The sequence below is a fragment of the Rhodovulum viride genome (genome assembly GCF_003265965.1).
In the GTDB taxonomy this organism is placed as follows: Bacteria; Pseudomonadota; Alphaproteobacteria; order Rhodobacterales; family Rhodobacteraceae; genus Rhodovulum; species Rhodovulum kholense.
The window spans coordinates 226,081-273,185 of record NZ_MUAV01000003.1; the positions used below are offsets into that span (position 1 = coordinate 226,081).

Consider the following 47,105-nt stretch of genomic DNA (forward strand, 5'->3'; position numbering starts at 1 on the left):
TATGCCACCGGCAAGCGGAAGGACGCGGTCGCCCGTGTCTGGATCAAGCCGGGCTCGGGCAAGGTCTCGGTCAACGGCAAGGACATCAAGGTCTACTTCGCCCGTCCGGTGCTGCAGATGATCCTGCGCCAGCCCTTTACCGTGGCCGGCGTCGAGGACCAGTTCGACGTGATGGCGACGGTTGCCGGCGGCGGTCTTTCGGGCCAGGCCGGTGCGGTCAAGCACGGCATCTCGAAGGCGCTGCAGCTTTACGATCCCTCGCTGCGCGGGGCGCTGAAGGCCGCGGGCTTCCTGACCCGCGACAGCCGTGTCGTCGAACGGAAGAAATACGGCCGCCGCAAGGCCCGCCGGAGCTTCCAGTTCTCGAAACGCTGATCGGCGTTTCATCGGGTTTCGAAGGGCCGTGCCGCAAGGCGCGGCCCTTTCGCATGTGGGGGGGGGGGCGGGTTCTTCGGGGAAAGGACGCCGTGCCGGAGGCGTGCCGGGGCAGGGGGCGCGCGGGCTCAGGCCGGTGCCCGCTCGGTCCGGTCGGCCATCGCGGCCCGGTCCCGTTCCAGCACGCCGGTCAGCGCCGGACGGTCGAGACAACGGTCCACCCAGGCCCGGATCGCCGGATCTTCGGGGATCAGGTCGCGGAACCAGCCATAGGTCGAGGCGATCAGCAGGTCGGCGGCCGAGAACATGTCGTCGACCAGATAGGGATGCCGGGCCAGCGCAGCCCCCAGCCTCGCCGCGGCCTCGTCGGTCCCGCGCCAGGTTCTGGCGATCGCGGGATCGCTGAGGCCCTGGCGCTCGGCCAGATAGACCGGCTCCATCACGTTGCCATACCAGAAAAGCCAGGACAGGTAGCTGCCGCGCCCCGGATGCCCGACCGGCCGACCAAGCGGCGTCTCGGGGTAGAGATCCGTCAGATACAGCAGGATCGCGTTGGTTTCGCGGATGCCGACCGAGCCGTGGACCAGGAACGGGACCTTGCCCTCGGGATGCGGGTTGGCGGGATCGCGCGCGCCGCTGCCGTCGATACGGGGAAGGTCGGTCAGGCGCACCTCGACGCTGTCCTCGATCCGCATCTCGGCGATCAGCTGCACCACCCGCGTCGAGCGCGACAGCGGGGCGTGATAAAGCGTGAGCATGGGCCTCCTCCTCGGCTGCCCCGAGCCTAGCATGGGTCCGGTCGTCTCGCGCGGGTCATTCGGCGGCGAGGCGGAAGACCGGCTCCATTTCGCCGAGCGCCTCGGCCGAGAGATGGCAGAGGATCCGGTGGCCGGAGCCAAGCTCGACCATCGGCGGCAGTTCGCGCGCGCAGCGCCCGTTCGGCACCCGGTCCTTCCAGTGGCAGCGGGTCTGGAACGGGCAGCCCGGCGGCGGGTCGATGGCCGAGGGGACGTCGCCCTCCAGCACGATCCGGGTCTTCTCGACCCGGGTATCGGGGATCGGCACCGCCGACAGCAGGGCCTCGGTATAGGGGTGATAGGGCGGCGCGAAGACCTGGGCGGTGCTGCCGATCTCGACCACATGGCCGAGATACATCACCATCACCCGGTCGGCGAGATAGCGCACGATGGACAGGTCGTGCGAGATGAAGATCAGCGTCGTGCGGCGGGTCCGCTGGATGTCCATCAGCAGATCGGCCACCGCCGCCTGAACGCTGACATCGAGCGCCGAGACGGGCTCGTCCGCCACAACGATCCGCGCGCCGCCCGCGAAGGCGCGGGCGATGCCCACCCGCTGTTTCTGCCCGCCCGAGAGCTGGCGCGGCATGCGATCCGCGAAATCGCGCGGCAGCCGGACCAGATCGAGCAGCTCGAACATCCGCTCGCGCCGCGCGCGGCGGGTCGCGCCGACGCCGAAGACCTCGAGTGCGCGCAGGATCTGGCCGCCGACCCGCTTGGAGGGGTTCAGCGTGTCGAACGGGTTCTGGAACACCATCTGCAGGTCGGCCACGGCGCGCGGCCCGCGCTTCTGGATCGGGGTTTCCTGCACCTCGCGGTCGTCCAGAAGCACCTGTCCCGCGGTCGCGGTCTCGAGCCCCAGCAGAACCTTGGCCAGCGTGGACTTGCCGCAACCGGATTCCCCCACGATGGCAAGGGTCTCGGATTGCCGGGCCTCGAAGCTGAGCGTTTCGTTGGCGCGCACCAGCTTGCGGCGGCGGCGCCCGAAGAGCCCGCCCGAGGAAACCTCGTAATACTTCCTCAGCCGCGAGACGGTCAGGACCGGCGCGCCCACTTCGCCGGGGGCTGTGGCCTCGGGGGCCGGTGGGCGGCTCTGCCAGTCGATCTCTTCGAACCGCAGACACCGCGCCTGATGGTCGTCGGCGCCGGGGACCGGCCGCATCGCAATGGCGGCGGCATCGCAAAGCCCCGCCTTGAAATGGGTGCAGCGCGGGCCGAAATTGCAGCCCCGGGGGCGATCCTGCGGCATCAGGAAACTGCCCGGAATGGTTTCCAGCGGGCGCGTGGTCTTGTCGGCCCCGGGCAGCGGGATCGAGCGGAAAAGCGCCTGGGTATAGGGATGGCGCATCCGGTCGAAGACGTGGCGGACCGGGCCCTGTTCGATGGCCTCGCCGGAATACATCACGCAGATCCGGTCGCAGGCCTCGAGCACCAGACCCAGATTGTGCGAGATGAACAGCAGCGCGGTGCCGTATTTGCGGCCGAGCCCCTTCACCAGATCAACGATGGCGGCCTCGACGGTCACGTCGAGCGCGGTTGTGGGTTCGTCGAGGATCAGCAGGGCCGGGCGCGACATCAGCGCCATGGCGATCACGATCCGCTGCTGCTGGCCGCCGGACAACTGGTGCGGGTAGGCGTTCAGGATGCGGTCGGGGTCGGGCAGGCCGACATCGGCGACCATCTCGCGCGCCAGGTCCCGCGCCTCGGCGCGCGAGGCGCCGCGGTGCAGCCGGGGCACTTCCATCAGCTGGCGGCCGATGCGCAGCGCCGGATTGAGGCTGGCCATTGGCTCCTGATAGACCATCGCGATGTCGTTGCCGCGGATCCGGCGCAGCTCGGGCTCGGAGAGCGTGCCGAGATCGCGGCCGCGAAAGCGGATCGTGCCGCCGGTGATGCGGCCGGTGCGGCCGAGATCGCGCATGACGCCCAGTGCCACCGTGGATTTGCCGCAGCCGGATTCGCCCACCAGTCCCACCGCTTCGCCGGTGGCGACGGAGAGAGAGAAATCGGCGACGGCCGGGATGTCGCCCCGGCGGGTGGTGAAGGCAATCGAAAGCCGGTCGATCTCCAGAAGCGGCGCGGTCATCTGGCGGTCCCGTCGGGGCGGGGCGCGAATTTTCTGCGAAAATTCGTCATCGCGTCATTCCTTGAGGCTTTCCTCGCGGAGGCCATCCGCCAGCAAATTCAACCCCAGCACGAGGCTCATGATCGCGACGGCCGGCACCAGTGGCGGAAACGGCACGAATTGCAGAAGCCCCCGCCCGGCATTGATCGAGGTGCCCCAGTCGGGGCTTTCAGGCGCAAGACCCAGGCCGAAGAACCCGAGCGTTCCCAGCAGGATGGTCGTATAGCCGATGCGCAGGCAGAAATCCACCAGAAGCGGCCCGCGCGCATTGGGCAGAATTTCCCACAGCATGATGTACCAGGGGCCTTCGCCGCGGGTCTGGGCTGCGGCTACGTAATCGCGGGTGCGGATGTCGAGCGTCAATCCGCGCACGATCCGGAAGACCGACGGGGCGTTGACGAAAACGACCGAGACGAAAACGATCAGCACGCCTGCAGGCATCGACACGACCCCCAAGGGATCGGCGTTCCAGGCAAGTCCGGCATAAAGCCAGCCGCCAAGCCCAAGCGTCGCCCCGATCAGGGCCGCGCGCAGGGGCGGCCGGGTGCGAAAGCGCGAATTCCACAGGATCGTGAGGAAGATCAGCGGGAAGAGGAAAAGCGCCCCGGCCATGTAGGTGGGCACGCCCATCGCCACGATCTCGGGCGTCACCAGCAGGAAGAACAGCAGGATCACCGGAAAGGCCAGCACGAGGTTGGCCAGAAACGACAGCAGGATGTCGAGCCGTCCGCCCAGATAGCCCGCGGGCAGCCCGAGCGTGATCCCCACCATGAAGGCGAAGACGGTTGCGGCGGGCGCAATGGCCAGAACGACCCGCGCCCCGGCGACCGCTCGCGAAAAGACGTCGCGCGCAAGCGCATCGCCGCCGAGAAGATAATAGCCATAGGCCGCGTCGCCTGGGGCGGGCAGGGGCGTGCCGGGGGGCTTGTTCTTCATCCCCGCAATTACGTCCGTGACCGGATCGAAGGGTGCGATCTGGTCGGCGAAGAGCGCGGCAAAGACCCAGAACATCACCAGCGCAAGTCCCACGGCGCCAGCCGGGTTGCCAAGCAGGTGACCGAGCAGCCCCAGCCGCCGGCGGAAAAGCGCGATCAGCGCGAAGCTCGCCCCCAGCGAAAGCCAGACCGGCCAGAGCCGGGTCGCGATCCGACCGAGGATGCCCTTCGCCTCGGGCGGCACCAGCAGGCCGCCGATCAGGAACGCCGCAAGCACCGCTGCCAGCGCCCAGAGCGACAGGCGCAGGAGCCCGCCCGTCAGCCGTGCGGCCCTGCCGGGGCCGGACCGCGCCGCCTCGGGGCCCGGGCCCATGCGGTATCCGGCCAGCAGCGCCAGCGGATGGGCGAGCGCGGCCAGCGCCAGGGCGATCAGCGCGGCCTCGAGCGCGGGGACCAGCCAGGGGCCGAGCGCGCCGGTCCAGCTCAGAGGCTCCATCCCCGTCCCCTCATGCCACGCGGATCCGCGGGTTCAGAGCCGCATAGCCGATGTCGGACAGCAGTTGCGTCGCCAGCACGACGATCACCGCGACCACTGAAACCGCCAGCAGCAGGTCGATGTCGTTGTTCTGTGCGCCCTGCACCAGAGCGTCGCCGAAGCCCGGATAGACGAACAGCGCCTCGACGATCACCACCCCGGTCAAAAGCCAGGGGAATTGCAGCATGATCACCGTGAAGGGCGCGATCAGCGCGTTCCGCAGCGCATGGCGCAGCACCACGGCACGAAAGCTCAGCCCCTTCAGCCGGGCGGTGCGGATGTATTGCGCGGTCATCACCTCGGCCATCGAGGCCCGCGTCATCCGCGCGATATAGCCCATGCCGTAAAGCGCCACGGTCGCGACCGGCAGGGTGAAGTTCTGGAAGGTCGCGCCCTCGACCGCCGATTTCGCCGAACCCGTGAACCATTTCAGCCCGACCATCGACGAGGCGAAGATCGCGACGAAGATCACGCCCGAGACGTATTCCGGCGTCGAGGTCGTCGCGATCGAGACCGTCGAGAGCCCCCGGTCAAGGACCGAGCCCTCGCGCATCCCGGCCAGCACGCCCACGATCAGCGCCAGCGGCACCATGGTCGCGAAGGCCCAGGCCATCAGCAAACCCGTGCGCTGCAACCGCTCGGCGATCACCTCGGTCACGGGGCGGCGGAACTTGGTCGAATAGCCCCAGTCGCCTTGCAGCACGCCGCAAAAGCGCGGCACCTCTTCCGCGGCAAGCTCGGGATGGCCGCGCAGGCAGCGCCCGCCGACCGCCTGTCCGTCCGCGTCGGTGACAAGCGGGGCTGGCAGCACCCCCAGCCATTCGCCATAGCGCGTCAGCATCGGCGCGCCATAGCCGTTCCGGTCGATCCAGCTGGCGACCTCGGCATCGGTGATCCGCGCACCCGCCTGGGTCTTGGCCAGCTTTTCGAGGTTCGGTTGCAGGTTGGTCAGCAGGAAGACGATGAATGTCATGCACAGCGCCGTCAGCGCCATGACCCCGAGCCGCCTGATGATGAACCCGGCCATGCCGTCCCCCGTCCTTCGCCTGCCGCCCTGTCCGGCCCACGGCCCGGATCAGGCCCAGCCCAGATGGTGGACGTTGATTTCGTATTTCGGATGCATCTCTATGTTCAGCACGCCCGGCTTGGCATGGCGGTACAGCGCGCGGAAATAGGGGATGATGGCGACGCCCTCGTCGACCATGATCCGTTCGAGCTTGGCCATCACCGCGCGCCGCTCGGTATCGTCGGCAATGGCGGTCGCCTGATCCAGGAGCGCGTCGAACTCGGCATTGCGAAAGCCGCATTCGTTCCAGGCGGCGGTCGAGCGATAGGCGAGGTTCAGCAACTGGATGCCGGTTTCGCGATGCGCCCAGTTGGTCGACGAGAACGGGTATTTGGTCCAGTCGTTCCAGAAGGTGGACCCCGGCAGAACCGTCCGGCGCACCTTGAAGCCCGCGTCGCGCAGCTGGGCCGCCACCGCGTCGGTGGTGTTCTTGCGATAGTCGTCGTCGATCGACACCAGCTCGTGCTCGAAGTCCATCATCCCGGCCTCTTCCATCAGCCGGAGCGCCTCGGGGATGTCCTGCCGATGCGCCTCGATCTCGGCATAGTCGGGGTGCACGTCCGGCGCGACGTGGAAGTTGTTGCGCGATTCCCGGCCGCGGCCCGAAATGCCCAGCTCCAGCGGCACCGAATTGTCGATGGCCAGCGCCAGCGCCCGGCGCACGCGCACGTCGGCATAGGGGCGCACGCCGTCGACCTCGGCCTCCTGGTTGGGGCGGATCACCACGGTCGAAGACGTACCGACCGAGCTTTCGACCCAGCCGAGCGCGGAAAAGATGTCGATGAAATCCGACACCGTCTCGTGGGTCACGTCGAACTCGTCGGCATCGGCCCCGGCCAGCCAGGCCGAGGGATCGGTGCCATAGTCGAGAAACTCGATCCGGTCGAGCCAGGCGCCGTCGCCCCAATAGCTGTGCTCGGGATTGCGCACCAGCACGATGCGCTCGCCGACCTTGAACTCCTCGAACATGTAGGCGCCGGTGCCGATGCCGTGATCGGCGACCGAGGTGCCGATCTTGTCGCGATGCATCACCGCCGCCGGATAGTCGGCCATGCCGAACATCAGTGTGCCGTCGGGCCGCAAGAGGTGCAGCCGGACGGTCAGGTCGTCGACGATCTCGATGGCGCCTTCGGCCGCCTTGCCATCCTCGACCATCGCGGCCATCCGGGAGGGCATGGAATTGCCCTCGACCGAGGTGTCGCACCAGCCGTCGAGGTTCGCGGCAACATCCTTCGCGGTGAAGGGCTCGCCGGTGTTCCAGGTCACGCCGGGGCGGACGTGCAGGGTGTATTCGGTCGCGTCCTCATTGGCCTGCCAGCGTTCCAGCAGCATCGGGCGCAGCGTCCCGTCGCGCTTGAGTTCGACCAGGTATTCGATGATGCCACGGGTTTCATTGGCCTTTTCCGACCAGTCATAGGTGCGCGGGTCGGCCAGTTCGCGGCAATCCATCTGGATCCTCAGCGTGCCGCCCCGCTGGGGCACGGTCTGGGCACGGGCGGGTTCGGGCTGGCCGATCAGCGCATAGGCGGCGGCCGATGTCAGGCCCAGAGCCGTCGCCCGGCCCAGAAACTCGCGCCGGTCCATCAGACCCGCCCGATGCTCGCGGGCATACATCCGCGCGGCCGGGTGGGTCCGGTCGGACCGGGCGTCGGCGCGGCTGGAAGGCGTGGTCATGGCTCGGATCTCCCTGTCAGTGGCGTCAGGCCGGTCGTGCGGCGCCGGTCCCGGCTTTTCCTGCGTCCTGCCGGGGCCCGTCCCGGCGGGGTGTGTCGCGATCGCTTCTTGCAGGAAAGACGACATCCCTTCGCGATGCAACCCTTGGCCCGGTCGCCGTATGGGCCGACGGAGCCGCCGCCCTCGCCTAGTGGCCCTTCCGGAAGGTGGTGGGCGAGGCACCGGCACGGGCCTGGAAGGCGCGGGTGAAATAGGCGGGCGAGGCATAGCCCAGGGCCGAGGCGATTTCCTTGATCGGGGCGCGTGTATCGGCCAGGAGCCGCTGCGCCTCGCTGATCTTGCGTTCGGCCAGCAGGTCCGAGGCGGTGCGCCCGCAGGTGCGGTTGCAGACCCGGGTCAGGTGGGTCGGCGTGACCCCCAGCTCGGCCGCGTAATCCGACACCGACTTGGCCGAGCGGAAGTCCTTTTCGACCAGCGCGGCAAAGCCCGAGGCCAGGCGGCGGGCCGAATCCGGGCGGCGGGGCCCGTCTTCCTCGAGCAGGATCTGGCGGTCGAGCCAGACCGAGACCAGCCCGGCCAGATGGCGGATCGCGCGCTTGGATTCGGGGCGTCGGCCGTCAAGCTCGCGCTGCAGGCTTTCGACCAGGATCGTCAGTTCGGCCTGCACCGCCCCGTCGCGGATGCGCAGGTGATGCGGCCCGTCGGGCAGCTCCATGTCGGGCATGCCGGAAAAGACGATGGCGGTACCATAGACCTGGCTGGTCATCTCGAAGCCGTGCATGGTGTGGGCCGGGATGAAGACCGCGTTATGCGCGCCATAGCCGCGCGTCACGCCCCCCACGGTGATCCGGCCCTGGCCCTTGGTGATCCACAAGAGCTGCGGGGCGGAATAGCTGCGCATCGCTTCCACCCGCCACCGGCTTCCATTGGTCAGACGCGAAAACGGGATCAGGCGAAGTTCGGCAAAAAGCGACATTCAGGGAAATCCCGGGCAGCGTCGGGTCACGGCGGTTCGAACGGGGCAAGTCTGGTGCGATTCGGACCCTCGGTAAAGTGTCGCTGCGGTTGCAAAAGGGATGCCTGCCGCCCTGTGGCGCGGTTGCCGCGCGACGCGGCCCTCGACGCGATCTGCGGCTCAGCCCGCAGGCCAGCGCGGCCAGTGCCCCAGCCGCGACCGGAACCAGGTGCGCTGGCGCTTGGCATATTGGCGCGAGGCGATCTTGGCGGCCGCCACCGCCTCGGCCAGCGTCATCTCGCCCCGCAGATGCGCCACCAGATCGGGCGCGCCGATGGCCTTGGCCGACAGGAGGCCCGCATCCCAGCGGGGCAGGTTGGCCCGCACCTCGTCCAGCGCGCCTTCCGCGATCATCCGCTCGAAGCGCGCGTCGATCCGGGCGTTCAGCCAGTCGCGCCCGGCCTCGATCACCAGAGGCTGCGCGGCACTTAGCGGCAGCAGCGGGGGCGGGGTTTCGTCCTGCCAGGCGGCAAGTCCGCGGCCGGTGGCGCGCTGCACCTCCCAGGCGCGCTGGACGCGGGCCGGATTGCGCCGGTCGATCCGGTCGAGCGTGGCGGGATCGAGCCCGGCCAGCAGCGCCTCGACCCCTTCGGCGGCCAGACGCCGGTCGGCCTCGGCGCGGATCTCGGGCGGGGTCGCCGGGATCTCGGCCAGACCCTCGGTCAGCGCGGTGAAGTAAAGCCCGGTGCCGCCGACGATGATGGGCCGGTCGGGGCCCTCCAGCAGCGGCGCCAGGTCGCGCAGCCAGTGGCCGACGGAATAGTCGGCATCGAAGGGAACATGGCCGTAAAGCGCATGCGGCACGCGGGCCTCTTCATCGGGCGTGGGGCGGGCGGTCAGTACCCGCCAGCCCTCGAAGACCTGCAACGCATCGGCATTGACGATGACGCCGCCCCGGGCCTCGGCGATGGCCAGCGCCAGCGCCGACTTGCCGCTGGCGGTCGGCCCCGCGATCAGAACCGGCCTGTCGGGGTCCAGATCGGGCAGCCCCGCTGCCCCGGTTCCGGTCCGATGGGCGTTGAACCCGTCCCGCTTTTCCGACATGGTGCCGCCCGACTGACATTCCTGAAAACAGAGGCAGACCATATGAGCGACGGCAGCGCCGATCAACCGAAGCCGGCCTATAACCGCGTGCTTCTGAAAATCTCGGGCGAAGCGCTGATGGGCGATCAGGGCTTCGGCCTGCACCCGCCGACGGTCGAGCGGATCGCCCGCGAGGTCAAGGCGGTGCGCGATCTGGGCGTCGAGATCTGCATGGTGATCGGCGGCGGCAACATCTTCCGCGGGCTGCAGGGCTCGGCCCAGGGGATGGAGCGCACGACCGCCGACTATATGGGCATGCTGGCGACCGTGATGAACGCGCTGGCGATGCAATCGGCGCTGGAGGGTCTCGGCGTCTTCTGCCGGGTCATTACCGCGATCCGCATGGACGAGGTGGCCGAGCCCTATATCCGCCGCCGCGCGGTGCGGCACCTGGAAAAGAAGCGCGTCATCATCTTCGCGGCTGGCACCGGGAACCCCTATTTCACGACCGATACCGCCGCCACGCTGCGCGCCAACGAAATGGCCTGCGAGGCGATCTTCAAGGGCACCAAGGTCGACGGGGTCTATGACAAGGACCCGGTCAAGCATGACGATGCCGTGCGCTATGACGAGATCACCTATGACGACTGTCTTGTGAAGAATCTCAAGGTGATGGACGCCTCGGCGATTGCGCTCGCCCGCGACAACGACCTGCCGATCATCGTCTTCAGTCTGGACGAGCCGGGCGGCTTCCGCGGCATCCTTGCCGGGCAAGGCACCTATACAATCGTGCACGGATAGCGGTATAGCAACCAAAACACGCGACTTCACGAGGCAACGGGAAGAAAGACCATGGCGGAAGACGAGCTGGACATCGACCTTGACGACCTGACCCGCCGGATGGACGGCGCGATGGCGTCGCTCAAGCACGAGTTTTCCTCGCTCCGGACGGGGCGCGCCTCGGCCAGCATGCTGGACCCGGTCATGGTCGAGGCCTATGGCGCGCCGACCCCGATCAACCAGGTGGGCACCGTCAACGTGCCCGAGCCGCGCATGGTCACCATCAATGTCTGGGACAAGGCGATGGTGAACAAGGTCGAGAAGGCGATCATGGAATCGGGCCTCGGGATCAACCCGCAGACCAATGGCACCATCATCATGCTGCCGATCCCCGAGCTGAACGAAGAGCGCCGCCGCGAGCTGACCAAGGTCGCCGCCCAATATGCCGAACAGGCCCGCGTGGCCGTGCGCAACGTGCGCCGCGACGGCATGGAGCAGCTCAAGAAGGCCAAGGCCGCCGGCATGAGCGAGGACGACAACAAGATCTGGCATGACGAGATCCAGACCCTGACCGACAAGTACATCGCCCAGGTCGACAAGGCGCTCGAGACCAAGCAGCAAGAGATCATGCAGGTCTGACCCCGGTCGGACCCGCAGGATCGGAAAGGGGGCGGCGTGGCCGCGAAGGACAACAACCAGAGCGGACCCGCCCATGTCGCCGTCATCATGGACGGCAACGGCCGCTGGGCGCAGATGCGCGGGCGGCCGCGGCTTTTCGGCCATCAGGCCGGGGCGCGGCGGGTGCGCGAGATCGTCGAGGCCTGTCCCGATCTCGGCATCCGCTATCTGACGATCTTCGCCTTCTCGACCGAGAACTGGCGCCGGACCCAGGTCGAGGTGACCGGGCTGATGACGCTGTTTCGCCGCTACATCCAGAAAGAGGCCACGGCGCTGCTGGAAAAGGGCGTGCGGGTGCGGTTCATCGGCGACCGCGACCGGCTTGATCCCAAGCTTGTCGGCATGATGCACGCGCTGGAAGAGATCACCGCCGGCAACGAGCTGGTGAACCTGACGGTCGCCATCAACTATGGCGGCCGCGACGAGGTGGCGCGCGCCACCAAGCGGCTGGCGCGCGAGGTGGCGGCCGGGCGGCTCGATCCCGAGGACGTGGATGCGGAAACGCTGGCGCATTTCCTCGATACCTGCCTGCTGCCCGACCCCGATCTGGTGATCCGCACCTCCGGCGAGGCGCGGATCTCGAACTTTCTGCTATGGCAGTCGGCCTATGCGGAATACGAATTCACGCCCGTGCTCTGGCCCGATTTCACGGCGGCGCATTTCGCCGAGATCGTCGGGAATTACAGCGCGCGCGAGCGGCGCTATGGAGCGGTTCTGAGCTGATGTCTGCGGGTGGGTCCTGGGAAGACCTGCTGCCCCGGCTGGGGTCGGCAGTGGTAATGGCGGCCGTCGGGATTCTGGCGGTCTGGCTGGGCGGGGTCTGGTTTACCGGGCTCGCCGCGCTGGTCTCGGGCACGATGGTCTGGGAACTGACGCGGATGATGGTGCCGGGCGCGGCCGGGCGGCTGCCGATCCAGATGGCGCTGGTCTCGGGGGCGGCGGTTTTCGTTGCCTGGCTCCTGCCGCCCTATGCGGCCTTCCCGCTGCTGGCCATTCCCTGCGTGATCGGCGCCTGGCAGCTGCCGCGCGACCGAGGGCTTTATCTGGCCTTTGCCATGGCGATGCTGGTCACCGGCTACGGGCTGGCGACATTCCGCGCCGATCACGGTGTCGTCTGGCTCGTGTGGCTGATCCTCGTGGTGATCGCGACCGATGTGGCGGGGTACTTCGCGGGCCGCTTCATCGGCGGGCCCAAGTTCTGGCCGAAGGTCAGCCCCAAGAAGACCTGGTCCGGCATCCTGGGCGGCTGGTTCGCCGCGATGCTGATCGGGCTGATCTTCCTCACGTTCACCAATGCGGGGCCCGATCTGCCCTGGATCTCGATGCTTCTGTCTTTCGCCAGCCAGATGGGCGATGCCGCCGAAAGCGCGCTAAAACGCCGCGTCGGCGTGAAAGACAGCTCGTCGCTCTTGCCCGGCCATGGCGGATTGTTCGACAGGTTCGACGGTCTGCTGGGCGCCTCCCTGTTCATGCTTCTGGTGGCTCAGCTCGTCTACGTCCCTGAAGTGAGGTTCTGAACGGCATGCAACGACGGCGGATCACCGTATTCGGTGCGACCGGGTCTATCGGCGAGAACACCATCGACCTTCTGACCCGGCAGGGCGGGGCCGACAGCTATGACGTGGTGGCGCTGAGCGGCGGGCGAAACGTCAAGCGTCTGGCCGAGCAGGCCATCGCGCTGAAGGCCGACCTGGCCGTGACCGCCTTCGACGACTGTCTGGACGATCTGAGGGCCGCCCTGGCCGGATCGGGGGTCGAGGCGGCGGCGGGGCAGGCCGCTCTGATCGAGGCCGCGGCCCGGCCCGCCGACTGGATCATGTCGGCCATCGTGGGCTTTGCCGGGCTCGCGCCGGGGCTGAAGGCGCTGGAGCATGGCACGACGCTGGCGCTGGCGAACAAGGAAAGCCTGGTCGCCGCCGGGCCGCTGCTGCTGGGCGCCGCCGCGAAACACGGCGCGCGGGTCTTGCCGGTCGACAGCGAACATTCGGCTGTCTTTCAGGCGCTGGTGGGCGAGGATATGGCGGCGGTCGAGCGGGTGATCATCACCGCCTCGGGCGGCGCCTTCCGCGACTGGCCGATCGAGGATCTGGCCAGGGCGACGCCCGAACAGGCTTCGTCGCATCCGAACTGGGCGATGGGCCAGCGCATCACCATCGATTCCGCCTCGATGTTCAACAAGGGCATGGAGCTGATCGAGACCAAGGAATATTTCGGGATCGCGCCTTCCAAGATCGAGGCTCTGGTCCATCCGGAATCCCTGATCCACGCCATGGTGGGCTATCGCGACGGCGCGATCATGGCCCATGTCGGCCCGCATGACATGCGCCATGCCATCGGCTATGCGCTGAACTGGCCCGAGCGCGCGGCGCTGCCGGTCGAGCGGCTGGACCTCGCGAAGATCGGCCAGATGACCTTCCGCCCGGCCTGCGAGACGCGCTGGCCCGCGCTCAGGATCGCCCGCGAGGTGATGGAGGCGGGCGGCTATGCCGGGGCGGCCTTCAACGCGGGCAAGGAAGCCGCGCTTGATGCGTTTCTGGCGCGCGAGATCGGATTCACGCAAATGTCCGACGTGGTTGCGGCCGTGCTCGACCGGCTTTCGGCCGATGCCGGGCTTATGAAATCGGACCTCAGCCTTGAGAAAGTGCTGCATGTGGACCATCTCGCACGGGAAGAGGCCGCGCGGATCGTCCGGTCCCTGCAGCACTGAACAGAAATAGGCTGGACGTCTTGGATATTGCTTCGCTGATTCCCTCTTTCGGGAATGCCGCCTTCACCGTCGTTGCCTTTGTGGTGGCGCTGTCGGTCATCGTCACCGTCCATGAATACGGGCATTACATCGTCGGCCGCTGGACCGGGATCCGGGCCGAGGTGTTCTCGCTCGGCTTCGGGCCGGTGCTGGTCTCTCGGGTCGACCGGCGCGGCACGCGCTGGCAGATCGCGGCGCTGCCGCTAGGCGGCTATGTGCGGTTCCTGGGCGATTCCGACGGTGCCAGCGGCAAGGACGCCGCCGCCATCGCCGGAATGGAAGCGGACGAAAGGCGCCACACTATGCACGGCGCGCCGCTCTGGGCGCGGGTTTTGACGGTGGCGGCGGGGCCGGTTTTCAACTTCGTGCTGTCGATTGCGGTCTTCGCGATGCTGGCGGTGGTCAGCGGGGTCGCGATCGAGCCGCCGACCGTCGGCAAGCTGCAGCCCTTGCCCGCGGCGCAATCGGCGCTGCGCGAGGGCGACACGATCCTCGCGCTCGATGGCCGCGCGACGCCCGATTACACCGCCTTCTACGATGCCGTGGCGGCTCTGCCGGTCGACGGCGAAACCGCCTATCTGGTGCGCCGCGACGGGGTCGAGCAGGAGGTCGCCGGGCCCTATCCCTTCCCGCCGGTGGTCTCGGCGATCCAGCCGAAATCGGCGGCGATGGAGGTCGGGCTGAAGGAAGGCGACGTGATCACCGCCATCGACGGCCAGCCGATCCGCGCCTTCCGCCAGTTGCAGGACGTGGTGACCGCCTCGGAAGGCGCGCCCATCGCCCTGACCGTCTGGCGCGACGGCGAGACCTTGAGCTTTTCGCTGACGCCCAAGCGGATGGACATGCCCGATCCCGAGGGCGGGTTCGAGACGCGCTGGCTGATCGGCATGACCGGCGGGCTGGCCTTCGAGCCCGCGACCCGGATGGCCGGGCCGCTGGAGGCCGTGTCCTACGGCGCGGACCAGCTGGGCTTCATCGTGACATCGAGCCTGTCGGGCCTGTATCACATGATCGCGGGCAAGATCAGTTCCTGCAACCTGTCGGGGCCGCTCGGTATCGCCGAATCCTCGGGCGCGGCCGCCAGCCAGGGGCTGGAAAGCTTCGTCTGGTTCATCGCCATGCTCTCGACCGCGGTCGGGCTTCTGAACCTCTTTCCGATCCCGGTGCTCGATGGCGGGCATCTGGTCTTCTACGCCTATGAGGCCGTGGTGGGGCGCCCGCCCAGCGACAAGGCGCTGAGGGTGCTGATGGCCGCCGGTTTCGCCCTGCTGATCGGGTTGATGGTCTTCGCGCTTACGAACGACATCTTCTGCCCCTGAGCCCGGCAGGGAGCCGCCTGCGCCCGCCGCGGGGCCGTGCCCGGGGCGCGCGAGCGGTGCCCCGCCGCCAAATTGATGCCCCATTCCCCGTCTAGCCTCCGGCCCAACGGTCGAATGCAAAGGCAGGACGGATATGACACAGGCAACGGGTCTGAACGGAATGGGCGAGGGGCACGGCACGCTGGTGCTGCTGTTCGATCTGAACTGGGACCGGGTGATCTTTCCCGCCGGGATCGCGCTGGCACTGATCGCGGGCAGCTATCTGGCCAGTTTCGCCCCGCTCTGAACCGTCTTCGGGGGCGGTCCGGGCCGCGTGCCCCGCAACGCTGTCAGCCTGCCCGCAGGGGGCGCTCTTCGGCGACGGGGGATGCGGCCTCCGGGGCCCTGGCCGTCTGCGGCGCCGGGGCTGCGCCCGGCTCTGGCCGGACCGGCGGCCTTTCCCCGACAAGATCCTGTGAGGAAGCGCGGCAACGATCGGCCATTTTCCTGTCCTCGGCCTTTTGACAAAGCCCGGCCCGCAAGCTAGCAAGGCGGAAAGAAAACGTCACCTTGGGACGGGCACATGACCAAATCTTCGCAGGGATTTCTCGGCACCCGGCCGGGGGCGCGCAACCTCACCTTATCGGCCGTCGCGGTCGCCGTGGGGCTTGGCGCGGGGGTGCCGCAGCTGGCCATGGCGCAAAGCTACAGCTTTTCCAATGTGCGCGTCGAAGGTAACGAGCGGGTCGATGCCTCGACCGTGGCGAGCTATGCCAACATCTCGCGGGGCGAAACGATCTCGGCGGCGCGTCTGAACGATGCCTATCAGGCCGTTGTCGACAGCGGCCTTTTCGAATCCGTCGAACTGGTGCCGCAGGGCGGGACGCTGGTCATCAAGGTCACCGAATATCCGACCGTCAACCGCATCAGCTTCGAGGGCAATGCCCGGATCAAGGACGAGGATCTGCAGAAGATCGTCCAGACCCAGTCGCGGCGGGTCTATTCGCCGTCCACCGCCGAAGCCGACGCCTCGGCCATCGCCGCCGCCTATGAACAGTCCGGCCGCATTGCCGCCACCGTTACGCCCCGCATCATCGAACGCTCCGACAACCGCGTCGATCTGGTCTTCGAGATCGCCGAAGGCGCCGTGGTCGAGATCGAGCGGATTTCGTTTGTCGGCAACCGCGCCTATTCCGAAGGCCGCCTGCGCCGGGCGCTGGGGACCAAGCAGGCGGGCCTGCTGCGCCGTCTGATCCGTTCGGATACCTTCGTCGCCGACCGGATCGAGTTCGACAAGCAGGTGCTGAAGGACTTCTATACCTCGCGCGGCTATGTCGATTTCCAGGTGTTGTCGGTCACGCCCGAACTGACCCGCAACCGCGACGCCTATCTGCTGACCTTCAATATCCGCGAGGGGCAGAAGTTCAATTTCGGCAAGATCACCACCTCGTCGGACCTGACCGAGGTCGATCCCGACGAGTTCCAGGCGGCCGCCCGGGTCAAGGAAGGCGATACCTACACGCCCTCGGCCATCGAGACGACGGTCGCCCGGATGGAACGGCTGGCGGTGCAGAAGGGGCTGAACTTCATCCGCATCACCCCGCGTGTCACCCGCAACGATCGCGACCTGACGCTGGATGTCGACTTTGTGGTCGAGCGCGGTCCGCGGCTTTTCGTCGAGCGCATCGACATCGAGGGCAACGCCACCACGCTCGACCGCGTGGTGCGGCGGCAGTTCAACACCGTCGAGGGCGACCCCTTCAACCCGCGCGAGATCCGGCAGACCGCCGACCGCATCCGCGCGCTCGGCTTTTTCTCGACCGCCGATGTCTCGGCGCGCGAGGGCACCAGCCCCGACCAGATGATCATCGACGTCAATGTCGAGGAACAGCCGACCGGGACGCTGTCCTTCGGCCTGAGCTATTCGCAGACCGACGGGGCGGGCGCCGCGCTTTCGTTCAGCGAAAACAACTTCCTCGGCCGCGGCCAGTACCTGAGCGCCCGGATCGACACCGGCACCGACAACGCGACCTCGCGGTTTGTCTTCATCGAGCCGGCTTTCCTGGGACGCGACGTGCGCTTCCGCTTCGGGGCCACCTATGCCCAGACCGATACCGGCAAATACGACAGCGAATACGAGACCCAGAAGATCGAGATCTCGCCCTCGCTGGAATTCCCGATCTCGGAAAACGGGCGGTTCGAGCTGCGCTACGCGATCGGCGAAAACACCTTCAAGAATTATGAGGGCGATTCCGAGGTGCTGGCCCGCGAGGCCGACGATCCCGGCCAGACCTTCTCGAAGGTCGGCTACGGCTTCACCTACGACACCCGCCGCACCGGGCTCGACCCCAATTCGGGGATCGTGCTGAAGTTCAACCAGGACTATGCCGGGCTTGGCGGCGATCTGGAATTCATCGAGACCACGGCTCTGGCGGGCGTCCAGCGCATGGTCTGGAACGAAGAGGTCACGCTGCGCGCCGAGCTTGAGGGCGGGGCGCTGACCATGCTGGGCGATTCCGAAAGCCGGGTGACCGAACGCTACTTCCTGAACGGCAAGATGCGCGGTTTCGACGGCAACGGTCTTGGGCCCCGCGAAGGCGACGAGGCGTTGGGCGGCAACATGTATGCCGTCGCCCGGTTCGAGGCGGAATTCCCGCTGGGCCTGCCCGCGGAATATGGCATCACCGGCGGCCTCTTTGCCGATTTCGGCACGGTCTGGGGGCTGGACAATACCAGCACCTCCTCGGGTCCCGTCGATGACGACTTCCACCTGCGGTCCGCGGTGGGGGTGTCGCTCTTCTGGAAGACCCCGCTCGGCCCGCTGCGCTTCAACTTCTCGAAGGCGGTCATGAAAGAGGACTACGACGAAGAACAGAACTTCGACTTCACGATCTCGACGAGGTTCTGAGCCGATGCGCCGGGCGGGTCGCGGATGGGCGCTGGCCGCCGCGGTGGCGCTTGGCCTTGCCGGTCCGGCGCTGGCGCAGGACGGGCGTCCGGTCTTTCTCAGCCCGATCCTGACGCTCGATCAGGACCGTCTGTTCCAGGACAGCAAGGCGGGGCAGGCCGTCGAGCAGGCGCTTGAGGCCGAAGCCGCCGCCCTGGCCGCCGAGAACCGGCGGATCGAAAGCGAGCTTGTGGCCGAGGAACGCGCGCTGACCGAACAGCGCGCCACCGTGCCGCCCGACCAGTTCCGGCCGCTGGCCGAGGCCTTCGACACCAAGGTCGAAACGATCCGCGCCGCGCAGGAGCGCAAGGCGCGCGAGCTGACCCAGCGCCGCGAGGAGGAACGCCAGGACTTCTTCCGCAAGGCGCTGCCGGTTCTCGCCGAGATCGTGCGCGAGCGGGGGGCCGTCGCGGTTCTGGCCCGCGAGGCGGTGATCCTGTCGGCCGGTCAGGTCGACATCACCACGGACGCCATCGCGCTTCTGGACGAGCGGGTCGTGATCGGCCCCGATGGCGCACAATCGGAAGCGCCTGACGCCGCCGAAGATGCCCCCGCCACCCCGCCCGGGCCCGCGTCGCCGGGGGCGGCCGCGCCGTCCGAGCCTCCGTCGCCGGGGTCCGCCTCGCCGGACGAACCGGCCGGACGCGGCGACTAGGCGTCGCTTGTCTCGGATCGGACGAGTTGATACTGCGCTCCGTACCGCGTGAAGAAAGCATATTCGCAATGTGCAAGGAGACAGGCTCGATGTCCGACAGTCAGGTCCTTGAGGCCGATATCGACGAAATCCAGAAGATTTTGCCGCACCGCTATCCGTTTCTGATGATCGACCGGGTGACGGACATCGTCCCGGGCCAGAGCGCCGTCGGGATCAAGAACGTCTCGATCAACGAGCCGCATTTCCAGGGACATTTCCCGTCGAAGCCGATCATGCCCGGGGTTCTGATCGTCGAAGCCATGGGCCAGACCGGCGGAGTTCTTGTCGGCAAGTCGGTGGACCTGTCCGAAGATGACCTGCTCGTCTATTTCATGGCGATGGACAAGTGCAAGTTCCGCCGGATGGTCGTCCCCGGCGACAGGCTCGAGCTGCATGTGACGGTCAAGCGCGGCGGGTCGAAGAAGGTCAAGATCTGGAAATTCGAAGGTGTCGCCAAGGTCGGCGACGAGATCGCGGCCGAAGCCGAATTCACCGCGATGATGGACATCAACCCGGAGTAAGCCCCCATGGCGATCGACCCCAGCGCCACGATCCACCCCTCGGCCCTTGTCGAGGACGGTGCCGAGATCGGCCCCGGGGCCACGGTCGGCCCGTTCTCGGTGATCGGGCCGAAGGTCCGGCTTGGGCCGGATGTGGTGGTCAAAAGCCACGCGGTGGTGACCGGGCTGACCGAGATCGGCGAGGGGACGGTGATCTTTCCCTTCGCCAATATCGGCGACATCCCGCAGGACCTGAAATACCGTGGCGAGGAAACCCGGCTGATCGTGGGCAAGCGCAACCGCATCCGCGAGGCGGTGACCATGAACACCGGCACCGAGGGCGGCGGCGGCATCACCCGGGTCGGCGACGATTGCCTGTTCATGACCGGCAGCCATGTCGGACATGACGTGCAGGTCGGCAATGGCGTGATCGTGGCCAATCACGCGGCCTTTGCCGGGCATTGCATCATCGGCGACAATGTCGTCATCGGCGGGCTTGCGGGTATCCATCAATGGGTGCGGATCGGGCAGGGTGCGATCATCGGCGCGCTGACCATGGTCACCAATGACGTGATCCCCTTTGGGCTGGTGCAGGGGCCGCGCGGTGTGCTGGACGGGCTGAACCTTGTCGGGCTCAAGCGCCGCGGCGTCGCGCGCGAGGACATCGCGGCGCTTCGGGCGGCCTTCCAGCATCTTGCCGAGGGCGAGGGCACCTTCCATGAACGCGCGCGCCACCTGGCCGAGACCGCCGACAGCGGCTATGTGCGCCAGATGGTCGAATTCGTGCTGGCCGATACCGACCGGTCCTTCCTGACGCCGAAACCCTGACGACGCGCCTGGAAAGGCCCAGACCGGAGCGATGAGCGTGCCCATGCCCGAGACGACCCCCGAAACTCCTTCCAAGACCGCACCCGTTCCCGGAACCACGGCCCTGATCGCCGGGGGCGGCGCGCTGCCCGCGCATCTTGCCCGCGCCATGGAGGCTGCGGGAATGCCCTTCCTGATCGCCCAGATCGAGGGCTTCGCGATGGACGAGGCCGACCGCTGGCCGGTCGAGACCTTCGCGCTGGAACGTCTGGCGGTGCTGTTCGATCTGCTGCACGGTCGCGGCGTGACCCGGGTGGTGCTGGCCGGAACGATCCGGCGGCCCCGGCTCGACCCCGAGCGGATCGACCCGCGCACCGCCCAGCTTCTGCCGCGCATCCTGCCCTATCTGGCGCAGGGCGATGACGGTCTCTTGCGCGCGGTGATCGCGCTGTTCGAGGAGGACGGGTTTGCCGTCGTCGGCGCCGATGCGGTCGCGCCCGATCTGCTGCCCGCGCCGGGCGTTCTGACCGGGGTCGCGCCCTCGAAAGCCGACGAGAAGGATGCGGCCCGCGCCGCCGCCATCGTCGAGGGGCTCGGCGCGGTCGATGTCGGGCAGGGCGCGGTGGTGGCGCAGGGGCTGTGCCTCGCGGTCGAGACGCTGCCCGGAACCGATGCGATGCTGGCCTTCGTCGCCGAGGCGGCGGCGGGCTGCCGTCCCGACCCCAAGGGCGCGCGGGGCGTCGTCTACAAGGCGCCGAAGCCCCGGCAGGACCGCCGGGTCGATCTGCCCGCCATCGGGCCCGCGACGATCGAGGCCGCCCATCGCGCGGGGCTGGCCGGGATCGTGCTGGAGGCGGGCGGCGTGATGGTTCTGGATCGTCCCGAAACCGTGGCGCGGGCCGAGGCGCTGGGGGTCTTCCTCTGGGTCCGGGAGCCGTGACGCGGCTTTTCTTCATCGCGGGCGAGCCTTCGGGCGATGCGCTCGGGGCGGCGCTGATCGCCGGGCTGAAAGAGCTTGATCCGGGACTCGAAATCCACGGGGTGGGCGGGCCGCTGATGCAGGCCGAGGGGCTGGAAAGCCTCTTTCCGATGGACGAGCTGTCGGTGATGGGCATCGCCGAGGTGCTGCCGCGCTATGCGGCACTGATGCGGCGGATCAAGGAATGCGCGGCCGAGGTCGTGCGGCTGTCGCCCGATGCGCTGGTGACCATCGACAGCCCGGATTTCTGCCTGCGGGTGGCGCGCCGGGTCAAGGCGCAAAGCCATGTGCGCACGGTCCATTACGTGGCGCCGACGGTCTGGGCCTGGCGGCCGGGGCGGGCGGCGCGGATGGCCGAGGCGGTCGATCAGGTGCTGGCGCTGTTCCCGTTCGAGCCGCCCTATATGGAAGCCGCCGGGATGCGTTGCGATTTCGTCGGGCATCCGGTGGTGGCCCAGCCGCGCGCCTCGGACCAGGAGGCCCGCGCCTTCCGCGACCGGCACGGCATCGCGGCCGACGCGGCGCTCTGCCTCGTGCTGCCGGGGTCGCGCGCGGGCGAGGTCGACCGTCTGGCGCCGGTCTTCGGCACGGCCCTGCAGACGGTCGCGTCCCAGCATCCGGGGCTGCGCGTCGTGGTGCCGACGACGGCGGGCGTGGCCGAGAGGGTCGCGGGCCTGACCGCCGCCTGGCCCGGCGCGCCGGTGCTGATCGACCCGCGCGCCGATGGCACTGCCGCGGCTGCCGCCAAGCGCGCCGCCTTCGCCGCGGCCGATCTGGCGCTGGCCGCCTCGGGTACCGTGTCGCTGGAACTGGCCGCGTCGGAAACGCCCATGGTCATCGCCTATGACATGAACTGGCTGAGCCGGCAGATCATCTGGCGGATGGTGCGGCTCGATACCGTGACGCTGGTCAATATCGTCAGCGAAACCCGCGCGGTTCCCGAATTTCTGGGCGAGGCCTGCCAGCCCGGCCCGATTGCCGCGGCGCTGTGCCTGCTGCTGGAGGACCCGGCCTACCGCGCGCCCCAGATCGAGGCGATGCGCGTCACGATGGAGCGGCTCGGCCAAGGCGGCGAGGCGCCGGGGCGGCGTGCCGCGCGCGCGGTGCTGGACGGTCTGGCGACGGCGCGGCGGGGCTGACCCGGCTCAGGGCGCCTCGACGATTCCCTGCATCCGCGTCAGCACCTCGGGCATCGTGCTTTGCACCAGCTCGATGATCTGCGGCTGCTGCGCGTTCAGCACCTTGGGCAGCTTCTGCATGACCGACCGGCCCTCGGGCGTGGCGTAGAAGTCGCGCAGCGCCTCGATTTCGTCCAGCGTCATCAGATCGGCCATCAGCTCGTCTTGCGACAGCATCAGCGCGCGCAGCCGGTCGGTATAGATCTCGGCGTAAAGCGCCTCGATCCGCGACAGTTGCGACGGGGTCAGGCGGGTGCCGCCAGCCTCGATGCTGGACACCGCCGGGCGCCACATCGAGCGCACGATTTCCTCGAGATCCATGTCGGCCACGGCGCGCTGGACATAGTCATGGGCCGCCTCCAGCCGGTCTTGGCGGGTTTCGTCGGCCCAAAGCGGCGCGGCGAGGACAAGCCCGGCAAGGGCAATGACAAGGGCAGGGCGCATCCGCTGGGTCTCCGTTCGATCCGCTTCGCGCTCAGGATGCAGGGCGGGCGCGGGGGGCTCAACCCCGATTCGCGCCGCGCCAGATCCAGCCGCCGCCCAGAACCCGGCTGCCCCCGGTTTCATAAAGCACGCAGGCTTGCCCGGGGCTCACACCCTCTTCGGGGGTCAGCAGCTCGACCTCGGCCTCGGTCTCGGACAGCGGTCGCAGGATCGCCGCGCGCGGCGGCCGGGTCGAGCGCACCTTGACCGAAACCTCCCATTCGGGCCGCGAGGTCAGGGGGGCATCGCCCAGCCAGTTGATTTCGCGGGCCGGAACGATGCGGGTCGACAGCATTTCCTTTGGGCCGACCACGACCTGCCGCGCATCGACATCGAGCCGCACGACATAAAGCGGCTCGTCGAGTCCGCCGATCCCCAGCCCGCGTCGCTGGCCGATGGTGTAATGGATCACGCCCTTGTGGGTGCCCAGCACCCGGCCATCGGCATGGACGATCTCGCCCGGTTCGGCGGCTCCCGGGCGCAGCTTTTCGATTACCGAGGCATAGTTGCCCTCGGGCACGAAGCAGATGTCCTGGCTGTCGGGCTTGTCCGCGACCGGCAGCCCGTATTTCGCGGCCAGCGCCCGGGTCGCGTCCTTGTTGGGCAGGTGCCCCAGCGGGAATCGCAGATAGTCAAGCTGGTCGGGCGTGGTCGAGAACAGGAAATAGGACTGGTCGCGCGCCGGATCGGCCGCGCAATGCAACTCGGCCCCGTTCGGCCCCAGCTTGCGCTGGATGTAATGACCGGTCGCCATGCAGTCGGCGTCCAGATCCTTGGCCGTCGCCAGCAGGTCGCGAAACTTGACCCGCTCGTTGCAGCGGATGCAGGGCACCGGGGTCGCGCCCGCCAGATAGCTGTCGGCGAATTCCTCGATCACCGCATCGCGGAAGACGTTTTCATAATCGAGCACATAGTGCGGAAAGCCCACGCTTTCGGCCACCCGGCGGGCATCGTGGATGTCGCGTCCCGCGCAGCAGGCCCCCTTCTTGGCCAGGGCCGCGCCATGGTCGTAAAGCTGCAAGGTGATTCCCACCACGTCATAGCCTTCCTCGGCCAGCATCGCGGCCACAACCGAACTGTCCACGCCGCCGGACATCGCGACCAGCACGCGGGTTTCGGAAACGGGCTTTGCAAAGCCCAGCGAGTTCAGAGCGCGCGGGGCGCCGTCGCGTGGCATCGTGGGAACTCCAGGGAACAAGTCTCGGGCAATATAGGAAAATGCGAGATACTCTCAAGACCCGCCTTCACCCACCTTTAAGCAGGAAAACGCCACCCTCGCGCCGGATTTGCAAGGGATAAGTAGCCATGTTCCTGAAACGTATCGACGGGCCCCGTACCGTCTCCTTGCCTGATGGCACCACCATGAGCCGCGCCGACCTTCCCCCGGTCGACACCCGACGCTGGGTGGCCAGCCGCAAGGCGGCCGTGGTCAAGGCGGTCGCCGCGGGCCTGATCTCCGAGGAGGAGGCGCTTGATCGCTACACCCTGTCCGCCGAGGAATTTTCCAGCTGGAAGAAGGCCGTACGCGAGTTCGGGATCGCCGGGCTCAAGGTCACGTCGCTCAAATCCACCCGCCGGACAGAGCTTTGAGGACGGTCGAGTCGAATTGCTTCTAGACAACCTCAAATTGTAAATGCTAGGGTAAATGTTAAGGTAACGTGCAATTAACCATTGTTCGTCAGGGTGCGACAAAGTTCGACGGTACTTAGCGGAGACCTAGCCATGCGCGTTCTGTTGGTGGAAGACGATCCGACCACAGCGAAGAGCATCGAGCTTATGCTGACCCATGCCAACCTCAACGTCTATACCACAGACCTTGGGGAAGAGGGCATAGACCTTGCAAAGCTCTATGACTACGATTTGATTCTCCTTGACCTCAACCTGCCCGACATGAACGGGCATGAGGTCCTGCGTCAGCTGCGTCTGGCACGCATCGACACGCCGATCCTGATCCTGTCCGGTGCCGCCGATACCGAGAACAAGATCAAGGGCTTCGGCTTCGGTGCTGATGACTACATGACCAAGCCGTTCCACCGCGAGGAACTGGTGGCGCGCATCCACGCCATCATCCGCCGGTCCAAGGGCCATTCGCAGTCGGTGATTCGCACCGGCAAGATCGAGGTCAACCTCGATGCGAAAACGGTCGAGGTCGAGAGCAAGCCGGTGCATCTGACCGGCAAGGAATATCAGATGCTCGAGCTTCTGTCGCTTCGGAAGGGGACGACCCTGACCAAGGAGATGTTCCTGAACCATCTCTACGGCGGCATGGACGAGCCCGAGCTGAAGATCATCGACGTCTTCATCTGCAAGTTGCGCAAGAAGCTTGCCCAGGCCACGGGCGGCGAAACCTATATCGAAACGGTCTGGGGCCGGGGCTATGTCCTGCGCGACCCCGAGCCGGATCAGGCGATGCCGGGGTCCTTCGCGCTCGGCGCCTGAGGCGGCGCCGAACGCACCCGCTGGAAATCCGGCCCCAGCCCCCCTATCACTCTGCCAGGGGCAATGCTGGGGGCCGGAATGACCGACGAACGTCCTGTCGAAGCGCTGTCGGAAACCGAGGCAAGGGCCGAACTGGCCCGGCTGGCCAAGGCCATTGCCGAGGCCGATGCCGCCTATCACCAGGAGGACGCGCCCACTCTTTCGGATGCGGCCTATGATGCGCTCAAGCGGCGCAACGCGGCGATCGAGGCCCGGTTTCCCGCGCTGAAGCGGGCCGACAGCCCCTCCGACCGGGTCGGGGCCGCGCCCGCCGAAGGATTCGCCAAGGTCGCCCATGTGCGGCGCATGCTGTCGCTGGCCAATGCCTTCGATGGCGCCGACGTGACCGAGTTCGACGCCCGCATCCGCCGCTATCTGGGGCTCGCCGATGACGCGCCCCTCGTCTACACCGCCGAACCCAAGATCGACGGCCTGTCCCTGTCGCTTCGCTACGAAGGCGGGCGGCTGGTGCAGGCAGCGACCCGGGGCGATGGCGAGGTCGGCGAGAACGTCACCGCCAATGCGCGCACCATTGCCGACATCCCCCGGACCCTGACGGGCGCCCCCGACATCCTTGAGGTGCGGGGCGAGGTTTATATGGCCCATGCCGATTTCGAGGCCTTGAACGAACGCCAGGCCGAAACCGGCGCCAAGACCTTCGCCAATCCGAGGAATGCCGCCGCCGGGTCGCTGCGTCAGCTCGACCCCGCCATCACCGCCGCCCGGCCGCTGAAATTCTTCGCCTATGCCTGGGGCGAGGTCTCGGCGCCGCTGGCCGACACCCAGATGGGCGCCATCGAACGGCTGAAAACGCTGGGCTTTCCGGTCAATCCGCTGACCGTCCTCTGCGATGGCCCCGAGGCGCTCGCCGCCCATTACGCCCGGATAGAACAGCGCCGCGCGACGCTCGGCTACGATATCGACGGCGTGGTCTACAAGGTGAACGACCTTGCCCTGCAGGACCGGCTGGGGTTCCGCGCGACCACGCCCCGCTGGGCCATCGCCCACAAGTTTCCCGCCGAGCTGGCCTGGACCCGGCTCGACCGCATCGAGATCCAGGTCGGCCGCACCGGGGCGCTGTCGCCGGTGGCGCGGCTGCATCCGGTGACGGTGGGCGGCGTCGTCGTCTCGAACGCGACGCTCCATAACGAGGATTACATCGCGGGCCGCGATTCGAAGGGCAACGAGATCCGCGGCGGCAAGGATATCCGCGAGGGCGACTGGGTGCAGGTTTACCGTGCGGGCGACGTGATCCCGAAGGTGGCCGACGTGGATCTTGCCAAGCGCCCCGAGGGCACCGAGCCTTTCCGCTTTCCCACCGAATGCCCCGAATGCGGGTCCGAGGCGATCCGCGAAGAGGGCGATGCGGTCCGCCGCTGTTCGGGCGGGCTGATCTGCCCGGCCCAGGCGGTCGAGCGGCTCAAGCATTTCGTCAGCCGCGGTGCCTTCGACATCGAGGGGCTGGGCGCGAAACAGGTCGAGGCGCTCTACAAGGACGGCTGGATCAGGGAACCGGCCGACATCTTCGAGCTTGAGAGCCGTTATGGCGACGGTCTCCAGCAGTTGAAGAACCGCGAGGGCTGGGGCGAGAAATCGGCCGCGAACCTCTTTGCCGCGATCGCGGCGCGGCGGACGATCCCGCTCGACCGGCTGATCTTCGCGCTGGGGATCCGCCATCTGGGCGAGGCCGCGGCCGATCTTCTGGCCCGCAACTTCCAGACCTGGGAGGCGTTCGAGGCGGCCGTGACCCATGCCACTGTCGGCGAGGGCCCGGACTGGGAGGCGCTTCTGTCCATCGACGGGGTCGGCACGGTGATGGCCACCTCGCTGATCACCGCCTTCCACCAAGAGGCCGAGCGCGCCTCGATCGACCGGCTGGTCGCGCATCTGACGGTCGAGCCTGTGGCCCGGCGCGGCGCGGTCGACAGCTCGGTCGCGGGCAAGACCGTGGTCTTTACCGGCACGCTGGAAAAGATGAGCCGGGCCGAGGCCAAGGCGCGGGCCGAGGCGCTGGGGGCCAAGGTCGCGGGCTCGGTCTCGAAGAAGACCGATCTGGTGGTGCTGGGGCCGGGCGCCGGGTCGAAGGCCAAGAAGGCCGAGGAACTGGGGATCGAGACCGTCGACGAGGACGGCTGGCTGGCGCTGATCGAGGGCGCATGAGCGGCCGGCCCGATATCCTCTTTCCGCTCTTCGGGGCGCTTGAAAAGCTTGACGGCATCGGACCGAAATCGGCCAAGCTGTTGGCGCAGATGGGCATCGAGAAGCCGCGCGATCTGATTTTCACGCTGCCCCATACCGGCATCGACCGCCGTCCGGTCGAGACCGTCGCGGGCGTCGCGCCCGGCGAGGTCGCGACGGTCGCGGTTCTGGTCGGCGCCCATATGCCCGCCTCCGGCAAGGGGCGGCCCTACCGGATTCAGGTGCAGGATGCGGCGACGGCCTTTCAACTGGTCTTCTTCCATGCGCGCGGCGATTACCTGTCGAAGATCCTGCCGGAAGGCGCCCGGCGGGTGATTTCGGGCAAGGTCGAGATCTTCGACGGCATGGCCCAGATCGTGCATCCCGATCACGTTCTGCCGCTGGACGAGGCCACCGAGATCCCGGATTTCGAACCGGTCTATCCGCTGACCGCCGGGCTTGCGCTGAAGACGATGACGAAGGCCGTGGCCTCGGCGCTGACCCGCGCACCCGATCTGCCGGACTGGATCGACCCCGCGCTTCTGGCGCGCGAGGGCTGGCCCGGATGGCGCGCGGCACTGCAGGCCGCCCATGCGCCGCAATCCGCGCGCGACATCGCCCCCACGGCGCCTGCGCGCCAGCGTTTGGCCTATGACGAATTGCTGGCCCATCAGCTGACGCTGGCGCTGGCGCGCGCCGATCAGCGCCGCGTCAAGGGACGGCCCAGCCAGGGCGACGGGCGGCTGCGGCGCAAGGCGCTGGCGGCGCTGCCGTTCCGGCCGACCGATGCGCAGGCCCGCGCGATGGACGAGATCGCCGAGGACATGGGGGCCGAGGCGCGGATGACCCGGCTTTTGCAGGGCGATGTGGGCTCGGGCAAGACGCTGGTCGCGTGGATGGCGCTGCTGGTCGCGGTCGAGGCGGGCGGGCAGGGCGTGATGATGGCCCCGACCGAGATCCTCGCCCGCCAGCATCTGGAAAGCCTGGCGCCGCTGGCCGAAAGCGCGGGCGTGGTGATCGAGATCCTGACCGGCCGCGACAAGGGCCGCGAGCGCGCGGCCAAGCTGGCGGGGCTGGCGGCGGGCGATATCCAGGTGCTGGTCGGCACCCATGCGGTCTTTCAGAAGGATGTCGAGTTCCGCGACCTGCGCCTGGCCATCGTCGACGAACAGCACCGCTTCGGCGTCGCGCAGCGGGTCGAGCTGTCGGCCAAGGGGCGGGGCGTCGACATGCTGGTGATGACCGCGACGCCCATTCCGCGCAGTCTGGCGCTGGCCACTTATGGCGATCTCGACGTTTCAGTGCTGGACGAGAAGCCGCCGGGGCGGACGCCGGTCAAGACCGCGCTGGTCTCGGTCGAGCGGATGGACGAGGTGGTCGCGCATCTGCAGAAGGCGGTGGCCGAGGGGCGGCAGGCCTATTGGGTCTGCCCGCTGGTCGAGGAATCCGAGGTTTCGGACCTGACGGCCGCCGAGGAACGGTTCAAGCGGTTGCGTGCGGTCTTCGGCGACCGGATCGGGCTGGTGCATGGCCAGCTGCCGCCCGCCGAGAAGGACGCCTCGATGCGCGCCTTCCAGCGGGGCGAGACCTCGGTTCTGGTCGCGACCACGGTGATCGAGGTGGGGGTGAACGTGCCCAATGCCTCGATCATGGTGATCGAGCGGGCCGAGGGCTTCGGACTGGCGCAACTCCACCAGCTTCGAGGCCGGGTCGGGCGCGGGGCGGCGGCCTCGACCTGCCTGCTGATGTATCAGGCGCCTTTGGGCGAGGCCGGGCGGAGGCGGCTGGAGATCCTGCGCGAAACCGAGGACGGGTTCCGCATCGCCGAGGAGGACCTGGCGATGCGCGGCGCGGGCGATCTGATCGGCACCGCGCAATCGGGGCTGCCGCGGTTCCGCATCGCCGATCTGGAACGGCAGGCCGCGCTGATGGCCGTGGCGCAAAGCGATGCCCGCAAGCTTCTGGCCGACGATCCGGGCCTTGCCGGGCCGCGCGGGCAGGCGGCACGGGTGCTTCTGTGGCTGATGGAACGCGACAAGGCGATTCGGCTTATCAAGGCGGGCTGAGCCCTTGCCGGACGGCCCCCTGTTAAATGTTCCTAAAAAGTTCTTTACAGGCGGGGCTGGAAATGAGAACAAAGTGGCAACACTGATCGACACCGGAGCCCGACCCATGCTGACCGAGCTGAGATCCGTCCTGACCCGCTGCCGCGCCACCCTTTGGCAGGATGCCGCTGGCGCCGCCGCGCTGATGGTGCTGCTGATTGCGGGGCTCCATCTTCCGGGGCTTGTCTGAGCCCCATCCGCTGCCTGCTGTCCAGTGCCGGACCCGTCCCCGGGTCGTCGCGAAGCCTGCCTCTTCCGCCGCGCCGGACCGCTTCCTGACCGCCGCCTCCTCCCTGGGAGTGCGGCGGTTTTTTTGTGCACGGGGCAGGGCCCGAAGCAAAACGCCCCGCCGGGCAAGCCGGGCGGGGCGTCTGAAACGCGTGCGAAGGGATGTCAGCCGACGAAGGCTTTCTCGACCACGTATTCGGCGGGTTCGGAATTGGCGCCCTCATTCAGGCCCCAGCCTTCCATGATCGCCATCACGTCCTTGTTGAAGTCGAGCGACCCGCAGACCATGGCGCGGTCGATGGCGGGGTCCATCTGCGTGCCCGCGAGGCCGAGATCGGCGAAGACCTTGCCCGAGGCCAGGTTGTCGGTCACCCGGCCCATCCATTTCGACGGCTCGCGGGTGGTGGTGGGGTAGTATTTCAGCTTGTCGCCGACGAACTCCCCGATCAGCGGGTCCTCGGGCAGGCTCTCGATCAGCTGGCGGCCGAATTCCAGTTCCGCCACCTCGCGGCAGGTATGCATCATGATGACCTCGTCATACCGCTCGTAGGTATCGGGGTCGCGCATCAGGCTGGCGAAGGGGGCGATGCCGGTGCCGGTCGCCAGGAACCACAGCCGCTTGCCGGGCAGCAGAGCGTCCAGAACCAGCGTGCCCACGGGTTTCGGGCGCAGGATGATCTGGTCGCCGGGCTGGATATGCTGAAGCCGCGAGGTCAGCGGGCCGTCCTGCACCTTGATCGAGTAGAAATCGAGCCCTTCGTCCCAGGAGGGCGAGGCGATCGAATAGGCGCGCATGATCGGCTTGCCGTCGTCGCCCGGCAGCCCGATCATCACGAACTCGCCCGAGCGGAAGCGCAGCGATTGCGGACGCGAGGTGCGGAAATAGAACAGCCGGTCGGTATAGTGGCGAACCTCGGTCACGGTCTGCGCATCGGGCAGGGTCTTCTTGGCGGGCTCTGTCACGGCAGTCTGCTGGTTCATGAATGTCACGCGACGGGGCGAGCGCCCCGTTCCTCCTTCTAGGTGTCCTTCTCGGGCGGGAAAACCCCCATCGCGCCCCTCAGCAGGTCGCAATTCCGTTACCGCCCGGCGGGCCGGGTTTTCGACGATTGCGGTAACGGCGACCATGACTCAGATCAAGCGCAAATGCCGCGGTGCTGTCGTACGCTATGCCGCAGCACCCGGGGTTGACGGTGGCGCGGCCGGGCGGCAGACCCGATGGCCGACACGCAACGCCATGGAGTTTCGGAGCATTGGCTTGTCCGCCGGTTTCGATTTGCAAATGCAAAAACCTGTTACGCTGCGTTGCTCCCTGGAAAATGTCGTCCTCGATGCAATTGCCTCCGGGCCGTCTGGTATTTGACAATTTATGAAAATCGAGCACGCGAAACTCCGAATCCGTCAAGTCGGCTGGTTGCGGTCTCTTCCGGCGCATTTTGTCGATCTGCTGCTTGCCGGTGCCCGGTTGCGCAGCTTTCGCCGGGGCGAGGCGCTGTTTCACATGGCCGATCCGTCGCCGGACATGCTTGGAATCGTTGACGGAGTGGTTGACGTGGTGCTTGAGCCCGGAGTCGACGGCCCGCGTCTGGGCTTTGTCGCCAAGGCCGGAAACTGGCTTGGCGCCGTCGGCATGCCGGGCATGACGCCGCGGCGCATCTCGGCGATTGCGCGGCGCGATGCCTCCGTGCTGTCGGTCTCGGCGCATCATATCGAGACGGTCGCAATGTCCGATCCCGACACATGGCGCCACATTGCGGCGAACATTGTCAGCCATTTGGACAATTTCGGCCAGTTGCTGCATGCCAATGTGCATCGCGACAATTCGGTTCGCATCCTCATTACCCTGCGCCGCCTGCACGATTTCAACGATGGCGCCACCGAGTTTCCGCTGACCCAAGCCGATCTTGCCGAGATGGCCGGGCTGTCGCGCAATTCCGCCAACCGGGTGATGCGGCGCCTGGCCGAAGAGGGGCTGATCGAGACCGGCTATGGTTGGGTGCGGATTGTCGATCAGCCGCGGATCATGAGTATCCTGAACCGGTCGCATCTGTCATCCTGGACCGGTTACGAACGGCTGGAGGCCTGACCCTGCCTGCCGCGCGCGGGGCGACCATTGCGCGCAGTCCCCATGGGGAAGCGTTTGGTTTTCCTTGAGACATGAGGGATCATCGGCGATAAACCGAGGCTACGTCCCCGAAGGGGGGGGACGCTCAGATCTTGGGAGGATCGCATGAAAGCTCTGACTACTACCGCCACGGCCGTGGCCCTGACCCTGTCCGCCGGAGCCGCCTTCGCGGCCTGCGATCCGGGCGAAACCGTGATCAAGTTCAGCCATGTCACCAGCGCGACCAGCCCCAAGGGCCTTGCCGCCGACCTGCTGGCCGCCCGCGTCAATGACGAGATGGACGGCAAGGTCTGCATGGAAGTCTATCCCAACACCACGCTTTACGACGACGACAAGGTGCTGGAGGCGATGCTGAACGGCGACGTGCAGATGGCCGCGCCGTCGCTGTCGAAATTCGAGAAATACACCAAGAAGCTGCGGATCTTCGATCTGCCCTTCATGTTCAAGAACATGGACGCCATCGACGCGTTCCAGAATTCCGAGACCGGCCAGGCGATGAAGCAGTCGATGATGCGCCGGGGCCTTCTGGGGCTGGAATTCTGGCATAACGGGCTCAAGCAGTTCTCGGCCGACAAGCCGCTGGTGCTGCCCGAGGATGCCAAGGGGCTGAAATTCCGGGTGCAACCCTCGGACGTTCTGGTGGCGCAGATGGAAGCGCTCGATGCCAGCCCGCAGCCGATGGCCTTTTCCGAGGTTTATGGCGCGCTGCAGACCGGCGTCGTCGACGGGCAGGAAAACACCTGGTCGAACATCTACACCCAGAAGTTCTTCGAGGTGCAGGACGGCATCACCGAGACCAATCATGGCGTGATCGACTACATGGTCGTGACCTCGGTCGAATGGTGGGAGGGGCTCGACCCCGAGATCCGCGACCAGCTGGCGACGATCCTGCATGAGGTGACGGTCCAGCGGAACACCGAGTCGACCAATGTCAACGAGCAGGCCAAGCAGGCGATCATCGACGCGGGCACCACGGTGCGCGAGCTGACGCCCGAGCAGCGTCAGGCCTGGGTCGATGCGATGAAGCCGGTCTGGGCCCAGTTCGAGGGTGACGTCGGTGCCGACGCCATTGCGGCGGCGCAGGAAATAAACGACCAGTACTGAGACGCCGTACCGGCGCCGGGCGGCGGTGGCCCTGACGGGCACCGCCGCTTCTGGCACCTGTTCGCCATGCCAGAGGGAGGCTTGGGGCGATGAGTGGAGCCTATCGGCCAAGGACGGCGCTGGGGCGCGCGGTCCATGCCGTCGAAGAGACGGTGATCGCGCTTCTGCTGGGGCTGATGGTGCTGGTCACCTTCGTCAACGTGGTGCTGCGCTATGTCTTCAACGCAAGCCTCGTCTGGAGCCTCGAGCTGACGCTGATCCTGTTCGCCTGGCTGGTGCTGTTCGGCATCGCCTACGGGTTCAAGATCACCATGCATCTGGGGGTGGACGCGATCCTGAACATGCTGTCGTCGCGGGCCCAGCGGATGCTGTCGCTGGTCGCGGTGGCGATCTGTCTGGTCTATGCGGCGCTGATGATGAAAGGGGCCTGGGATTACTGGGCGCCCTTCGCCAACCTGGCGCCGACGACCGGGCACTGGTTCCCGACGGGCTTCGAAGAGATGAAGCCCTGGGATTATCGCGGCTATGTGCCGACCGAGCGGATCCCGCTGCCCGAGTTCCTGCGCGCGCCGCTGGAATACCTGTTCCTGCCCGAGGGCGAGGACCCCTACGAAAAGCTGCCCATCGTCGTGCCCTATGCGATCATCCCGTTCGGGGTGGCGATGATGCTGTTCCGGCTGGTCGAGGCCGCGTTCCGTATCATCACCGGCCGCCAGCAGGGGCTGATCGTCAGCCACGAGGCCGAGGACGCGGTCGAGGATGCCGCCCGCGAGAAGGACGCCTGAGCCATGCATGTGGTGCTTCTGTTTGTCATGGTGGTGGGCTTCCTGCTGATCGGCGTGCCGATCGCGGTGTCGCTGGGCATGGCCTCGATCATCTTCCTGCTGCTCTTCTCCGACACCTCGCTGGCGGCGGTGGCGCAGTCGCTTTATCAGGCGATGGCGGGGCATTACACGCTGCTGGCGATCCCGTTCTTCATCCTGGCCTCGAGCTTCATGTCGACGGGCGGCGTCGCGCGGCGGATCATCCGGTTCGCCATTGCCTGCGTCGGGCATCTGCGGGGCGGGCTGGCCATTGCGGGCGTCTTCGCCTGCATGCTGTTCGCGGCCCTTTCGGGCTCGTCCCCCGCGACCGTGGTGGCCATCGGGTCGATCGTGATCGCGGCGATGCGGAAGGTCGGCTATACCCGCGACTTCGCGGCGGGCGTCATCTGCAACGCGGGCACGCTGGGCATCCTCATCCCACCCTCCATCGTGATGGTGGTCTATGCCTCGGCGACCGACGTCTCGGTCGGCCGGATGTTCCTGGCGGGCGTCATCCCCGGCACCGTCGCCGGGCTGATGCTGATGACCGCGATTTATGTCATGGCCCATGTGAAGGGCATGCCCAAGGGCGACTGGCTGGGCTGGGGCGAAGTCTGGGCCAGCTTCCGCGAGGCCTTCTGGGGGCTGATGCTGATCGCCATCATCATGGGCGGGATCTACGGCATTCCGGGCGTCGCCTCGGCGGTCTTCACGCCGACCGAAGCCGCCGCCGTGGCCTCGGTCTATGCCTTCCTGATCGCGATCTTCGTCTATCGCGACATGGGCCCCCTGAAGGCGCGGGACGGGCGCGGGCCGGTTGCGCTTTGGCAGAGGCCGCAGGCGCTGCTGACCGGGTTCATCCACCGCGACACCCGGCGCACTTTGCTGGATGCGGCCAAGCTCACCATCATGCTGATGTTCATCATCGCCAATGCGCTGATCCTCAAGCATGTGCTGACCGACGAACAGATCCCCCAGAAGATCGCCGGCGCGATGCTTGAGGCGGGCTTCGGCAAGATCGTGTTCCTGATCGTGGTCAACGTGATCCTGCTGATCGGCGGGCAATTCATGGAGCCTTCGGGGCTGATCGTGATCGTGGCGCCTCTGGTCTTTCCCATCGCCATCGAGCTGGGGGTCGATCCGATCCATCTGGGCATCATCATGGTGGTGAACATGGAAATCGGGATGATCACACCGCCCGTCGGGCTGAACCTCTTCGTGACCTCGGGCGTGGCGGGCATGTCGATGATGCGGGTGGTGCGCGCGGCGCTGCCGTTCCTGGCGGTGCTGTTCGTCTTCCTGATCCTGGTGACCTATGTGCCCTGGCTCTCGACCTGGTTGCCGACATCGTTGATGGGCCCCGAACTGATCACCAACTGATCCGGCGGAGCGCCGGGACCATGTCCCGGCGCACGCTTTCACGTGTTGCGCCGCGCCAGGGGCGCGTCGCCCGACCGGTTCGGGCAATGCCCGAACCGGAGGCCGCGGTCCGTGTTTGAGGTGGAGTCCGCTGCTCAGGCGCAGGCGGCGGCCTCGGCTGCGTCGAAGGCGTCGAGCGTGGCTTCGAGCGACAGCATGATCGAGGCGTGGCGGTTCTTGTAGTCGCGCGCGGGCAGCAGCACTTCGAGCCCCTCGAAGGGCGCCGAGGGCGCCGGGCCCTCGTCCTTCAGCATCGCCCGAAGCTGATCGCGCGCGGTCTCGACCTCGGCGCGGGTCCGCCCGAGGATCGCCGTGCCCACGACAGAGGCCGCGGCCTGACCGAGCGCGCAGGCCTTCACGTCCTGCCCGAAGCGCACGATCCGCCCGTCCGCGACATCGAGATCGACCGTCACCGTCGAGCCGCAAAGCGGCGAGCGCTTGCGCGCGGTGCCCATCGGCGCCTCGAGCCGGTCGAGATGCGGGATCTCGGCGGCGAGTGCCAGGATCTTCTGCGAATAGAGCTTGATCAGATCGTTCTGGGCATTCATGGCGTTTCCTTCCGCGCTCGCCTGTCCTAGATAACGCGCGCGCGTCCGAATTCAAAGGAGTTCCCGAATGGCCTTCGACCCCGCCAGCCTTCGCTACAACGAGGCCGGGCTGATCCCCGCCATCGCCCAGGACGCGGCCGGAACGGTGCTGATGATGGCCTGGATGACGGCCGAGGCGGTGGCGCGCACGCTGGAAACAGGCCGGGTGACCTACTGGTCGCGCTCGCGCCAGGCGTTCTGGGTCAAGGGCGAGACCAGCGGCCATGTCCAGCGGCTGATCGAGATGCGGGTCGATTGCGACCGCGACTGCCTGCTGGTGCTGGTCGAGCAGGAAGGCCCGGCCTGCCACACCAACCGCCGGAGCTGTTTCTACACCGCGATCCGCGACGGCGCCGAGGTCGAGATCCTGTCGCCGATGGCGGATTAAAACCCCACCATGCGGCGGATGTCGGCAGGCGTTGCCCCCTCGGCGCGATAGGCGGCGATGGCGCGGGCGTCGTCGCGCTTGGCCAGCCGCTTGCCCGCGTCGTCGAGGATCAGCCGGTGGTGGTGATAGGCGGGCGTCGGCAGGCCCAGCAGCGCCTGCAGCAGCACATGGATCGGGGTCGCCTCGAACAGATCCTCGCCGCGCGTGACCTCGTCGATCCGCTGGAAGGCGTCATCGACCACCACGGCCAGATGGTAGGAGGTGCCCAGATCGCGCCGGGCGAGCACCACATCGCCCACGGTTTCGATCAGCGCGCGCGCGTGAAGCCAATGCGGGCCGGGGTGCATGGGGCCGGTCTCGGTGAAGCCGGGCAGGGCCGAGCCGAGCCGGTCGAGCGCGCGCGCCATGTCCAGCCGGATGGCGTCCTCGGGTCCGGCCTCGTCCAGCGGCCGTTCGCGGCAGGTGCCGGGATAGACGAGCCCGTCGGGCCCGATGACCGGCGCCCCCGCCTGCGGCGCGGACAGGGCCGCGCGGATATCGGCGCGGCGGCAGCGGCAGGGATAGGTCAGCCCCATCGCGCCCAGCCGGTCGAGGGCCTCGCGATAGGCCGCGAGCCGCTCGGATTGGCGCAGCACCGGGCGCGGCCAGTCGAGCCCGAGCCAGGCCAGGTCATCGTAGATCTGCGCCTCCCATTCTGGGCGCGACCGGGCGGTGTCGATATCCTCGATCCTCAGCAGCATCTGGCCGCGCTCGAAGGCGGTCAGCGCCGCGAAGGCATGGCCCAGATGCAGCGGGCCGGTGGGGGAAGGGGCAAAGCGGGTGCGCATGGGCCTTGGCTAGCGCGGTCCGGGGGGAAGGGCCAGAGTGCCTAAAGCCCCGCCCGGCGGTCTGCCCCGCGCTGAAAGATCAGGATCCAGGCCAGGACGATGAACATCGGATGAGTCAGCCCGCCCGAGAAGATGATCGCCGGGATCCAGATCACCAGCGTCACCAGCGCGACGAACCAGCGCCCGATCAGCAGGATCGAGAGCGGCGGCAGGAACAGGGCGAGAACGTAGAGCATCGGGCCTCGGCTGATCGGGAGCGGTCTCGTCCTATATGGGGCGCGCGGCGCGGATGTGAAGCGCTCAGCCCGCGGCGCCCAGCCAGCCGGTCCAGTCGGCCTTGGCGCGGTCGGTGTAGCCCTTGTAGCGGTCGCGCCGCCCGCGCCGTCCGCCCTTCAGCCCCTCGACCGGCGGGAACAGCCCGAAATTGACGTTCATCGGCTGGAAGGTCTTCGCCTCGGCCCCGCCGGTGATATGGGTCACCAGCGCGCCCGTCGCTGTGGTGGCAGGCACCGGCGGCAGGCTGTGCCCCTTTATCGCCGCCGCGGCCAGCCGTCCGGCCAGAAGCCCCATGGCCGAGGATTCGACATAGCCCTCGACGCCCGTCACCTGCCCGGCAAAGCGGATATGCGGTCTCGATTTCAACCGCAATTCGGCGTCAAGCAGCGTCGGCGAATTCAGGAAGGTGTTGCGGTGGATGCCGCCCAGCCGCGCGAAGCGGGCATTCTCGAGCCCCGGAATCATCCGGAAAACATCGGCTTGCGCGCCATACTTCATCTTGGTCTGGAAGCCCACGATATTGTAGAGCGTCCCCAGCGCGTTGTCGCGGCGCAGCTGGACGATGGCATGGGCCTTGATGTCGGGCGCATGCGGATTGGTCAGCCCCACGGGCTTCATCGGACCATGGCGCAGGGTTTCGCGGCCGCGCTCGGCCATCACCTCGATGGGCAGGCAACCGTCGAAATAGCCCGCCGTCTCACCCTCGTGAAAGGCAGTCTTCTCGGCCGTCAGCAGCGCGTCGATGAAGGCCTCGTACTGGTCGCGGTCCATCGGGCAGTTCAGGTAGGCGGTGCGCTCTTCCTCGGTCTCGCCCTTGTCATAGCGCGACTGGAACCAGGCTTTCGACAGGTCGATGCTGTCGAAATGCACGATGGGCGCGATGGCGTCGAAGAAGGCCAGCGCCTCGGCCCCGGTCTCGGCCCGGATCGCCTGCCCCAGCGCATCCGAGGTCAGCGGGCCGGTCGCAAAGATCCAATGGCCGTCTGCGGGAAGGGACGTGATTTCAGTATCTTCGCGGCGAATTCTCGGGTGCCGCATCAGCCTTTCGGTGACGCCCTGCGAAAACGCTTCGCGGTCGACGGCCAGGGCGCCGCCCGCGGGCAGGCGGTGAGTGTCAGCCATTTCCATGATGAGGCTGCCCGCCGCGCGCATCTCCCAGTGGAGAAGCCCAACCGCGTTCTGTTCGTCGTCGTCCGAGCGGAACGAGTTCGAACAGACCATTTCGGCCAGATCGCCGGTCTTGTGCGCGAAGGTGCCGGTCTTGGGGCGCATCTCGTGGATCACCACGTCGATCCCGGCCGAGGCGGCTTGCCAGGCGGCCTCGGAACCGGCCATGCCGCCGCCGACGATATGAAGCGTATCTGTCATGGCGCCCGATCTAGCGGGCGGGCAGGGCGAAGGAAAGGGGGTGCCGTTCAGCCAGACTGCGCCCGCCCCATCCCGGCGGCGTCCAGCCCGCGTTCATCGGCCACGATTTCGTCAAGCGCGGTCTGATAGGCCGCCCGCTCGGCCGGTCCGGACCCGTCGGCGGCGCGCCCGGGCCGGGGCTCGGCGCCCAGAGCGACGGCCAGCAGCCCGGCGGCCAGCGCCAGATCGAGCGACAGGCGGTCGCGATCGGGCGGCAGAGCGGCGATGCCGAAGCGGATCGCGACCGCCGTCGTCAGCAGGTAGAAAGCCAGCAGCAGCGCGGCAGGACGTGCCCCGACGCCGGACAACAGCCCGGCGGCGCAAAGCCAGATGATCGTGGCCCCGGCCCAGTCCAGAACGCTGCGCGGATCGGGCGGCAGCACCGGGAGGTGCGGCGCACCGGACCGGAACGCTGCGATCACGCAAAGCGCCAGGGTCACGCGCAACAGCGCATGCAAACGTTTGGGGGAAACCCCCATGAGATTTTGATGCCCAAACATCGCGGCGAGGCCCCTCATTCCTCGTTCGAGATACGGCGTCTTTCCGAAATGACGTCAAAGTCTGACCGGTGCACGCCTCAATTGCGGCAGCACCAAGGAAGATGTTTCGGATTTTTGCCGTCTTGTCGGGACCCCGGTCCGCGCGGGGTCCCTGACCGAGGGGGGCGAGCCTCAGGTGGCCGGGTCTTCCTGGGCGTCCTCGCCCTGATCGGCGATCCGCGCGACCGAGACGACCTCTTCGCCAGCGCCCGCATCGAGCACCCGCACGCCGCCGGCCGAGCGGGACCGGAAGCTGATCTGATCCACGGGCACCCGGATCGATTGCCCGCGCGAGGTGGCCAGCATCACCTGATCGTCCATCTCGACCGGGAAGGAGGCCACAAGCGGGCCGCCGCGCAGCGCCTTGTCGATGGCCTGCACCCCCTGGCCGCCACGGCCCCGCACCGGATAGTCGTGACTGGAACTGATCTTGCCCTGGCCGCGCGCGGTGATCGTCAGGATCACGTCCTCGGCCGCCGACATCTCGGCATAGCGCGCGGGCGAAAGCTGGCCGGCCTCGACCGCCTCTTCGTCCTCGTCGGCCTCGCCGGTCTCGTCGGTGACGCCCGCCATCAGGCGGCGCTGTTTCAGATAGGCCACGCGTTCGGCCGGATCGGCCTCGAAATGGCGGATGACCGACATCGAGACGACGCTGTCATTCTCGCCCAGCCGGATGCCGCGCACGCCGGTGGAATCGCGGCCCGAGAAGACCCGAACATCGGTGGCGGCAAAGCGGATCGCGCGACCCATGGCAGTGACCAGCATGACGTCGTCATCGGCGTCGCAGATCGAGACATTCACGAGGCTGACCGCCTCGGGCAGCTTCATCGCGATCTTGCCGTTGCGCTTGATATTGGTGAAGTCCGACAGACGGTTGCGCCGCACGTCGCCCGCCGAGGTGGCGAACACGACCTGCAGGTTTTCCCACTCGTCCTCGGGTTCGTCGATCTTCATCAGCGCGGCGATCGAGATGCCGGTGGCAATGGGCAGGATATTGACGATGGCCTTACCCTTGGCGGTGCGCCCCGCCTGGGGCAGGCGCCAGCATTTCAGCTCGTAGACCATGCCGTCGGTGGTGAAGAACAGAAGCTGGGTATGGGTGTTGGCGACAAACAGCGTGGTGACCACGTCGTCTTCCTTGGTCGCCATCGAGGCGAGCCCCTTGCCGCCGCGGTTCTGGCTGCGGAATTCGGCCAGAGGCGTGCGCTTGATATAGCCGGACTGGGTGACGGTCACCACCATGTCCTCGCGCTCGATCAGGTCCTCGTCTTCCATGTCGCCGGACCAGTCGGCGATCTCGGTGCGGCGCGGCACCGCGAACTGGTCGCGCACCTCGCGCAGCTCGGTCGCGATGATCGCCATGATCCGCTCGCGCGAGCGCAGGATGTCGAGATAGTCCTTGATCTTCGCAGCCAGCTCTTCCAGCTCGTCGGTGACTTCCTTGACCCCGATCTGGGTCAGGCGCTGCAGGCGCAGATCGAGGATCGCGCGGGCCTGTACCTCGGAAAGGTTATAGGTGCCGTCCTCGTTCATCGTATGGGTCGGATCGTCGATCAGCTTGATGTAATCGGCGATGTCCTGTGCGGGCCAGCGCCGCTCCATCAGTTTGACGCGGGCCTCGGCCGCATCGGCCGAGGCGCGGATCGTCGCCACCACCTCGTCGACATTCGACACGGCGACCGCCAGACCGCACAGGATATGGCTGCGCTCGCGCGCCTTTCTCAGCTCGAAGGCGGTGCGCCGGGCCACGACCTCTTCGCGGAAGGCGATGAAATGGGTCAGGAAGCCCCGCAGCGTCAGGGTCTCGGGCCGGCCGCCGTTCAGCGCCAGCATGTTGCAGCCGAAGGACGTCTGCATCGGCGTAAAGCGGAACAGCTGGTTCAGCACCACATCGGGGGTCGCGTCGCGCTTCAGCTCGATCACCACACGGACGCCGACCCGGTCGGATTCGTCCTGCACATGGGCGATGCCCTCGATCCGCTTGTCGCGGGCGGCCTCGGCGATCTTCTCGATCATCGTCGACTTGTTCACCTGATAGGGGATCTCGTCGATGACGATGGCGTGGCGGTCCTTGCGGATCTCTTCGACCCGGGTCCTGGCCCGCACGATGACCGAGCCGCGCCCTTCCAGATAGGCCTTGCGCGCGCCCGAGCGGCCCAGAATCAGCCCGCCGGTCGGAAAGTCGGGGGCGGGGATGTAATGCATCAGCTGTTCGCTGGTCAGGTCCGGGTCCTCGATCAGCGCCAGGGTGGCATCGACGACCTCGCCCAGATTGTGCGGCGGAATGTTGGTGGCCATGCCGACGGCGATGCCGCCCGCGCCATTGACCAGCATGTTCGGGAACCGGGCCGGCAGAACCGTCGGCTCCTTGTCCTTGCCGTCATAGTTGTCCTGGAAGTCGACCGTATCTTTCTCGATATCGGTCAGCAGCGCCTGCGCCGCCTTGGCCATCCGGACCTCGGTATACCGCATGGCCGCCGCGCTGTCGCCGTCCATCGACCCGAAGTTGCCCTGGCCGTCCAGCAGAGGCAGCGACATCGAGAAGGGCTGCGCCATCCGCACCAGGGCGTCATAGATCGCCGCGTCGCCATGGGGGTGGTATTTCCCCATCGTGTCGCCCACCGGCCGCGCCGACTTGCGGTAGGGCTTGTCATGGGTGTTGCCGGTCTCGTGCATCGCGAAGAGGATTCTGCGGTGCACAGGTTTTAGGCCATCGCGCAGATCCGGGATCGCCCGGCTCACGATCACGCTCATCGCGTAATCGAGATAGGATTTCTGCATCTCCTTCTCGATGGCGATGACCGGCCCGTCATACGAGGGTCGCGCGGGTCCTTTTCCAGAACCGTTTTCGTCTTCGTTTTCGGGGGTTTCCGGCGTGTCGTTCAACTTGGGACCCGGCCTTTCGGCGCCATTCTAGATATTGTTGAGCGAACTTTATCAGAACCTTCATATGGGGTGCAACCGCAGACCGGCCCGCGATCTGGCAGCCCCCGGGAAAGAGTGCCAACATCCTGTTTTCATTGAAAATCAATCGGGCTTTGGCATGCTTTCTAGACATCCACGCGACAGGAGAGACCAGACGTGCAGCAGTCCGAGACCGAGTTGATGCTCAGGGGCTACGGCCTCACCACCGCCGAGCTCTATTACCGCATGCCCGATTTCAGAAGCGTTCTCAACAGCTTCATATGGCAGGACTACGATCTTGCCCCGGATCACCCCCGGCTCTTCAAGTTCATCGAGTTCTGGCAGGACTCGATCGAGGGGCCGCTGCATTCGGTCCGCTTCACCCATCGCAAGCTGATCGCGCCCGGCGAATGGCGCAATGTCGTGGGTGAATTCCGCGTGAACTGAGCCCCCGGTCGCGGGCCTCAGCGGCGGCCGCGGGTCAGCGCCATCGCCCAGATCACGACGAGCCCGGCCGACAGCAGCACGTTGTAATTGGCCATGGTCAGGCCGAACAGCTGCCAGGCGATGCGGTCGCACAGCACGATCGGCTCGACGAGGCTCGGGTTCAGCATCTGCTCGGGCGTCATCTGCGACAGGCTCGGACCGTCGCCGGTGCAGGAGGACGGCCCCGCCCACCAGTGCCGTTCGACCCCCGAATGATAGATCGCAAGCGCGCTCGAGGCGGCCATCACGGTCAGCCCGCTCAGGGTCAGGATGAATCCGCCCACGGCCACCGCCAGCAGGCCCAGCACCGCCGCGACCGCGTGCGGCCAGCGCTGCCAGATGCACAGCTTGCAAGGCGCGAGATCGCCCAGATACTGGAACCCGAAGGCCGCCAGCAGGATGGCCGCGGACCCCGCCGCGGCCAGAAGGATCAGCCGGTTGCGTGCAGTCATCACAGGAACCTCAAAGCGTAGAAGCCGCCAATCAGCAGCAGGACGAACAGCGTGAAGAGAAGCCCCAGATACTTCTCGATGAAGCGGCGCACCGGGGCGCCGAATTTCCACAGAAGCGCCGCCACCAGGAAGAAGCGGATGCCCCGGGCGATGACGCTGGCTGCCATGAAGACCCACAGGTTGAGCCCGGTCGAGCCCGACAGGATGGTGATGACCTTGTAGGGGAAGGGCGTCACCCCGGCGATCAGCACCGCCCAGGCGCCATAGTCGTTATAGCGCGCGCCGAATTCGTCGAAATAGGCCTGCTTGCCGTAGAATTCGAGCACCGGGCGACCGATCTGTTCGAAGAAGGCCCAGCCGATGCCGTAGCCCGCAAGCCCGCCCAGCACCGACCCCGCGAGCGCGACCGCGGCGATGGCAAAGGCGCGGGACGGCCGTGCCAGGATCATCGGCACCATCAGCACATCGGGCGGGATCGGGAAGATCGAGCTTTCGACGAAGGCGACGATGAAAAGCGCCCACATGGCATTCCGGCTGTCGGCCAGCGACAGTGTCCAGTCGTAAAGGCGTCGGATCATGCGGCCCCCCGGCAACGTCTGCCGCCTAGAAGCCATGCGGGGGCGCCTGCGTCAAGCAGGGCCGCGGACGGTGACGGACGATTGACCGGCCGCGGCGGTCGGGGTAGAGGAACGCGAAGGGCCAATGGGCGGGCCGAGAGGCGCCTCCGCGCGTCGCGAAGGTTGCGGCCGAAACGCGAATCGTTCCCAAGGCCTTGTGCCTGGCGATCCGCTCGCTGGCCCGGAAGGACCGCGCCTTCCCGGACCGGGCCCGGCGGGAGGGCGGAACGATCAGGGCCCCGGCCTCCGCAGCTACCGGCGGGGGTGCGCGATGCGGGTGTGGCGGAATGGTAGACGCGAGGGTCTCAAACACCCTTTCCGCAAGGAGTGTCGGTTCGAGTCCGACCACCCGCACCAAATACGCCCGCCGCTGAATCTGGCCTGCGCGAAATCGCGTGAAATCAAAGACTTTTGATATATTTGAGGGGCATGCGGTTGCATCTGGCGCGCATGGTTGGGCATTGTATTCCCCATAATTCGCGCACGGTGGGGAAATGGCCAGCATCACACGGCATGGGAACGGCTGGCGCGCGCAGGTCGCGCGTCGCGGCGAACGGCGGTCCAGAGTATTTGCTACCAAGCGCGAGGCCCAGGACTGGGCAGCGCGGCAGGAGCACCTGATCATGAATGCCAGCGTGATCGCGGCCGATCAAGTTTTCGGGGCGCTTCTGGATCGCTATGCCCAGGAGGTCAGCCCGACCAAGCGGGGCGAAAGGTGGGAGGTGGTCAGGCTGAAGCGCCTCCGGCGCGACGACCTGGCCAAGGTCCGCCTGAGCGCGCTCACCCCCCAGCACATCGCGGACTGGCGCGACCGCCGGTTGCTCGACGTGGCGCCGGTGTCGGTCAACCGCGAATTGTCATTGCTGAGCGCAGTGTGCGAGATCGCGCGCCGTGAATGGGGGCTGCTGCAATCGAACCCGGTGCGGGACGTCCGCCGCCCTCCGGACCCTCAACCGCGCAACCGCCTGCCAACGGATGATGAGATGAAGCGCTTGGCCTTCGTCGCCGGGCCTGATCTGACCCGGTCGGGCGCGCGCGCCTTTCATGCCTTTCGATTCGGCTGCGAGACGGCAATGCGCGCGGGCGAGATCTGCGGTCTGACCTGGGAAAGGATCGACCTGAAGACCCGGGTTGCCCATTTGCCAATGACCAAGAACGGCCATTCCCGCGACGTTCCGCTGACCCGCGCGGCGGTGGATCTTCTGCAAGAGCTGCCGCGAATGGAGCCGGTGTTTGGCATGACAGCCGGTCGGCTTGATGCGAACTGGCGCAAGCTGCGGGCTGCGGCGGCTGTCGAGGATCTGCATTTCCACGACAGCCGGGCCGCTGCTCTGACCAAGCTGTCAAGAAAGGTGGATGTGATGACGCTGGCCAAAATCAGCGGTCACCGCGACCTGTCGATCCTGCTGAATGTCTACTATCGCGAGAACGCCGCCAGCATCGCCCAGCGGCTGGACGCGGTCTAGCCCAACCGCACCATGCGCGCGCGGCCCGATCCGCGGGCCTCGATTTCCCCGGCCGCGATCTTGCGGCGGATGGTAGAGGCTGTGCAGCCCAGACGGGATGCGGCCTCATGCACGGTCAGCCATTTTGGCGGCGGCGCGATCTTGGCCTCGATCCTGTCCAGGCGCGCCAGCACCTCGGCCAGCGCGGCTGCGTCGACTGCGATCAGTTGCTGAGCGTTACGCATTGGCGCCTTCATCCCACGTCTTGCCGCCGAGCATGCGGCCTGCTGCTCTCTTTCCGGTGCGACGAACGCCTTTAGCCGGGCCGTTCTGGCATCCGGCCGTGGTGTTGCTGGATCCGGTGACCGGGTTCCGGGTTGCATCCGTCCACTCGATACGGGTTTGGTCAGGCATCAGTCCTCTCCCCAATAGTCCATGTCGCCTTCGGCGCATGCTTCCGGCCCATCGGCGCGGTAATGAGCGTCGGCCCAGTAGGAAGGCGCGACCATCCGGGCGTAGGCTTCGACCGGCTCGCCGTCATCGAAGTGGGTGAAATCGCACTGCGACAAACAATGGCTGACGAAGCGTTCGACGAATGCCTCTTTGGCAATCTCAGCCGTCTTCCCGCCTTCCAGCTTGTCGACGCGGGCCTGCAGCTCGGCGAGCTCGGCGGTCAGCCCCGCGAGCTCGTCGCAATTGTGCCGGGCGAGGCTCTCGATCTCCTCGATCCGGTCGGGCGTGGTCTCAGGCATCAGGCGGCCTCCTGTCTTGCGTCGCCGCCCCATTGGCTGGCCGCAGCGGCGGCGAGGCCCTCGAAGGTGCGGCTGCGGATCTTCCAGCGGTCGGGACCGGGCGGGGCCCGGTGGACCGCGCTCCAGCGCTTGTGCGTCTCGGTGCCGGGCGCGGGCGGGGTCAGGCGGTCGGTGGCGCTCAGCGGCGCGAGGCCACGCAGGTAAAGGCCGGTCGCCTTGAAGAAGGGCTCGCCGAACCACCAGGGCTGAACGATCTGGGGTTTCGGCAGATCCGCGGGCAGGCGGGCGCGGCCGTGCGGATGCATCACCGGGTTCTCGACCGCGACGCGGGGGATCGGCGCCTGCCAGCAGGCCGAGAAGAGCGCGGCGCCCTCGTCGAGCAGCCGCCACATGATGGCACGGCGGGCCTCTTCGGAAAGGTCGGGCCAAGCGGCCTTTTCGTCCGGATGCGCCTCGGCCGGGGCGTTGGTCGGTGGCACATGCAGCCAGCGGACGCCCGAATTGCAGAGCCGGGTGCAGGGCGGGTGCATCACCGCGAGCAGGTCCCAGCCCAGATCCAGCACCTCGCGGATATCGCAGATCATGTGCCGGTTGGTGGCATCCTCGGCGGGCAGCAGGTCGCAGGACCAGACATCGTGCCCGCGCGCGGCGAAGGCCCGGCGCATCACGCCCGAGGTCTCGCAGCCGATCAGGATGCGCATCGGAGCCAGGTCCTGGGCAGGGTGGACATCAATGGGGTCGGTTGAGCTGGACATACCGTTCGCCTCGCTCAACTGCGTCCGCTGCTTCGACGATTTGCCGTGCCAATTCGCGGGAGGCGGCGGGAGACAGCAGGATGTAGCGGTCCTCGTCGTCGAGATCGTCGTAATTTTCCGGGCCGTTTTTCAGCCATCCGATGAGAACCGTTGGTTGGAGCTCATCGGTCTCAACCGACAAGATGTTGATCCCGGTGCAGTTATGCGACAGCGGGGGCTTTCTGAGGTCCATTCCGGGTCTCCGTTTTACGATTAAGCGAAGGGGCAGAGGTGTGCGGCCGCCTCCATCCAGTTTTGGGCGGCCTCGGTCTCGTCGCGGCCGGTGGCGGTCAGCCCGAAGAGCTGGATCTCGTAGAAGGCCACCCGCCCGGGCAGCGCCGGGATCTCGATCCCGTGGCGGCGGAGCGTGCCGCGGATAGCGGCGAGGCGGGTCTCGGGGGCCGCGCTCTGCCATTCGGCGACGAAGGTGGCCAGCGCATCGGGCGGCGGGGCGATGGCGAGGATCGTGTCCATCAGAGGCTGCCCTGGGCGATTTCGGCTAGCGTGATGCCGCCCCAGGCCGAGCCGACGAAGAGCGCGCCGATCAGGGCGCCCA

At 67.3% G+C, this 47,105-nt stretch carries 51 protein-coding genes and 1 tRNA gene (1 of these 52 running past the window's edge); 27 read left to right on the plus strand and 25 right to left on the minus strand.

Annotation, left to right across the window (positions count from 1 at the left end; all coding sequences use genetic code 11):
* Positions 1-375, plus strand: partial view of a 30S ribosomal protein S9 gene (rpsI, locus tag BYZ73_RS03800; protein ID WP_108023002.1) — the 3' portion only. The gene continues 117 nt to the left of window position 1, outside the view; 375 of the gene's 492 nt are visible here — the last part of the coding sequence; its start codon lies beyond the left edge, outside the window; the stop codon is at positions 373-375.
* Between the two features lie 128 nt (positions 376-503).
* On the opposite strand, the gene BYZ73_RS03805 is transcribed toward rpsI, so the two are convergent.
* The 7 genes from BYZ73_RS03805 to miaA all read right to left on the minus strand — a co-directional run bounded on the left by BYZ73_RS03805 (position 504) and on the right by miaA (position 9,566).
* Positions 504-1,133 (minus strand): glutathione S-transferase family protein, encoded by a 630-nt coding sequence (locus tag BYZ73_RS03805; protein ID WP_112314948.1) that lies wholly within the window; start codon positions 1,131-1,133, stop codon positions 504-506.
* Between the two features lie 55 nt (positions 1,134-1,188).
* Positions 1,189-3,258 (minus strand): dipeptide ABC transporter ATP-binding protein, encoded by a 2,070-nt coding sequence (locus BYZ73_RS03810; RefSeq protein ID WP_112314949.1) that lies wholly within the window; start codon positions 3,256-3,258, stop codon positions 1,189-1,191.
* Between the two features lie 54 nt (positions 3,259-3,312).
* On the minus strand, positions 3,313-4,728 hold the full coding sequence (locus tag BYZ73_RS03815; protein ID WP_112314950.1) for an ABC transporter permease: 1,416 nt from the start codon (positions 4,726-4,728) through the stop codon (positions 3,313-3,315).
* A gap of 10 nt (positions 4,729-4,738) precedes the next feature.
* Positions 4,739-5,794, minus strand: coding sequence for an ABC transporter permease (locus BYZ73_RS03820; RefSeq protein WP_112314951.1), 1,056 nt, complete (start codon positions 5,792-5,794; stop codon positions 4,739-4,741).
* Between the two features lie 48 nt (positions 5,795-5,842).
* Complete coding sequence (locus tag BYZ73_RS03825) at positions 5,843-7,507, minus strand: ABC transporter substrate-binding protein (RefSeq protein WP_112314952.1); 1,665 nt, start codon at positions 7,505-7,507, stop codon at positions 5,843-5,845.
* Positions 7,508-7,694: 187 nt separating this feature from the next.
* Positions 7,695-8,408 (minus strand): AraC family transcriptional regulator, encoded by a 714-nt coding sequence (locus tag BYZ73_RS03830; RefSeq protein WP_245943039.1) that lies wholly within the window; start codon positions 8,406-8,408, stop codon positions 7,695-7,697.
* Between the two features lie 234 nt (positions 8,409-8,642).
* Entirely contained in the window at positions 8,643-9,566 is a 924-nt protein-coding gene (miaA, locus tag BYZ73_RS03835) for a tRNA (adenosine(37)-N6)-dimethylallyltransferase MiaA (RefSeq protein ID WP_112314953.1), read from the minus strand.
* A 42-nt stretch (positions 9,567-9,608) separates the two neighbouring features.
* Between miaA and pyrH the strand changes: the two genes are divergently transcribed.
* The 13 genes from pyrH to lpxB all read left to right on the plus strand — a co-directional run bounded on the left by pyrH (position 9,609) and on the right by lpxB (position 22,113).
* A complete protein-coding gene (pyrH, locus tag BYZ73_RS03840; protein WP_075785846.1) occupies positions 9,609-10,346 on the plus strand; it encodes a UMP kinase in 738 nt (245 codons plus the stop codon).
* A gap of 51 nt (positions 10,347-10,397) precedes the next feature.
* Entirely contained in the window at positions 10,398-10,964 is a 567-nt protein-coding gene (gene frr, locus BYZ73_RS03845) for a ribosome recycling factor (RefSeq protein WP_108023018.1), read from the plus strand.
* Positions 10,965-11,000: 36 nt separating this feature from the next.
* Positions 11,001-11,726, plus strand: a complete 726-nt coding sequence (uppS, locus tag BYZ73_RS03850; RefSeq protein ID WP_425439997.1) for a polyprenyl diphosphate synthase — start codon at positions 11,001-11,003, stop codon at positions 11,724-11,726.
* Complete coding sequence (locus BYZ73_RS03855; RefSeq protein ID WP_108023020.1) at positions 11,726-12,520, plus strand: phosphatidate cytidylyltransferase; 795 nt, start codon at positions 11,726-11,728, stop codon at positions 12,518-12,520. The genes uppS and BYZ73_RS03855 overlap by 1 nt, the downstream gene beginning before the upstream one ends.
* A gap of 5 nt (positions 12,521-12,525) precedes the next feature.
* On the plus strand, positions 12,526-13,710 hold the full coding sequence (gene dxr / locus BYZ73_RS03860; protein ID WP_112314954.1) for a 1-deoxy-D-xylulose-5-phosphate reductoisomerase: 1,185 nt from the start codon (positions 12,526-12,528) through the stop codon (positions 13,708-13,710).
* A gap of 20 nt (positions 13,711-13,730) precedes the next feature.
* Positions 13,731-15,068: an RIP metalloprotease RseP gene (gene rseP, locus BYZ73_RS03865; RefSeq protein ID WP_112314955.1), complete on the plus strand. Its 1,338-nt coding sequence runs from the start codon at positions 13,731-13,733 to the stop codon at positions 15,066-15,068.
* 133 nt (positions 15,069-15,201) lie between these two features.
* On the plus strand, positions 15,202-15,354 hold the full coding sequence (locus tag BYZ73_RS22630) for a hypothetical protein (RefSeq protein WP_181497955.1): 153 nt from the start codon (positions 15,202-15,204) through the stop codon (positions 15,352-15,354).
* Between the two features lie 276 nt (positions 15,355-15,630).
* Entirely contained in the window at positions 15,631-17,955 is a 2,325-nt protein-coding gene (gene bamA / locus BYZ73_RS03870; protein WP_112314956.1) for an outer membrane protein assembly factor BamA, read from the plus strand.
* A 4-nt stretch (positions 17,956-17,959) separates the two neighbouring features.
* Positions 17,960-18,649: an OmpH/Skp family outer membrane protein gene (locus BYZ73_RS03875; protein ID WP_112314957.1), complete on the plus strand. Its 690-nt coding sequence runs from the start codon at positions 17,960-17,962 to the stop codon at positions 18,647-18,649.
* Between the two features lie 89 nt (positions 18,650-18,738).
* On the plus strand, positions 18,739-19,209 hold the full coding sequence (gene fabZ, locus BYZ73_RS03880) for a 3-hydroxyacyl-ACP dehydratase FabZ (RefSeq protein WP_108023684.1): 471 nt from the start codon (positions 18,739-18,741) through the stop codon (positions 19,207-19,209).
* Positions 19,210-19,215: 6 nt separating this feature from the next.
* On the plus strand, positions 19,216-20,016 hold the full coding sequence (gene lpxA / locus BYZ73_RS03885; protein ID WP_112314958.1) for an acyl-ACP--UDP-N-acetylglucosamine O-acyltransferase: 801 nt from the start codon (positions 19,216-19,218) through the stop codon (positions 20,014-20,016).
* 43 nt (positions 20,017-20,059) lie between these two features.
* Positions 20,060-20,935, plus strand: a complete 876-nt coding sequence (locus BYZ73_RS03890) for an LpxI family protein (RefSeq protein WP_112314987.1) — start codon at positions 20,060-20,062, stop codon at positions 20,933-20,935.
* Positions 20,932-22,113, plus strand: a complete 1,182-nt coding sequence (gene lpxB / locus BYZ73_RS03895) for a lipid-A-disaccharide synthase (protein WP_112314959.1) — start codon at positions 20,932-20,934, stop codon at positions 22,111-22,113. Before BYZ73_RS03890 ends, lpxB begins: the two co-directional genes overlap by 4 nt.
* 6 nt (positions 22,114-22,119) lie before the next feature.
* On the opposite strand, the gene BYZ73_RS03900 is transcribed toward lpxB, so the two are convergent.
* Together BYZ73_RS03900 and mnmA are read right to left on the minus strand one after the other, a co-directional pair.
* Positions 22,120-22,596 (minus strand): DUF2059 domain-containing protein, encoded by a 477-nt coding sequence (locus BYZ73_RS03900; protein ID WP_158272270.1) that lies wholly within the window; start codon positions 22,594-22,596, stop codon positions 22,120-22,122.
* A 58-nt stretch (positions 22,597-22,654) separates the two neighbouring features.
* Positions 22,655-23,812, minus strand: coding sequence for a tRNA 2-thiouridine(34) synthase MnmA (mnmA, locus tag BYZ73_RS03905; protein WP_112314961.1), 1,158 nt, complete (start codon positions 23,810-23,812; stop codon positions 22,655-22,657).
* A 128-nt stretch (positions 23,813-23,940) separates the two neighbouring features.
* Between mnmA and sciP the strand changes: the two genes are divergently transcribed.
* The 5 genes from sciP (at position 23,941) to BYZ73_RS22635 (ending at position 29,586) form a co-directional block, all read left to right on the plus strand.
* Complete coding sequence (gene sciP, locus BYZ73_RS03910) at positions 23,941-24,225, plus strand: CtrA inhibitor SciP (protein ID WP_108023040.1); 285 nt, start codon at positions 23,941-23,943, stop codon at positions 24,223-24,225.
* Positions 24,226-24,357: 132 nt separating this feature from the next.
* The gene (gene ctrA, locus BYZ73_RS03915) at positions 24,358-25,074 is read left to right on the plus strand and encodes a response regulator transcription factor CtrA (protein ID WP_108023042.1); all 717 of its coding nucleotides are present in this window, start codon (positions 24,358-24,360) and stop codon (positions 25,072-25,074) included.
* A gap of 78 nt (positions 25,075-25,152) precedes the next feature.
* A complete protein-coding gene (gene ligA / locus BYZ73_RS03920; protein WP_112314988.1) occupies positions 25,153-27,273 on the plus strand; it encodes an NAD-dependent DNA ligase LigA in 2,121 nt (706 codons plus the stop codon).
* On the plus strand, positions 27,270-29,357 hold the full coding sequence (recG, locus tag BYZ73_RS03925) for an ATP-dependent DNA helicase RecG (protein WP_112314962.1): 2,088 nt from the start codon (positions 27,270-27,272) through the stop codon (positions 29,355-29,357). The genes ligA and recG overlap by 4 nt, the downstream gene beginning before the upstream one ends.
* A gap of 73 nt (positions 29,358-29,430) precedes the next feature.
* Positions 29,431-29,586 (plus strand): hypothetical protein, encoded by a 156-nt coding sequence (locus BYZ73_RS22635; RefSeq protein ID WP_181497956.1) that lies wholly within the window; start codon positions 29,431-29,433, stop codon positions 29,584-29,586.
* A 203-nt stretch (positions 29,587-29,789) separates the two neighbouring features.
* On the opposite strand, the gene BYZ73_RS03930 is transcribed toward BYZ73_RS22635, so the two are convergent.
* Positions 29,790-30,605 (minus strand): ferredoxin--NADP reductase, encoded by an 816-nt coding sequence (locus BYZ73_RS03930; RefSeq protein ID WP_112314963.1) that lies wholly within the window; start codon positions 30,603-30,605, stop codon positions 29,790-29,792.
* Positions 30,606-30,684: 79 nt separating this feature from the next.
* Positions 30,685-31,125, minus strand: coding sequence for a hypothetical protein (locus tag BYZ73_RS22640; RefSeq protein ID WP_181497949.1), 441 nt, complete (start codon positions 31,123-31,125; stop codon positions 30,685-30,687).
* 21 nt (positions 31,126-31,146) lie between these two features.
* On the opposite strand from BYZ73_RS22640, the gene BYZ73_RS03935 reads away from it, so the two are divergent.
* From BYZ73_RS03935 to BYZ73_RS03950, 4 genes are all read left to right on the plus strand, one after another.
* The gene (locus BYZ73_RS03935) at positions 31,147-31,710 is read left to right on the plus strand and encodes a Crp/Fnr family transcriptional regulator (RefSeq protein ID WP_245895482.1); all 564 of its coding nucleotides are present in this window, start codon (positions 31,147-31,149) and stop codon (positions 31,708-31,710) included.
* Positions 31,711-31,854: 144 nt separating this feature from the next.
* On the plus strand, positions 31,855-32,853 hold the full coding sequence (locus BYZ73_RS03940; RefSeq protein ID WP_108023051.1) for a TRAP transporter substrate-binding protein: 999 nt from the start codon (positions 31,855-31,857) through the stop codon (positions 32,851-32,853).
* 89 nt (positions 32,854-32,942) lie between these two features.
* The gene (locus BYZ73_RS03945; RefSeq protein WP_112314964.1) at positions 32,943-33,638 is read left to right on the plus strand and encodes a TRAP transporter small permease; all 696 of its coding nucleotides are present in this window, start codon (positions 32,943-32,945) and stop codon (positions 33,636-33,638) included.
* A 3-nt stretch (positions 33,639-33,641) separates the two neighbouring features.
* A complete protein-coding gene (locus BYZ73_RS03950; RefSeq protein ID WP_108023056.1) occupies positions 33,642-35,036 on the plus strand; it encodes a TRAP transporter large permease in 1,395 nt (464 codons plus the stop codon).
* A 134-nt stretch (positions 35,037-35,170) separates the two neighbouring features.
* On the opposite strand, the gene BYZ73_RS03955 is transcribed toward BYZ73_RS03950, so the two are convergent.
* Positions 35,171-35,623 carry an iron-sulfur cluster assembly scaffold protein gene (locus BYZ73_RS03955; protein ID WP_112314965.1) on the minus strand — a complete coding sequence of 151 codons (453 nt, stop codon included), beginning with the start codon at positions 35,621-35,623 and terminating at the stop codon, positions 35,171-35,173.
* A 67-nt stretch (positions 35,624-35,690) separates the two neighbouring features.
* Between BYZ73_RS03955 and hisI the strand changes: the two genes are divergently transcribed.
* Complete coding sequence (gene hisI, locus BYZ73_RS03960; protein ID WP_108023060.1) at positions 35,691-36,050, plus strand: phosphoribosyl-AMP cyclohydrolase; 360 nt, start codon at positions 35,691-35,693, stop codon at positions 36,048-36,050.
* Here the strand turns inward: hisI and gluQRS are convergent.
* From gluQRS to gyrA, 5 genes are all read right to left on the minus strand, one after another.
* A complete protein-coding gene (gene gluQRS, locus BYZ73_RS03965; protein ID WP_112314966.1) occupies positions 36,047-36,877 on the minus strand; it encodes a tRNA glutamyl-Q(34) synthetase GluQRS in 831 nt (276 codons plus the stop codon). The two genes, hisI and gluQRS, sit on opposite strands and share 4 nt — an antisense overlap.
* Before the next feature lie 41 nt (positions 36,878-36,918).
* Complete coding sequence (locus BYZ73_RS03970; RefSeq protein WP_112314967.1) at positions 36,919-37,113, minus strand: hypothetical protein; 195 nt, start codon at positions 37,111-37,113, stop codon at positions 36,919-36,921.
* Between the two features lie 64 nt (positions 37,114-37,177).
* Positions 37,178-38,521: a methylenetetrahydrofolate--tRNA-(uracil(54)-C(5))-methyltransferase (FADH(2)-oxidizing) TrmFO gene (gene trmFO, locus BYZ73_RS03975; RefSeq protein WP_112314968.1), complete on the minus strand. Its 1,344-nt coding sequence runs from the start codon at positions 38,519-38,521 to the stop codon at positions 37,178-37,180.
* Positions 38,522-38,568: 47 nt separating this feature from the next.
* A complete protein-coding gene (locus BYZ73_RS03980) occupies positions 38,569-39,000 on the minus strand; it encodes a hypothetical protein (protein ID WP_181497950.1) in 432 nt (143 codons plus the stop codon).
* 231 nt (positions 39,001-39,231) lie between these two features.
* On the minus strand, positions 39,232-41,985 hold the full coding sequence (gene gyrA, locus BYZ73_RS03985) for a DNA gyrase subunit A (protein WP_112314970.1): 2,754 nt from the start codon (positions 41,983-41,985) through the stop codon (positions 39,232-39,234).
* A gap of 195 nt (positions 41,986-42,180) precedes the next feature.
* On the opposite strand from gyrA, the gene BYZ73_RS03990 reads away from it, so the two are divergent.
* Positions 42,181-42,450, plus strand: a complete 270-nt coding sequence (locus tag BYZ73_RS03990; protein ID WP_075785874.1) for an usg protein — start codon at positions 42,181-42,183, stop codon at positions 42,448-42,450.
* A gap of 17 nt (positions 42,451-42,467) precedes the next feature.
* Here BYZ73_RS03990 and BYZ73_RS03995 read toward each other — a convergent pair whose 3' ends face one another.
* Both BYZ73_RS03995 and BYZ73_RS04000 read right to left on the minus strand, forming a co-directional pair.
* The gene (locus BYZ73_RS03995; protein ID WP_112314971.1) at positions 42,468-42,941 is read right to left on the minus strand and encodes a disulfide bond formation protein B; all 474 of its coding nucleotides are present in this window, start codon (positions 42,939-42,941) and stop codon (positions 42,468-42,470) included.
* Entirely contained in the window at positions 42,941-43,519 is a 579-nt protein-coding gene (locus BYZ73_RS04000; protein ID WP_112314972.1) for a YqaA family protein, read from the minus strand. The genes BYZ73_RS03995 and BYZ73_RS04000 overlap by 1 nt, the downstream gene beginning before the upstream one ends.
* Before the next feature lie 312 nt (positions 43,520-43,831).
* On the opposite strand from BYZ73_RS04000, the gene BYZ73_RS04005 reads away from it, so the two are divergent.
* Positions 43,832-43,915 (plus strand) — tRNA-Leu (locus tag BYZ73_RS04005).
* A gap of 365 nt (positions 43,916-44,280) precedes the next feature.
* Positions 44,281-45,024, plus strand: a complete 744-nt coding sequence (locus tag BYZ73_RS04010; protein ID WP_245943040.1) for a tyrosine-type recombinase/integrase — start codon at positions 44,281-44,283, stop codon at positions 45,022-45,024.
* Here BYZ73_RS04010 and BYZ73_RS04015 read toward each other — a convergent pair.
* Genes BYZ73_RS04015 through BYZ73_RS04035 form a run of 6 tightly spaced genes read right to left on the minus strand, consistent with a single transcriptional unit; the run spans position 45,021 to position 47,023 of the window.
* Positions 45,021-45,248 (minus strand): helix-turn-helix domain-containing protein, encoded by a 228-nt coding sequence (locus BYZ73_RS04015; RefSeq protein WP_112314989.1) that lies wholly within the window; start codon positions 45,246-45,248, stop codon positions 45,021-45,023. The two genes, BYZ73_RS04010 and BYZ73_RS04015, sit on opposite strands and share 4 nt — an antisense overlap.
* Complete coding sequence (locus BYZ73_RS22645; RefSeq protein WP_181497951.1) at positions 45,241-45,417, minus strand: hypothetical protein; 177 nt, start codon at positions 45,415-45,417, stop codon at positions 45,241-45,243. The genes BYZ73_RS04015 and BYZ73_RS22645 overlap by 8 nt, the downstream gene beginning before the upstream one ends.
* On the minus strand, positions 45,417-45,755 hold the full coding sequence (locus tag BYZ73_RS23695) for a hypothetical protein (RefSeq protein ID WP_245943041.1): 339 nt from the start codon (positions 45,753-45,755) through the stop codon (positions 45,417-45,419). The genes BYZ73_RS22645 and BYZ73_RS23695 overlap by 1 nt, the downstream gene beginning before the upstream one ends.
* Positions 45,755-46,456 (minus strand): hypothetical protein, encoded by a 702-nt coding sequence (locus BYZ73_RS04025; protein WP_425451059.1) that lies wholly within the window; start codon positions 46,454-46,456, stop codon positions 45,755-45,757. Before BYZ73_RS04025 ends, BYZ73_RS23695 begins: the two co-directional genes overlap by 1 nt.
* Before the next feature lie 28 nt (positions 46,457-46,484).
* A complete protein-coding gene (locus BYZ73_RS04030) occupies positions 46,485-46,742 on the minus strand; it encodes a hypothetical protein (protein WP_112314974.1) in 258 nt (85 codons plus the stop codon).
* Between the two features lie 20 nt (positions 46,743-46,762).
* On the minus strand, positions 46,763-47,023 hold the full coding sequence (locus BYZ73_RS04035; RefSeq protein WP_112314975.1) for a hypothetical protein: 261 nt from the start codon (positions 47,021-47,023) through the stop codon (positions 46,763-46,765).
* Positions 47,024-47,105 lie beyond the last annotated feature (82 nt).

What these genes read in the sequence shown, in the direction of transcription:
- BYZ73_RS03805 (WP_112314948.1), bottom strand. Translation starts at nt 1,133, where the DNA reads ATGCTCACGCTTTATCACGCCCCGCTGTCGCGCTCGACGCGGGTGGTG.
- BYZ73_RS03810 (WP_112314949.1), bottom strand. Translation starts at nt 3,258, where the DNA reads ATGACCGCGCCGCTTCTGGAGATCGACCGGCTTTCGATTGCCTTCACC.
- BYZ73_RS03815 (WP_112314950.1), bottom strand. Translation starts at nt 4,728, where the DNA reads ATGGAGCCTCTGAGCTGGACCGGCGCGCTCGGCCCCTGGCTGGTCCCC.
- BYZ73_RS03820 (WP_112314951.1), bottom strand. Translation starts at nt 5,794, where the DNA reads ATGGCCGGGTTCATCATCAGGCGGCTCGGGGTCATGGCGCTGACGGCG.
- BYZ73_RS03825 (WP_112314952.1), bottom strand. Translation starts at nt 7,507, where the DNA reads ATGACCACGCCTTCCAGCCGCGCCGACGCCCGGTCCGACCGGACCCAC.
- BYZ73_RS03830 (WP_245943039.1), bottom strand. Translation starts at nt 8,408, where the DNA reads ATGCGCAGCTATTCCGCCCCGCAGCTCTTGTGGATCACCAAGGGCCAG.
- miaA (WP_112314953.1), bottom strand. Translation starts at nt 9,566, where the DNA reads ATGTCGGAAAAGCGGGACGGGTTCAACGCCCATCGGACCGGAACCGGG.
- pyrH (WP_075785846.1), top strand. Translation starts at nt 9,609, where the DNA reads ATGAGCGACGGCAGCGCCGATCAACCGAAGCCGGCCTATAACCGCGTG.
- frr (WP_108023018.1), top strand. Translation starts at nt 10,398, where the DNA reads ATGGCGGAAGACGAGCTGGACATCGACCTTGACGACCTGACCCGCCGG.
- BYZ73_RS03855 (WP_108023020.1), top strand. Translation starts at nt 11,726, where the DNA reads ATGTCTGCGGGTGGGTCCTGGGAAGACCTGCTGCCCCGGCTGGGGTCG.
- dxr (WP_112314954.1), top strand. Translation starts at nt 12,526, where the DNA reads ATGCAACGACGGCGGATCACCGTATTCGGTGCGACCGGGTCTATCGGC.
- BYZ73_RS22630 (WP_181497955.1), top strand. Translation starts at nt 15,202, where the DNA reads ATGACACAGGCAACGGGTCTGAACGGAATGGGCGAGGGGCACGGCACG.
- bamA (WP_112314956.1), top strand. Translation starts at nt 15,631, where the DNA reads ATGACCAAATCTTCGCAGGGATTTCTCGGCACCCGGCCGGGGGCGCGC.
- BYZ73_RS03875 (WP_112314957.1), top strand. Translation starts at nt 17,960, where the DNA reads ATGCGCCGGGCGGGTCGCGGATGGGCGCTGGCCGCCGCGGTGGCGCTT.
- fabZ (WP_108023684.1), top strand. Translation starts at nt 18,739, where the DNA reads ATGTCCGACAGTCAGGTCCTTGAGGCCGATATCGACGAAATCCAGAAG.
- lpxA (WP_112314958.1), top strand. Translation starts at nt 19,216, where the DNA reads ATGGCGATCGACCCCAGCGCCACGATCCACCCCTCGGCCCTTGTCGAG.
- BYZ73_RS03890 (WP_112314987.1), top strand. Translation starts at nt 20,060, where the DNA reads ATGCCCGAGACGACCCCCGAAACTCCTTCCAAGACCGCACCCGTTCCC.
- BYZ73_RS03900 (WP_158272270.1), bottom strand. Translation starts at nt 22,596, where the DNA reads ATGCGCCCTGCCCTTGTCATTGCCCTTGCCGGGCTTGTCCTCGCCGCG.
- mnmA (WP_112314961.1), bottom strand. Translation starts at nt 23,812, where the DNA reads ATGCCACGCGACGGCGCCCCGCGCGCTCTGAACTCGCTGGGCTTTGCA.
- sciP (WP_108023040.1), top strand. Translation starts at nt 23,941, where the DNA reads ATGTTCCTGAAACGTATCGACGGGCCCCGTACCGTCTCCTTGCCTGAT.
- ctrA (WP_108023042.1), top strand. Translation starts at nt 24,358, where the DNA reads ATGCGCGTTCTGTTGGTGGAAGACGATCCGACCACAGCGAAGAGCATC.
- ligA (WP_112314988.1), top strand. Translation starts at nt 25,153, where the DNA reads ATGACCGACGAACGTCCTGTCGAAGCGCTGTCGGAAACCGAGGCAAGG.
- recG (WP_112314962.1), top strand. Translation starts at nt 27,270, where the DNA reads ATGAGCGGCCGGCCCGATATCCTCTTTCCGCTCTTCGGGGCGCTTGAA.
- BYZ73_RS03930 (WP_112314963.1), bottom strand. Translation starts at nt 30,605, where the DNA reads ATGAACCAGCAGACTGCCGTGACAGAGCCCGCCAAGAAGACCCTGCCC.
- BYZ73_RS03935 (WP_245895482.1), top strand. Translation starts at nt 31,147, where the DNA reads ATGCTTGGAATCGTTGACGGAGTGGTTGACGTGGTGCTTGAGCCCGGA.
- BYZ73_RS03940 (WP_108023051.1), top strand. Translation starts at nt 31,855, where the DNA reads ATGAAAGCTCTGACTACTACCGCCACGGCCGTGGCCCTGACCCTGTCC.
- BYZ73_RS03945 (WP_112314964.1), top strand. Translation starts at nt 32,943, where the DNA reads ATGAGTGGAGCCTATCGGCCAAGGACGGCGCTGGGGCGCGCGGTCCAT.
- BYZ73_RS03950 (WP_108023056.1), top strand. Translation starts at nt 33,642, where the DNA reads ATGCATGTGGTGCTTCTGTTTGTCATGGTGGTGGGCTTCCTGCTGATC.
- BYZ73_RS03955 (WP_112314965.1), bottom strand. Translation starts at nt 35,623, where the DNA reads ATGAATGCCCAGAACGATCTGATCAAGCTCTATTCGCAGAAGATCCTG.
- hisI (WP_108023060.1), top strand. Translation starts at nt 35,691, where the DNA reads ATGGCCTTCGACCCCGCCAGCCTTCGCTACAACGAGGCCGGGCTGATC.
- gluQRS (WP_112314966.1), bottom strand. Translation starts at nt 36,877, where the DNA reads ATGCGCACCCGCTTTGCCCCTTCCCCCACCGGCCCGCTGCATCTGGGC.
- BYZ73_RS03970 (WP_112314967.1), bottom strand. Translation starts at nt 37,113, where the DNA reads ATGCTCTACGTTCTCGCCCTGTTCCTGCCGCCGCTCTCGATCCTGCTG.
- trmFO (WP_112314968.1), bottom strand. Translation starts at nt 38,521, where the DNA reads ATGACAGATACGCTTCATATCGTCGGCGGCGGCATGGCCGGTTCCGAG.
- BYZ73_RS03995 (WP_112314971.1), bottom strand. Translation starts at nt 42,941, where the DNA reads ATGACTGCACGCAACCGGCTGATCCTTCTGGCCGCGGCGGGGTCCGCG.
- BYZ73_RS04000 (WP_112314972.1), bottom strand. Translation starts at nt 43,519, where the DNA reads ATGATCCGACGCCTTTACGACTGGACACTGTCGCTGGCCGACAGCCGG.
- BYZ73_RS04015 (WP_112314989.1), bottom strand. Translation starts at nt 45,248, where the DNA reads ATGCGTAACGCTCAGCAACTGATCGCAGTCGACGCAGCCGCGCTGGCC.
- BYZ73_RS22645 (WP_181497951.1), bottom strand. Translation starts at nt 45,417, where the DNA reads ATGCCTGACCAAACCCGTATCGAGTGGACGGATGCAACCCGGAACCCG.
- BYZ73_RS23695 (WP_245943041.1), bottom strand. Translation starts at nt 45,755, where the DNA reads ATGCCTGAGACCACGCCCGACCGGATCGAGGAGATCGAGAGCCTCGCC.
- BYZ73_RS04025 (WP_425451059.1), bottom strand. Translation starts at nt 46,456, where the DNA reads ATGCGCATCCTGATCGGCTGCGAGACCTCGGGCGTGATGCGCCGGGCC.
- BYZ73_RS04030 (WP_112314974.1), bottom strand. Translation starts at nt 46,742, where the DNA reads ATGGACCTCAGAAAGCCCCCGCTGTCGCATAACTGCACCGGGATCAAC.
- BYZ73_RS04035 (WP_112314975.1), bottom strand. Translation starts at nt 47,023, where the DNA reads ATGGACACGATCCTCGCCATCGCCCCGCCGCCCGATGCGCTGGCCACC.